Origin of the sequence: uncultured Holdemanella sp. (assembly GCF_958348295.1) — a bacterium.
Taxonomy (GTDB): domain Bacteria; phylum Bacillota_I; class Bacilli_A; order Erysipelotrichales; family Erysipelotrichaceae; genus Holdemanella.
In genome coordinates this window covers 1-46,067 of sequence record NZ_CATVYQ010000010.1, presented here as the reverse complement: position 1 = coordinate 46,067, position 46,067 = coordinate 1, and the positions used below count along the sequence as shown (strand labels likewise).

At 34.0% G+C, this 46,067-nt stretch carries 42 protein-coding genes; 16 read left to right on the top strand and 26 right to left on the bottom strand.

Annotated features, from left to right (window positions below):
* Positions 1–53: 53 nt before the first annotated feature.
* From Q3907_RS03290 to Q3907_RS03250, 9 genes are all read right to left on the bottom strand, one after another.
* Positions 54–956, bottom strand: coding sequence for a serine hydrolase (locus tag Q3907_RS03290; RefSeq protein ID WP_301897227.1), 903 nt, complete (start codon positions 954–956; stop codon positions 54–56).
* 50 nt (positions 957–1,006) lie between these two features.
* Positions 1,007–2,539, bottom strand: coding sequence for a bifunctional phosphoribosylaminoimidazolecarboxamide formyltransferase/IMP cyclohydrolase (gene purH / locus Q3907_RS03285; protein ID WP_301897225.1), 1,533 nt, complete (start codon positions 2,537–2,539; stop codon positions 1,007–1,009).
* The gene (gene purN, locus Q3907_RS03280) at positions 2,536–3,120 is read right to left on the bottom strand and encodes a phosphoribosylglycinamide formyltransferase (RefSeq protein WP_301897223.1); all 585 of its coding nucleotides are present in this window, start codon (positions 3,118–3,120) and stop codon (positions 2,536–2,538) included. Before purN ends, purH begins: the two co-directional genes overlap by 4 nt.
* On the bottom strand, positions 3,114–4,145 hold the full coding sequence (gene purM / locus Q3907_RS03275) for a phosphoribosylformylglycinamidine cyclo-ligase (RefSeq protein ID WP_301897222.1): 1,032 nt from the start codon (positions 4,143–4,145) through the stop codon (positions 3,114–3,116). Before purM ends, purN begins: the two co-directional genes overlap by 7 nt.
* Before the next feature lie 3 nt (positions 4,146–4,148).
* Positions 4,149–5,528, bottom strand: coding sequence for an amidophosphoribosyltransferase (gene purF, locus Q3907_RS03270; RefSeq protein WP_301897221.1), 1,380 nt, complete (start codon positions 5,526–5,528; stop codon positions 4,149–4,151).
* Position 5,529: 1 nt separating this feature from the next.
* Positions 5,530–9,231 (bottom strand): phosphoribosylformylglycinamidine synthase, encoded by a 3,702-nt coding sequence (locus Q3907_RS03265; RefSeq protein WP_301897220.1) that lies wholly within the window; start codon positions 9,229–9,231, stop codon positions 5,530–5,532.
* Positions 9,232–9,241: 10 nt separating this feature from the next.
* A complete protein-coding gene (gene purE, locus Q3907_RS03260; RefSeq protein ID WP_003865622.1) occupies positions 9,242–9,730 on the bottom strand; it encodes a 5-(carboxyamino)imidazole ribonucleotide mutase in 489 nt (162 codons plus the stop codon).
* A gap of 187 nt (positions 9,731–9,917) precedes the next feature.
* On the bottom strand, positions 9,918–11,264 hold the full coding sequence (locus Q3907_RS03255; protein ID WP_301897219.1) for an MATE family efflux transporter: 1,347 nt from the start codon (positions 11,262–11,264) through the stop codon (positions 9,918–9,920).
* Positions 11,265–11,450: 186 nt separating this feature from the next.
* On the bottom strand, positions 11,451–11,987 hold the full coding sequence (locus Q3907_RS03250; protein WP_301897218.1) for a flavodoxin family protein: 537 nt from the start codon (positions 11,985–11,987) through the stop codon (positions 11,451–11,453).
* Between the two features lie 64 nt (positions 11,988–12,051).
* On the opposite strand from Q3907_RS03250, the gene Q3907_RS03245 reads away from it, so the two are divergent.
* Positions 12,052–12,492 carry a MerR family transcriptional regulator gene (locus Q3907_RS03245; protein ID WP_301897217.1) on the top strand — a complete coding sequence of 147 codons (441 nt, stop codon included), beginning with the start codon at positions 12,052–12,054 and terminating at the stop codon, positions 12,490–12,492.
* Between the two features lie 652 nt (positions 12,493–13,144).
* Here Q3907_RS03245 and Q3907_RS03240 read toward each other — a convergent pair.
* The gene (locus Q3907_RS03240) at positions 13,145–14,803 is read right to left on the bottom strand and encodes an ABC transporter substrate-binding protein (protein ID WP_301897216.1); all 1,659 of its coding nucleotides are present in this window, start codon (positions 14,801–14,803) and stop codon (positions 13,145–13,147) included.
* A gap of 404 nt (positions 14,804–15,207) precedes the next feature.
* Positions 15,208–17,625: a glycyl radical protein gene (locus tag Q3907_RS03235; RefSeq protein WP_301897215.1), complete on the bottom strand. Its 2,418-nt coding sequence runs from the start codon at positions 17,623–17,625 to the stop codon at positions 15,208–15,210.
* A 181-nt stretch (positions 17,626–17,806) separates the two neighbouring features.
* On the opposite strand from Q3907_RS03235, the gene Q3907_RS03230 reads away from it, so the two are divergent.
* Both Q3907_RS03230 and Q3907_RS03225 read left to right on the top strand, forming a co-directional pair.
* Positions 17,807–18,721: a glycyl-radical enzyme activating protein gene (locus Q3907_RS03230; protein WP_301897214.1), complete on the top strand. Its 915-nt coding sequence runs from the start codon at positions 17,807–17,809 to the stop codon at positions 18,719–18,721.
* A 64-nt stretch (positions 18,722–18,785) separates the two neighbouring features.
* Positions 18,786–19,532 (top strand): DeoR/GlpR family DNA-binding transcription regulator, encoded by a 747-nt coding sequence (locus Q3907_RS03225; protein WP_301897213.1) that lies wholly within the window; start codon positions 18,786–18,788, stop codon positions 19,530–19,532.
* An 89-nt stretch (positions 19,533–19,621) separates the two neighbouring features.
* Here the strand turns inward: Q3907_RS03225 and Q3907_RS10690 are convergent, their stop codons facing one another.
* The 9 genes from Q3907_RS10690 to Q3907_RS03185 form a co-directional block, all read right to left on the bottom strand.
* Complete coding sequence (locus tag Q3907_RS10690) at positions 19,622–19,780, bottom strand: hypothetical protein (protein WP_367881492.1); 159 nt, start codon at positions 19,778–19,780, stop codon at positions 19,622–19,624.
* A 194-nt stretch (positions 19,781–19,974) separates the two neighbouring features.
* On the bottom strand, positions 19,975–21,657 hold the full coding sequence (locus tag Q3907_RS03220; RefSeq protein WP_301897211.1) for an ABC transporter substrate-binding protein: 1,683 nt from the start codon (positions 21,655–21,657) through the stop codon (positions 19,975–19,977).
* A gap of 116 nt (positions 21,658–21,773) precedes the next feature.
* Positions 21,774–22,619, bottom strand: coding sequence for a 16S rRNA (cytidine(1402)-2'-O)-methyltransferase (rsmI, locus tag Q3907_RS03215; RefSeq protein ID WP_295645503.1), 846 nt, complete (start codon positions 22,617–22,619; stop codon positions 21,774–21,776).
* Positions 22,612–23,445 carry a regulatory iron-sulfur-containing complex subunit RicT gene (gene ricT, locus Q3907_RS03210; RefSeq protein WP_295561248.1) on the bottom strand — a complete coding sequence of 278 codons (834 nt, stop codon included), beginning with the start codon at positions 23,443–23,445 and terminating at the stop codon, positions 22,612–22,614. The genes rsmI and ricT overlap by 8 nt, the downstream gene beginning before the upstream one ends.
* On the bottom strand, positions 23,445–24,359 hold the full coding sequence (locus Q3907_RS03205) for a DNA polymerase III subunit (RefSeq protein WP_295561250.1): 915 nt from the start codon (positions 24,357–24,359) through the stop codon (positions 23,445–23,447). The genes ricT and Q3907_RS03205 overlap by 1 nt, the downstream gene beginning before the upstream one ends.
* Entirely contained in the window at positions 24,352–24,984 is a 633-nt protein-coding gene (gene tmk, locus Q3907_RS03200) for a dTMP kinase (RefSeq protein WP_301897208.1), read from the bottom strand. The genes Q3907_RS03205 and tmk overlap by 8 nt, the downstream gene beginning before the upstream one ends.
* Before the next feature lie 190 nt (positions 24,985–25,174).
* Positions 25,175–26,044, bottom strand: coding sequence for a phosphoribosylaminoimidazolesuccinocarboxamide synthase (locus tag Q3907_RS03195; RefSeq protein WP_301897207.1), 870 nt, complete (start codon positions 26,042–26,044; stop codon positions 25,175–25,177).
* A gap of 87 nt (positions 26,045–26,131) precedes the next feature.
* Positions 26,132–28,000, bottom strand: a complete 1,869-nt coding sequence (locus Q3907_RS03190) for a heavy metal translocating P-type ATPase (protein WP_301897206.1) — start codon at positions 27,998–28,000, stop codon at positions 26,132–26,134.
* Positions 28,001–28,090: 90 nt separating this feature from the next.
* A complete protein-coding gene (locus Q3907_RS03185; RefSeq protein ID WP_301897205.1) occupies positions 28,091–28,309 on the bottom strand; it encodes a cation transporter in 219 nt (72 codons plus the stop codon).
* A 141-nt stretch (positions 28,310–28,450) separates the two neighbouring features.
* Here Q3907_RS03185 and Q3907_RS03180 point away from each other — a divergent pair, with 141 nt between their 5' ends.
* The 8 genes from Q3907_RS03180 to Q3907_RS03145 all read left to right on the top strand — a co-directional run bounded on the left by Q3907_RS03180 (position 28,451) and on the right by Q3907_RS03145 (position 34,928).
* The gene (locus tag Q3907_RS03180) at positions 28,451–28,804 is read left to right on the top strand and encodes a helix-turn-helix transcriptional regulator (RefSeq protein WP_040466407.1); all 354 of its coding nucleotides are present in this window, start codon (positions 28,451–28,453) and stop codon (positions 28,802–28,804) included.
* 272 nt (positions 28,805–29,076) lie between these two features.
* On the top strand, positions 29,077–29,760 hold the full coding sequence (locus tag Q3907_RS03175) for a F0F1 ATP synthase subunit A (protein ID WP_301897204.1): 684 nt from the start codon (positions 29,077–29,079) through the stop codon (positions 29,758–29,760).
* A gap of 17 nt (positions 29,761–29,777) precedes the next feature.
* A complete protein-coding gene (gene atpE / locus Q3907_RS03170; protein ID WP_040466409.1) occupies positions 29,778–29,999 on the top strand; it encodes an ATP synthase F0 subunit C in 222 nt (73 codons plus the stop codon).
* 12 nt (positions 30,000–30,011) lie between these two features.
* Positions 30,012–30,476, top strand: coding sequence for an ATP synthase F0 subunit B (locus Q3907_RS03165; protein WP_278463361.1), 465 nt, complete (start codon positions 30,012–30,014; stop codon positions 30,474–30,476).
* The gene (gene atpA / locus Q3907_RS03160; protein ID WP_301897203.1) at positions 30,477–32,219 is read left to right on the top strand and encodes a F0F1 ATP synthase subunit alpha; all 1,743 of its coding nucleotides are present in this window, start codon (positions 30,477–30,479) and stop codon (positions 32,217–32,219) included. It abuts the gene before it with no gap.
* Entirely contained in the window at positions 32,219–33,139 is a 921-nt protein-coding gene (atpG, locus tag Q3907_RS03155) for an ATP synthase F1 subunit gamma (protein ID WP_295644736.1), read from the top strand. The genes atpA and atpG overlap by 1 nt, the downstream gene beginning before the upstream one ends.
* Positions 33,130–34,515 (top strand): F0F1 ATP synthase subunit beta, encoded by a 1,386-nt coding sequence (atpD, locus tag Q3907_RS03150; protein WP_003865654.1) that lies wholly within the window; start codon positions 33,130–33,132, stop codon positions 34,513–34,515. The genes atpG and atpD overlap by 10 nt, the downstream gene beginning before the upstream one ends.
* A gap of 2 nt (positions 34,516–34,517) precedes the next feature.
* Complete coding sequence (locus Q3907_RS03145) at positions 34,518–34,928, top strand: F0F1 ATP synthase subunit epsilon (RefSeq protein ID WP_118114455.1); 411 nt, start codon at positions 34,518–34,520, stop codon at positions 34,926–34,928.
* 248 nt (positions 34,929–35,176) lie between these two features.
* Here the strand turns inward: Q3907_RS03145 and Q3907_RS03140 are convergent, their stop codons facing one another.
* The 3 genes from Q3907_RS03140 to Q3907_RS03130 all read right to left on the bottom strand — a co-directional run bounded on the left by Q3907_RS03140 (position 35,177) and on the right by Q3907_RS03130 (position 38,985).
* Positions 35,177–37,453: an ABC transporter permease gene (locus Q3907_RS03140; protein WP_301897202.1), complete on the bottom strand. Its 2,277-nt coding sequence runs from the start codon at positions 37,451–37,453 to the stop codon at positions 35,177–35,179.
* The gene (locus tag Q3907_RS03135; protein WP_301897201.1) at positions 37,453–38,151 is read right to left on the bottom strand and encodes an ABC transporter ATP-binding protein; all 699 of its coding nucleotides are present in this window, start codon (positions 38,149–38,151) and stop codon (positions 37,453–37,455) included. The genes Q3907_RS03140 and Q3907_RS03135 overlap by 1 nt, the downstream gene beginning before the upstream one ends.
* A 480-nt stretch (positions 38,152–38,631) precedes the next feature.
* Positions 38,632–38,985 carry an NAD(P)-dependent oxidoreductase gene (locus Q3907_RS03130; protein ID WP_301897200.1) on the bottom strand — a complete coding sequence of 118 codons (354 nt, stop codon included), beginning with the start codon at positions 38,983–38,985 and terminating at the stop codon, positions 38,632–38,634.
* Between Q3907_RS03130 and Q3907_RS03125 the strand changes: the two genes are divergently transcribed.
* Together Q3907_RS03125 and Q3907_RS03120 are read left to right on the top strand one after the other, a co-directional pair.
* Positions 38,921–39,412, top strand: coding sequence for an SOS response-associated peptidase (locus Q3907_RS03125; RefSeq protein ID WP_301897199.1), 492 nt, complete (start codon positions 38,921–38,923; stop codon positions 39,410–39,412). The two genes, Q3907_RS03130 and Q3907_RS03125, sit on opposite strands and share 65 nt — an antisense overlap.
* 10 nt (positions 39,413–39,422) lie before the next feature.
* Complete coding sequence (locus Q3907_RS03120) at positions 39,423–40,664, top strand: alpha-L-fucosidase (protein WP_301897198.1); 1,242 nt, start codon at positions 39,423–39,425, stop codon at positions 40,662–40,664.
* On the opposite strand, the gene Q3907_RS03115 is transcribed toward Q3907_RS03120, so the two are convergent.
* From Q3907_RS03115 to Q3907_RS03105, 3 genes are read right to left on the bottom strand one after another with little or no spacing between them, the layout of a single operon-like run.
* Positions 40,661–41,581, bottom strand: coding sequence for a glycosyltransferase family 2 protein (locus Q3907_RS03115; RefSeq protein WP_301897197.1), 921 nt, complete (start codon positions 41,579–41,581; stop codon positions 40,661–40,663). The genes Q3907_RS03120 and Q3907_RS03115 overlap by 4 nt on opposite strands.
* Positions 41,568–41,969 carry a GtrA family protein gene (locus tag Q3907_RS03110; RefSeq protein WP_301897196.1) on the bottom strand — a complete coding sequence of 134 codons (402 nt, stop codon included), beginning with the start codon at positions 41,967–41,969 and terminating at the stop codon, positions 41,568–41,570. The genes Q3907_RS03115 and Q3907_RS03110 overlap by 14 nt, the downstream gene beginning before the upstream one ends.
* Positions 41,945–44,239: a YfhO family protein gene (locus Q3907_RS03105; RefSeq protein ID WP_301897195.1), complete on the bottom strand. Its 2,295-nt coding sequence runs from the start codon at positions 44,237–44,239 to the stop codon at positions 41,945–41,947. Before Q3907_RS03105 ends, Q3907_RS03110 begins: the two co-directional genes overlap by 25 nt.
* A 135-nt stretch (positions 44,240–44,374) precedes the next feature.
* Between Q3907_RS03105 and Q3907_RS03100 the strand changes: the two genes are divergently transcribed.
* The 3 genes from Q3907_RS03100 to Q3907_RS03090 form a co-directional block, all read left to right on the top strand.
* Positions 44,375–45,025, top strand: coding sequence for a PIG-L family deacetylase (locus Q3907_RS03100; protein ID WP_301897194.1), 651 nt, complete (start codon positions 44,375–44,377; stop codon positions 45,023–45,025).
* 18 nt (positions 45,026–45,043) lie between these two features.
* Positions 45,044–45,745, top strand: coding sequence for a response regulator transcription factor (locus tag Q3907_RS03095; protein ID WP_301897193.1), 702 nt, complete (start codon positions 45,044–45,046; stop codon positions 45,743–45,745).
* An 88-nt stretch (positions 45,746–45,833) separates the two neighbouring features.
* A partial coding sequence (locus Q3907_RS03090) for a hypothetical protein (RefSeq protein WP_301897192.1) occupies positions 45,834–46,067 on the top strand: 234 nt, incomplete at its 3' end.

Genomic DNA, 46,067 nt, shown 5'->3' with positions numbered 1-46,067 from the left:
TTTTTTACTGTATGCGCTTACAGTCGATTGAAAAAAATAAGGTCCCTTCGACCTTATTTAAAATGTTCGTATGCAATGCTATTTATTTTCGCCATTACATCTTCCCCTTTATCACCTAAACTTGTTAATACAACTATACTATATGGTGTTTCGCATTCTACAAAGCCGACACTATTCAACGCATAATCATACATACCATATTTTTGTGGCATTCCCTGTTGAATATCTCGATCTAAATATTCTTGCGGCTCTGCTTTTTTCATGTTGTCTACCAATCCTTGATACTCATCTTTATGAGCATATAAATACGTAATAACATCATTCATTGTATTTGCGGTTGAAACATTATCCTCCGAATAATAATTATCACTAATTGAACTTGTATACTTAGTCATGGCTTCCTTATATTCTTTCCATCCGCCTAGATTTTCAAACAATATATGACCTGCATCATTATCCGAATAAACAATTGATGCATCCAATAATTCACTTAATGGTATTTGACTTCCAATCGCATAATTTGAACTAATGACTCCTGCATCCTCATGCATATATCCACTATATGGTAAAGTCGATTCCATAGTATAATCACCACTATTTACTTTATCATAATATAACATTGCCAATGGAAGCTTATATATACTTGCCGCAATAAATTCCTCATTTTCATTCATACTATATTTAATATTGTGCTTTAAATCCGTAATACAATATGACACACTTTCATGATCAATGTTATTTTCTTGGAAATACACTTCTATTTCCTTCGCTAAAGCCATATCTATATATTTACTGTTATCTTCATTCTTTACTTCTGTACTTTGATCTTCCTCTATTTCACTCACAGATGTAAATGCCTTCTTTTTTGTACTATTTATTTCAGAAGCAAACATACAAAGTGCAATTAATATAATAGATAATAAAGAAATGATTACGATTTTATTTTTCTTATCCATAAATAGACCCTTCCAAACTATGAAAAAGAGTCTATTCAGACTCTTTTATATTAATGTTTAAAATGACGAACTCCTGTAAATACCATCGCTATACCATGTTCATTACACTCATCAATTGAAAGTTGATCTTTGATTGATCCACCTGGCTGAATGATTGCGGTAACACCCGCTTTGATGGCTTCCTGTACAGTATCTGGCATTGGGAAGAATGCATCACTTGCTAAAACTGAACCCTTTGCTTTTTCTTCAGCTTGTTCAATCGCAATCTTTGCAGCACCAACACGATTCATTTGTCCAGCACCAACGCCAACTGTCATATCATTCTTAGCTAAGACAATCGCATTGGATTTTACATGTTTAACAACTTTCCATCCAAACAACAATTGTTTGATTTCTTCTTCAGTTGGTTTACGATTTGTTACACATTTTAAATCTTCTTCGTTAATTATATGTTGATCCATTTCTTGAACCAATAGACCATCGTTAACATTTGTATATTTTAGCGCACTTGAAACAGATAAGCTAGTATCTAATTTCATTAATCGAATATTTTTCTTACGAGTCAAAATTTCCAATGCTTCCTCAGAAAAATCTGGAGCAATGATGATTTCCAAGAAAATCTTTGATAGTTTTTCTGCTAATCCTTTTTCAACTTTTGCATTCAAAGCTACAATACCACCAAAAATTGAAATTGAATCCGCTTCATAAGCTTTATCCCAAGCCGCTTCAATATTTTCACCAATACCAACACCACATGGATTCATGTGTTTTACACCAACAGCCGCATATTGACCCTCAAAATCCTTTAAAATTTCAATAGCTGCATTGCCATCCTGAATATTGTTGTAAGACAATTCTTTACCATGAAGCTGAGTTGCATTTGCCAAAGAATATTGAGGATTCATGCCCTTATAGAAAGCAGCCTTTTGGTGAGGGTTTTCACCATAACGCAAGTCTTGAACCTTATCAAAAGTAATTGTCATACTTTCCGGGAATTCTTCATGTGTTTTCTTAGTTAAATAATCAGCAATCATCGCATCATAACGAGCTGTATGACGGAATACTTTTGCAGCTAAGCGCTCACGCGTTTCTAATGTTGTTTCATGATTTTCTCTAATTTCCTCAAGAACCTTATCATAATCTTTTGGATCACAAAGAACTGGAATACTTTGGTAGTTTTTAGAAGCACTACGAAGCATACTTGGACCACCAATATCAATGTTTTCAATAATTTCTTCGTGTGTTACACCAGGTTTTAACACTGTTTCTTTGAAAGGATATAAATTCACACAAACTAAATCAATATACTCAATACCTAATTCTTTTAATTGACGTACATGATCTGGATTTGAACGAACACAAAGCAACGCACCATGAACTTTTGGATGTAAAGTTTTTACACGACCATCCATTATTTCAGGAAAACCAGTGACATCACTAATCCCAATTGGATGGATTCCTGCTGCTTCTAAAGCTTTTTTTGTTCCTCCAGTAGAAATAATTTCATATCCACAATCTACTAGCCCCTGTACAAATTCAACTAAACCTGTTTTATCAGATACGCTCACTAATGCTCGCTTCATTCTTTTTCCTCCTCAATACTTTTTGCGACTTGTTCAATGACTTGCCAGAACAAATCATATTCCATCGCATGTACATGCGATTCTAATGTTTCTAAATCCCAAGATGGATTGATTGCTACTCTTTCCTGACGAATGATAGGTCCTGTATCCACACCTTCATCTACGAAATGAACAGTGACTCCTGTTTGTGCTACTTTTGCCTCATATGCATCCGCAATACTATGAGCTCCTGGAAATTCAGGTAAATAAGCTGGATGCAAATTGATAATACGATTTGGATACGCACTCAATAAAGTGTGTCCAATAAAACGCATATATCCACTTAATACAATCAAATCCACCTTTTTTTCTTTTAATACTTCTAATATAGCTGCTTCATAACCCGCTTTACCATCATATCCCTTAGGATTAAAGTAAAACTCTTCAATTCCATGATTACGCGCACGAATTCTTGCGTACGCATTCTCTTTATCAGCTATCAAACAAGCACAATTCACATGCAAAGATCCATCTTCAATATGCGACAAGATTGTTTCAAAGTTAGTCCCCGAACCACTCGCAAATACTGCAATATTTACCATTGAACATCTACCTGTCCTGTTTCAGTTACTTTACCAACCACATAGCTAGGCTCATTGATTTCATTTAATACAGCTTGGACCTTTTCAACATCCGCTGGATCTACAGCCATCACAAAACCAAGTCCCATATTAAATACGTTATACATTTCTTTTGTTGAAATATCTCCATTTTTCTGGATCAAATCAAAGATTGGAGGCTTTGGAAAAGCTTTAGTATCAATTTTAACACCCATACCCTCTTTTAACATGCGAGGTACGTTTTCATAGAATCCACCACCTGTAATGTGGCTACAAGCCTTTAAAGTAATTCCATTGGCTTTAATATGTTTTAATGCTTTTACATAAATCTTTGTAGGAGCTAACAATGCTTCTCCCAAAGTTTTCCCTAATTCATCATAATAAGTATTTAAAGATTCTTTTGTAATATCAAATACATTACGAACCAATGAAAAACCATTACTGTGAACCCCTGTTGAAGGTAACCCAATTAATACATCTCCTACATTAAGGTCTTTACCAGTGATCATATCTTTTTTATCACAAACACCAACGGCAAAGCCTGCTAAATCATAATCATCTTCTGGCATTAAACCTGGATGTTCAGCTGTTTCTCCACCAATCAAAGCGGCTTCAGATTGTAGGCATCCCTCAGACACACCCTTAACAATATCTGCAATTTTTTCAGGAACATTCTTTCCACATGCGATATAGTCCAAGAAAAATAATGGTTCTCCACCTGCACATGCAATATCATTTACACACATTGCTACGGCATCAATACCGATAGTATCATGCTTATCCATGACCATCGCAAGTTTAACTTTCGTACCACAACCATCTGTACCAGAAAGTAATACTGGCTCTTCCATATCTTTAATTTTGGATAATGAGAAAGCACCAGAGAAACCACCAAGTCCTCCTAATACTTCTGGACGCATTGTTTTCTTAACATGCTCCTTAATCAATTCAACAGATTTATATCCTGCCTCTAAACTAACGCCTGCTGCTGCATAATGTTCTGCCATATTCTACTCCTTTACCTCATCTTTATAATCTTGTAACTCTTCTGGATATTCACCTGTACAACAAGCTAAACAACTTGTTTCAGGCACACATTTTTTGAAATCCTCTACACTTATAAAACGTAACGAATCCACTTGGAACAACTGTTTCATTTCATCTACCGAATAATTGAAAGCAGCTAAATCTTTTTGTGTCGTTGAATCCGCTCCATATAAACAAGGATATTTCAACATTGGCGAAGCAATTCGTAAATGCACTTCTTTTGCCCCTGCCTCTTTTAATAGCTGACAAATTCTACGTGATGTAAAACCTTTTACAACACTATCATCCACTAGATATACACTCTTATCTTTAACAACTGAACTGATCGCATTTAAGCGAACTCGCATACCTTGCATTCTTTGCTGCTGTGTTGGACGAATAAATGTAGATCCAATATAACGGTTTTTAATCAATCCTGTTTCATATGGAACATTTAGTGTTCTGGCAAAACTAGCCGCTGCACTTAAAGCTGAATCAGGAACACCTACGACAATATCTGCTTTAATATCTTCTTCTTTTGCTAAATAGTAACCACATTGTTTTCTAACTTCATGTACTGTAGAACCATTATGAATACTATCCGGTCTTGAATAATATACATATTCTAAAGCACAAGCTTTAGTTTCAGTTTTTTCAAAAATTTGACTTGATTTAATTCCTGTACGATCAAAACAAATTAATTCACCTGGATTTACTTCACGAACAAATTCTCCTCCAAGAATTGGGAACGAACAAGTTTCACTACTAATACAATAACCATCACCTACTTTGGCAATGTATAAAGAACGAATTCCATGCGGATCTCTTACTACATATAAATGATCTTTTGTGATGACCATAAATGTATAGGCCCCACTCATCATTCGACAAGCCTTCTCAATCTTTTCTTCAAAAGAACCTGGATTCAATTGAATCAAATGCGCTAACAATTCGGAATCACTAGTTCCTTGGAAAATCAAGCCTTCATTTTCTAACTTTGTTCTTAATGAAATCGCATTTGTGATCATACCACTTGATACGACCGCAAAATATCTTTGATGACTACGCACCATGATAGGTTGAACATTTTCTAATTGAGAATCATTTTTTGTTGCCATGCGAAGTTGACCAATCGCAATATCACCATTTAAAGAATCTAATGTATCCTGTTTTAAATTTTCTGATAACAGGCCAAGCCCTTTTTTACAAACAACATTATTTCCATCACTTATAGCCAAACCAACACCATCTTGTCCACGATGTTGAATCGCATGCATTGCTAAATAGATATTCTGGGCGGCTTGTTCAACGTTGAACAAGCCTACGATTCCAGAAGAATCTTGAACTACCTTTTGCATCGCCATTTTACTTCACCTGCTTATGTGTAAAGTAACGAACACCATTTGCGAAAATATCTTGGTCTTTATTTCCTGCAATATTCTGGAATAAACCTCTTTCATAACGTTCGCTATGACCCATTTTACCAAAGATTTTTCCATCTTCAGAGAAGATACCTTCAATAGCCATACTTGAACCATTCAAGTTGTCTTTTCCATCCATTGTTGGAACACCCTTTTCATTTACATATTGTGTCGCAACCTGACCATTTTCAATCAATTTATTTAACACTTCTTCACTCGCAACAAATTTACCTTCACCATGACTAACAGCCACTGAATATACATTTCCTGCTTTCATGCCAGCAAGCCATGGAGAAGCATTGCTTGTAATGCGCGTACGTGCAATATGCGAAACGTGGCGGTTGATATTATTTCTAAATAATGTTGGATTTTCTGCATCCAATTTTTCAATATCACCATAAGGCAACAATCCAGATTTAATCAATGCTTGGAATCCATTACAGATACCTAAAATCAATCCATCATTTGCACGCATTGTATCAATTGCTTGTGCAATCTTTGGATTTCTTAATACATTCGCAATAAATTTACCTGAACCATCTGGTTCATCACCACTACTAAATCCACCAACAATCATCAAGATTTGAGCTGAACTGATCTCTTCAGCCAAAGTTTCAATACTCTTTTGAATATTTTCAACCGTTAAGTTATTAAATACAACTTGTTTTACTTCTGCACCAGCACGTTCAAACTTAGCTGTTGTATCAAATTCACAGTTTTGTCCAGGGAAGATAGGAATAATTACTTTTGGTTTTTCCACCACAACCTTAGACATAGGTACTTCAACATCATTTAAAGGTGTTTCTAACGTTTCTTTTCCTTCATCCACAATCATTGGATAAATTTCACCATAACGTTTTGTCCAAGCCTTTAATGCATCTTCGATTTCAACTGTTTCCTCATTTAATACAATTTTAGAATCATCATTTAAGATACCAATCAATTCTAAATGTTCATCTTGAATACTTTCTGTAGCTTCAACAATCATTGAACCCAAATTGAATCCATATACATCTTCTTCTGTATTGATTGCAACACCGACTTTAGATCCAAATGCCATCTTCGCAACAGTTGCTCCTAATCCACCAAATTTAATTGTGCTTGCCGCAACAATCTTCTTTTCCTGCATCAATTTATGAACTGTTTCAAAGTTTTCTTTCAATTGTTCATAGTTTGGAACATGATTCTTAACCGGTGTATGTTTTACTAAGTATACATAGTCTCCAGGATTTTTGAATGAAGCAGATACGATATTATCTGTTTTCGCTGTAGTTACCGCAAATGTGATTACTGTTGGAGGTACATGAATATCTTTATACGTTCCACTCATAGAGTCTTTACCACCAATACTTGGTGTTTCAAATGCTAATTGTGCATCAATCAAACCTAATAATGCTTCAAATGGTTGTCCCCATTTTTGTGCATCTGCACCTAAGTGCTCAAAATATTCCTGATTTGATAAACGACACTTCTTATAGTCAGCACCCAATGCTGTAATACGAGCTAATGCTTCAACAACTGAATAACTAGCACCTAAATATGGAGAATATTTAGATACTTTTGGATCATATCCATATGTCATAACAGAACATGTGTTTGTCATTCCATGAACTGGTAATTTTTGTACAGAACCTTCTTCTGGAGTTAATTGATATTTACCTCCAAAAGGCATCAATACTGTACTCTTTCCGATTGAAGCATCAAACATTTCTGCCAAGCCAATCTGACTTGCAACATTCGCATCTTGTAATACTGTATTTAAATCTGATTTAACTGCATCAAATGGATGTTCATCATATTCATTTTCGCAAACATCAACAACCTGGTGTTGACGGACACCATTTGTATCCAAGAAAGCACGAGACATATCAACGATCGTTTCACCACGCCATTTCATGACTAAACGATTTGTATCTGTAACATCCGCAACTTTGATAGCATCTAAGTTTTCCTTATATGCTTCTTCTTTGAACTTTTCAAAATCTTTAGCCTCAATACATACAGCCATACGTTCTTGGGATTCACTAATAGCTAATTCTGTACCATCTAAGCCTTGATATTTAACTGGAACTGCATCTAAGTTGATATCCAATCCATCCGCAAGTTCACCTACGGCAACACTGACTCCACCTGCTCCAAAGTCATTGGCCTTTTTAATTAATTTTGTACAAGCAGGATTTCTGAATAGACGCTGTAATTTACGTTCAATTAAGGCATTACCCTTTTGAACTTCACTTGAACATTTTTCCAAGCTTGTTTCATTATGTTCTTTACTTGAACCTGTAGCTCCACCAATTCCATCACGACCAGTAGCTCCACCAATCATAACAATGATATCGCCTGCTTGTGGTTGTTCACGTTTTACATGTGATTTAGGAGCTGCACCAACAACAGCACCAACCTCCATACGTTTAGCTACATAACCATCATCATAGATTTCATCTACAAATGTAGTTGCCAAACCAATTTGGTTACCATAACTTGAATAACCATGAGCCGCTGTCTTTGAAATCTTTGATTGAGGTAATTTGTGCTCTAAAGTTTCACTAATTGGTTTCGTGATGTCTCCAGCACCTGTAATACGCATAGCTTGATATACATAGCTACGTCCTGATAATGGATCACGAATAGCCCCACCAATACATGTACTTGCTCCACCAAATGGTTCAATTTCTGTAGGGTGGTTATGTGTTTCATTTTTAAACATCAACAACCATTGTTCGTCTTTTCCATCTACATCTACTGTGATTTCAACACTACATGCATTGATTTCATCTGTAATTTCCATATCATCAAGTTTACCTTGCTTACGAAGATATTTTCCAGCAATAGTAGCCATATCCATCAATGTTTTTTCTTTACGATTTCCATGAACTTCCTGGCGTAATTTTAAATAATTATCGTAAGAAGCCTGTAATTCATCAGACAATGTATCTAAGTGGAAATGTACATTATCTAATACAGTTTCAAAAGTAGTATGACGACAGTGATCTGACCAATATGTATCTAAGACACGTAGTTCAGTCATTGTGCAATCTCTTTTTTCTTCCTTTTCAAAGTAACGTTGAACATGTTCAATGTCCGCTTGAGACATGGCCAACCCTAAAGTCTGACGTAAAGAATCTAATTCTTCTTTCGTCTTTGTTGTAAATCCTTCTAAAACAGGAACATCTTTTACTTCAACGTCCTGATCATCTACCAATACAGAAAGGTCTTTAACACGTGCTTCAACAGGGTTAACAATATAGTGTGTGATTTTATTAAGTGTTTCTTCATCTACTGGGTTTAAAAACACTAATAAAGTACCTGAATGAATACGTACTGTCTGTTTGTTGTTCAAAAGCATTAAACACTGCATTGCACTGTCTGCTCTTTGATCGTATTGACCTGGTAAAAATTCATATGCCAAATATGATTTACCTTCCAAGTCTACAGAATCATATACATCATCTGTAACAACTTCACTACAAACATTTTTCTTTAATAATTCAATATCATTTTCATCAGCATCAAAAATATCATATAAATTGTATTTTGTAAGACCAAAATCTTCTTTTAAAGATAAAGATTGTCTTAATTCAGCCGCTAATGATTCACTTTCAACCTGAAACTGTTCTTTTTTATGAACAAAAATACGAGTATCCATTTCCTTCTCCTTATTCAACAATTGACTGTTCTAATACTTTTTGTGCTTGTTCTTTTTTAAACTCAACAATCTTATCCTGTAATGACTTATCATTAAGTCCAATCATCTGACAAGCTAAGATTGCTGCATTTCTTGCTCCTGATTTTCCAATCGCTACTGTCGCAACAGGAACTCCTTGAGGCATTTGTACTGTTGATAATAATGAATCCAATCCACCTAAAGCAGATGTCTGAATAGGGATTCCAATAACTGGCAACGGTGTAGAGCTAGCTAAAACTCCAGCTAAATGTGCTGCTCCTCCGGCTGCCGCAATAATAACCTGAATTCCACGTTCACATGCTGTCTTTGATAATTCCAAAACAGCTTCTGGAGTACGGTGAGCACTTAATACACGAACTTCATATCCGACTTGAAAATCGTCTAATTGTTTCATGCAGCCTTCCATACTTGGTAAGTCTGAACGAGAACCCATCACAATTAAAACACGCTTTGTTTCCATAAATGACCTTCCTTCCAAAACAAAAAAAGCGCACCTATAGTAGGCACACTTAAAAAAGCAATTCTTCTCTATCAATTGTGGTAAATCTTCTTAAGACCATAAGTAAGACCTCCAAAATCAGAAAAACACTTCTGCAAAATTATAATACCTAAAACCAACTCAAATGACAACCCATATTTCATGAAAGTTAAATTCTAGGTGTGAACAATTTATATTTTCTTAAATCAAGCGTATAAACAATTGAGCTTAATCCCCAAGTAATCGGATACAACCAATGCGTTAAATACAAGCTGTGTACGCTCTGTCCTATCGTCATTAAAACAACAACACGAACAGCACACCAACACACAAGCATGACTACCATTGGCATCACCGGACGTCCTAAACCTCTTAAAACACTTGAAACTACATGTGAAAAGCCTAAAAGTATATAGAAGAAAGCACAAATTCGCGCACGATCCACACCAATTTTGATTACTTCTGGATTTTGATTAAAGAACGAAATAAAAGTTGGCGCAAACAAATAGATCAAAATACCCAAGCATTCAATCATTAATAATGCAGCCGCAAGCCCAAACAAGATTCCCTTTCGAGAACGCTCTTTTTGTCCGGCTCCTTCATTTTGTGAAACAAATGTCGTAAGTGCCATCGAAAAAGAAATTTCAGGAAGGAAAATAAATCCTTCTACCTTTGAATACGCACCAATACCCGCAATAGCTGCTGCCCCAAATGAATTGATGTACGACTGAATCATGACATTCGCAAAATCTATCACACAACCTTGTAATCCTGTTGGCAAGCCATAAATACAGATTTGTTTAAGATTTTCAAAATCCAAAGTTAAGTGTAGCCATGAAATATGCAAAATACTTTCTTCTCTTGCCAATTGCAAAACACACAAAAACATACTCGCAAATTCAGAAATGATTGTTGCCCAGGCAGCACCGGCAACCCCCATTTTAAACATAGTGATGAATATAATGTCTAATATCACATTCAATATCGAACTTACGATTAAATAATATAGAGGATGTTTGGCATCGCCTCCTGCGCGAATGATGCCCACAAGCATGTTATACAAGACTAAAGAAAAACCGCCTAAAAAATAAATTTTTAAATATGTAGAAGATAAGCCAAATACTTCTTGAGGAGATCCCATCCACATCAACATTTGATCCGTTAATGCATAGCCGCTAACTGTCATAATAAGCCCTAGGATAATCCCGAATGTAGCTGTTGTATATACCGCTTTTTTTGTTCTATTCTCATCTTGTGCACCTATCGCATTGGCAACAATGACACTTGCTCCTGTCGCAAAACCATTGAAGAAACCGACAAATAAAAAAACTAAAGAGCCAACACTCGTAACAGCCGCTAATGCATTCTGTCCTAGAAAGTTACCCACAATCAATGCATCCACAGTATTGTAGAGTTGTTGAAAAAGATATCCTATAAATATAGGTATCGCATAGCCAATGATTTGTTTGGCAATACTTCCTTTTGTCATTAACTGAATTGAACTTTGTTTTGCCATAAAACCCTCCCCATATCAAAAAACAGTAACGCTGAATTCACCACCGCCCTACAAGAACGGCGTACTCTTCTGAACTGCTTATAGAATAAGCGTCATTAACCCCTAATTTCATTCAATACTTTCGCATTATAATTATAGTGCCAATTTTCTTTAAGAATCGAACATATACACCATCAAGTCAGAACATTATAAGTTCTTACCAAGCTCATATGCCCTATACATAATCTCCTTATGATTCAGTGCATCTTTGGCATCATTAATACCAGCACCTGCCACAATACCTTTTACAGTCGCCTTTTCAAAACAGTCAACCCAACCTTGAAGTCCATTATACGCTTTATCAAATGCACTTTTGTCATCTTCTGCAGCCGTTGCGATCATGTAGATATCTCGAAATGCATATTCACTCGCATACAAAGGATTTAAACGATCGAGTAATGTTTTCATTTGACCACACATTTCATAATAATAGATTGGAGTCGCATAAACAATAACTTCAGCCTGTCTAACACGCTCCATAATATCAGCAACATCATCCTTTAACACACAATGACCACTCTTGATACAAGATAAACATCCAATACAATACTCAATTCTTTTTCCCTTCAAAGACACATACTCTACTTCATGCCCTGCTTCAATAGCTCCTTTTTCACATTGTCTTGCTAAAATATCCGAATTACTATTTGTTCTTAAACTTGTTGAAATAATTAAAACTTTCATTGACACACAACCCTTCTAGTATTACTATAATGCCTAAAGTTAACTTTAGGTCAAGGAGGAAATTATGTATTATACAATAGGACAAGTTTCACAAATGTTTGATTTACCCATTTCTACACTCAGATATTATGACAAAGAAGGATTTTTTCCTAACCTTGTACGCAAAGGAAATATTCGCTACTTTAGTCATAATGAAATCGAAGCCTTACAAGTCATTGAATGCCTAAAGAAATCAGGTCTTGGTATAAAAGAAATCAATCAATTCTTTTTGTGGGTAGAACAAGGTAGTGAAACTTATGAAAAAAGGAAAGAATTATTTGAAGCTAGAAAATCGGCAGTAGAAGCTGAAATTCAAAGTCTTCAAAAAGCACTTTCCCTTTTAGAATTCAAATGTTGGTACTACGAAAAAGCTATTGAAGATGGCACTGAAAAAAATATTCAAGCTATGCTTCCAGACAAGCTTCCTGAAGATATTCAAAAACTATATGATGCTAGTCATGAATAATTATTTACGATAATTTTTGTACCATGTCCAGATATTCTTCTTCAGACAAAGTCTTAACACTAGGATTAATTGCGAATACACCACCCCATTCATATCCATCCTTATACTTAAAAACTACACGCAAGTGAAGATGGTGTCCCGTATCTCCATATGCTCCATAATTTACTTTGTCTGGATTGAAGATTTCGTGTATAGCACAAGCTACTCTATTAATATCTTACATATAGATAACTCTTTCTTCAGCCGTTAATTTTGTAATTTCACTCACATGTTTTTTGTGGGCAACAATCACACGACCCGAATGACTTTGTTCCTTATGCGGTTACGAAGAAGAAGTACCTAGATGGTTAATCGACGAATTATTTCCAAATGAACCTGAAGAAAACTATATGATACACTGCCCTGAATGCGATCATAAAATGATTGTAAAAAAATAATCTACAACTAAAGATGGATACAAAATGTTGGCTATTTTCAATAGTCCTTTTTGTCGTTCCTGATAATTCATATCTTGTGATATTTCAGTGCTATTTCACATGTCATTTTTTTCTATTCCGAAACCAAAATCTTAATATACAAGAAAAGCCTGCACCAACATTAAGTTAGTACAGGACTATATTTTGCCCTAATATCCATTAGGATACATCATACGTTATTTATTTACAATATACGCCGTCGCAATGGATTGAGCCCAATTATAAACAGATGTTGTGTGCATTCCTTTGATATTCTTATTTCTTAAACAATATGTTTTAGTAGAATCTACAGGTAAATAACCACACAATTCACTTTGGCGAACTAAAGCATTATGATAGTTCTCTTTAGAAACTTCATTATCTGAAGTATACATACCTGCATCTAAATAAGTGTCTAGTTGTTCATCACTCAAACGACCAAAGTTATTTGTAGCCCCCGTTCTTAAAATAAAGTTAATGCCTGTATCATCTGGTGAGCCATAAGAAAATCCAAGATATGTCGCATCCCAACTATCTGTTTGTGCATCATCCTGTACTGTACTAATGACAGTATTAAATTCAACGGTATTGGCTTTAAAATCAATTCCAATCGCATTTAAACACTTCTGTAAAACTGGAATCAAAGAATCCAAAGAATCCTTATCTTTATTTGCCAAGAAACGAACTGTTAATTTTTCACCATCTTTATAACGATATCCATCATTTGCCAATGTATATCCAGCTTCCTCTAAGATTTGGTTGGCTTTTTCTACATTATAATCATAATAAGTAACACCATCGACCTTTTCTTCATTACGAATCATTTTTCCATTATTTAAAGAAACGGGATTTCCAAAAGTACCAGGCTTATAGGCCATGCCATCAATTTGATAGTAATTATCAATATATTCTTGGGCATTAAATCCATATCCGATGGCTTTTCTTACTGCAACATCACTGCAAGCTCCTGCATAAGAATTAAAGATAATAAAGCTTTCTCGATCGCTTGGATAAGAATCAACAGATAAACTTTTATTTTTTTGTACAGATTTTATTTTATTTGCCTCAATCACATCTGGAATATAATCCACTGTTCCATTTTCCAATTCTTTAACTTCTGTTGAAGTATCTGTCTTTTTGATCATGATCTTAGAAATTTGATACTGTCCTTTTTTCGCCTTAAACTTTGAATTTAAAACTAAACTAGCTCCACTTGTCTTCTCAAATTTTTTCAATACATAAGCACCCGTTCCAATTGGCTTACTGTTCTTCTTTTCAATACTTTCTGTTTTTCCTTTTTTATAATTTAAATATTCTGAACTACAAATCTTCTGTGTTCCAAGTGTAGAAACCGCATCGATTCTAGGTTTATCCAAATGAAAAACAACTGTATAGTTATCTGGTGTTTCAATTCCAGTAAAGCTAGACGCATCTGCATCGTGATATTCGCTATAACCATCTAAAAAATCAACATTGTTCGCAAAACGACCTGTATAACTTGGATCAGCCATAACACTAAATGTTGTTTTTACGTCTTTTGAAGTAAACTTGGATCCATCACTAAACTTAATGCCTTTCTTTAATTTAAATGTCATTGTCTTTCCATCTTCACTAATTTTTGGTAAGGATTTAGCCAAATCCGCAACTAGCTCTCCTTTTTTGTTGTATTTCAATAATCCCTGATACACTAAATCCACCACATAATGATCATTTGTCGTTTGGTAATACATAGGTGAAAATGTGCCATTCATTTCCGAACTTAATCCGACTGTCAACACTTGATCATTACCTGCAGCTTTTGTACTGCACCCACACATCAATAAAGCCAATCCACATACTAATAACTTTTTGTACATATTCTCTTACCTCCTAATTATTTATTTTTTGTACCACCACCAGTCAGCTAACACTTTTCATCACTCCCCTTATAAACAAAAAATCCTGCATCAAATTAAAAATTTGACACAGGACAGAATATCAAAATAATCTGCGGTACCACCTGAATTGGTATAGTTATACCCACCTCTAGAATGCCATCACATCCGATCCATTTAACGCACGGAACACGTCGCAGCTACTAAGAAAATCTTTTCACCTTGCCCTTGAAAGTCCATTTGCTAAGTCGTAATAATCTAGCTTCCACCATGACTAGAATCTCTTTGTATCCGGTTCTTAGTTTGATCTCTTTCGCATCGGTTGCCTATAGAATACACCTAATAAAATTTGTTTTCAACTGTTTTTACAAATTATTTACATTTCCTTACATTAAAGATTGTTCTGTTCTACCAATAATATCGTCTTGCGTCTTTTTAGAAAGCACATTAAAGAAAGCACTATATCCGGCTACACGAACAATTAAATCCTTATGGTTTTCAGGATGCTTCTGTGCATCAATCAAAGTTTCTTTAGAAACAATGTTATATTGCACGTGATATCCATGTAAGCGATTAAAGAAAGTTTTAATCAGCAATTCTAATTTTTGTCGATTTTCTTCAGTCGACAACATTTGAGGTGTCATTTTTTGATTTAGCAGAACTCCACCTGTAATTTTATTTGTACGAAGCTTAGACACACTTTTAAACACAGCTGTAGGTCCATTTTTATCGCTATTATGCGCTGGACTGCAACCTTCTGCCAAAGGTTCGAATGCATTTCGTCCATCCGGCGTAGCCATCGTTGACATACCTTGTCCAACATTCGCACTAATTGAAGAAGTTCCTGCATAACGAATTCCGCCAATTGGTCCTCTATTATAGCGTGTATTCGGATATTTTTCGATTTCTTCAATATAAGAATCATAAGCTTCCACAATTAACTGATCGACATAATCATCATCATTTCCATATTTTGGAGCTTCACGAATCAACATTTCCTGAATTTTTTTGTTTTCAGGTGATGAAAAATCATCTAAGATCGCATTCCAAAGCTCTTGTCTTGTGATTTTCTTTTCTTCATACACTAACTTCTTTATAGCTGCCAAACAATCTGCCATGTTCGCAATTCCTACCTGAAGTCCTGAAATAAAATCATAGACCGCTCCACCTTCTTTTATTGTTTTACCTCTGGCAATACAATCATCTGTCAAAGCCGAACAAAGAATGTCTGGCACATCCCTTTCAGATGCTTTATCAATTACATTTTCTACAATAACACTATATCGAGTAATTTCCCTTATTGTTTTATCCCATGCTTTTAAAAGTTCTTCATAACTTTCCATTTCTGTAAAATAGCCATATCCTTTTGTAAAACGTTTATTACTTGTAAGATCCACACCGTTATTCATCGTACACAAAAGCATTCTTGGAAAATTGATATAAGACATTCCCGTACAACGATAACCCCATTTACCTGGAACTGCTGTTTCTACACAGCCTATGGCACTATAATTATAGGCATCCTCCTCTTTAACTTGCCAGTCCATAAATGAAGGAATTATAATTTCATCATTGTTTAATGCTGGCATTCCAAAGCCTAAACGCATAACCTCTACACATTCATCCAAAAATTGTTTATTGATATTCTTGTGATAGCGCACAGTTAAATTTGGTTGTGTCAATCTTGTCTGTGCAACAGATTTCAAAACTAAAAAACTCAAATCATTGACTGCATCCTTTTTATCTATTGTTTGGCCTGCAATCGTTACATTTTGATACATAGGAGACCCTGCCGAACTTAGCGTATGTGCTTGAGAACGAACTTTATTGATTGTAAGTGTCTTTATCCACAAGCATGTCAACAATTCCAAGGCTTCAGATTCTTTAATAGTACCATTTTTAATATCTCGATTATAATATGGATACATATATTGATCGAATCTGCCATAACTCAAAGAATGTCCGTTGGATTCAATTTGTAAAATCAATTGAATAAACCATACGGATTGTACCGCTTCTTGAAATGTTTCTGCTGGTTCATATGGAACTTTTGAACAAATTCTACTAATCTCCAATAATTCAATTTTTCTTTCTTGATTCAATTCTTTTTCTGCTAAATCTTTCGCAAGAACGCTGTAACGATTCGCAAAATTACGCACCGCTTTCAGTACTATAAGAACTGCATTATAGAAACAATACTTGTCAATATTATCTGGATTTGTTAAATCAAGAGTAGCTTTATATTCTTTTACACGTTTTTCGTACCCTCTTAATCCATCCTTCAAAATACGCTCATAGTTCACCGCCAAATGCGCATCTCCTGCATTTAACTTGCCTTCCATTCCAAATACACCTGTTTCCATAAAGACACGGACTTCTTCAGGAAGAAGAGCTTCTCCTCTTGCACGCAAATTGTTATTCTGCCAGAATGGCGCAATTTCTCTAAGTTGTTCCTTGGTCTTTTCAGTGATATAGAATACGTCCCCATCTCTTTTCTCAAACTGATCCAATTCATTCATAACAAATTCCATAGTATACTCAGGAAAAATAGGAGCATTACGATTCTTAGTTGCCTGATTTCCAGCTAAAAGAGATTTGTCTTCAATATATATACTCATATTATCAAGAACTTTTTCTAGCATTTTAGCTCGAACCATCACTCGTGGTTGATTTAAATTTTCTTTGTAAGCAAGAGTTGCTAGAATTGCACGTTGTGCATCAATATAAGGTTTTTCATCTAAAACTTCTTCTCGAAATTCTTTCATTCGTTCTGTCAATGTTCCAAAATGTTCTACATTTTCCATATCCGTCCCCCCATTACATTTCATTCGTAACTTTATATTCTTTTATTCGCAATTTAAAAATAGCATTACACACATTTTATGTCAACGTTAATTTCATTTAAAACATTTTTTACTTTCATTCATAACTATAATTGTTGCTTTTCTTCTTTGAAATGTTTATACTCTATATGAGGAAATTTAAATGACAACAACAAATCGAAATACAACAGGAATTGTTTTTAACATTCAAAAATTCAGTGTAAATGACGGTCCGGGAATTCGTACTACCGTTTTTCTAAAGGGATGTCCTCTTCGTTGTAAGTGGTGTGCAAATCCAGAAAGTCAGCTTATACAAACACAAATTCTTTGGGATCAAAATAAATGTATAAATTGTCATCATTGCATTGAAACCTGTCCAAAAAACGCTATGAAAACAATTGATAAATCCATCAAAATCAACCATAGTCTGTGTAGTGGATGTAAGAAATGTGTATATGAATGTCCAAAAAACGCATTAAGTGCACAAGGCGAACAAAAATCTGTAGAAGAAGTGCTTAAAATTGTTTTACAAGATCAAGCCTTCTATGAAGAAAGTGGTGGTGGTCTAACACTTTCTGGAGGTGAGCTCTTACTTCAACCTGAGTTTTCAAGAGAACTTCTCTTAGCCGCTAAAGAAAAAGGAATTCATACGTGTTGTGAAACAACCGGTTTTGCGACAGAAGAAACATTTGATCACGTCATGGAATATGTAGATTACATTCTTTTTGATATGAAACACTGGAACACAGATAAACATATAGAAGGTACAGGTGTTTCTAATAAGTTACCATTACTAAACATGAAACATGCCATCGCCAATGGCAAAACAGTTCTTCCTCGAATCCCTGTTATACCTGGTTTTAATGATTCTTTGGATGACGCAAAAGAATTTTCAAAAACACTTCACAACATTGGAATAAACAAATGTCAACTTCTACCGTTCCATCAATTTGGAGAAAATAAATATCATCTTTTAAATGTAAAATACGATTATGAAAATGTTCCTTCGTATCATCCAGAAGATTTAAAAGAGTATTTAAATATATTTAAAGAGAATAACATTAACGCTTTTTTCTAAATTTCACTTTCATTTGAAATCAAAAACACTTATTATATAAACAAAATGATAGGAATCAACGTAAATGAAAAATAGAACAAATAAAATATTAGAATTACTGACATCTGAAAAGAGAATCGAGGTTTCTCAACTCGCTGAATACCTAAGTGTTTCCCAAGTAACTATCCGCAAAGATTTAGATGCATTAGAAGCTAAAGGAATCATCAAACGTGAGCATGGGCATGCTGTGTTATGTAGCACAGATGATATCAATGGTAGAATCGCATATCATTATGAAGAAAAGAAAAAAATAGCTTTAAAAGCTACTGAACTTGTTAAAGAAGGCGATACAATTATGATTGAAAGTGGTAGTTGTTGTGCACTTTTAGCGGATACGTTAACACAACTTCATAAAGACTTAACAATTATCACTAACAGTGCTTTTATCGCAGAATATATTCGTGGAAAATCAAATTTTCAAATTATTCTTTTAGGTGGAATTTATCAACAAGATTCACAAGTTATGGTAGGTCCTATGGTTCAAGAATGTGTATCCAACTTTTTTGTCGATTATTTTTTCATCGGTACAGATGGATATGATTCTAGAATTGGCTTTTCAAATCGTGATCAAATGCGAGCACAAGCCGTACGTGATATGTCGCATCAAGCCGAACAAATAATCGTGCTAACAGAAAGCGATAAATTTTCTAAGCGTGGTGTTGTACCATTAAATTTAAAAGATAAAATAAAAACTGTTATAACTGATCATTCTATTGAATCTTCTTATATTCAAGAACTAAACAATCAAAACATTCAAGTCATAACAATTTAAAAAGGAGCCATGACGAATAAGTAATTTTTATTATTTATGGAGTTTAGCTCCTTTCTTTTTATCTTATTATTTTTTTAACTCCTAGAGCCTTAGTTTAATTTGTTGTTTTTCTGAAATTCTAGTTTTCGAGTGTGATATCTTCTTAAATTATGATAGATATATACAAGTAATATCTTTAGTTTTCCACCAAATATACCACGACAGCGTAATTTATCATAATGATCGTCTTCTTTGATCTGTTCAAAAATTCCTTCACATTTTTTGAAACATCGTCATAAGATAAACACAAAGAAAATTGAAACGATATCTGATATGCATTACAATTAACTAGCTATTTTTGCACAAACAAAAGAAAGACCGATATTCAGATTTTTTTAAGTCTTGAATATTCGGTCCTTTTTTTAAACTAAAACGTTTTTATCTATTATAGCCCCTTTTACTATTAATCATCAATATAAGCTGTAGCCATTGATTGTGACCAAATAAATGTAGAAGATGTATTCAAACCTTTTACTTTCTTATTACGTAAACAATATGTTTGTACACCATCTGTTGGTAAGTATGCACATAGTTCTGCTTGACGAACATAAGCCTTTAAGTAAGCAGCTGTTGAAGCATCTTTATCAGCTGTATAAGCACCTGCAGCTAAGTAAGAATCTAATTCATCATCTTTTAAACGAGCAAGGTTATTTACGCCTTGTGATTGAATAAAGTAATCAACGCTTGTATCTTCAGGGCTTGTAAAAGAGTTTCCTAAATAAGATACATCCCAATCACCAACAGCTGAATCATCACTTACAGTTGCAATAACTGTATTAAATTCCATTGTGTTTGCCTTGAAGTCGACACCAAGTTCTCCCCATTGTTTTTGTAACATAGGAATCATTGTATCCATCGCATCTTTTTCTTTTGTAGCCAAGAACTTAATGCTTAATTTTTGACCATCTTTTTCACGAATACCATCACTACCAACAGTCCATCCCGCATCATCTAAGATTTGTTTTGCCTTTTCTACATCATAATCATAGTAAGTAGCCCCATCAACTTTTTCTTCACCACGAACATATGCACCATTTCCGCCAGATACTGGGTTACCAAACAAGCCTGGTACATATGCCAATTTAGCATCTTTATCATCTAATTTATAATAGCTTGCGATATAGGATTCACGATCAAATCCATAAGCCAAAGCTTGACGAACAGCCTGATCTTGGCATGCACCTGCAGCTGTATTCATAAACAAGAAGTCTTCACGATCACTTGGATAAGAATCCATAGTCAAACCTTTATCTTTGTCTTTGGCAACTGTATTGATTTTATTCGCATCTACTACATCTGGAATATAATCGACAGTTCCATTTTCTAATTCTTTGATTTCAGTCGAAGTCTCCGTTTTCTTGATCATAATCTTAGAAATCTGATATTCTCCATCTTTGGCTTCAAAATTTTCATTTCGATCCAATGAAGCTCCCTCTGTTTTAGAGAATGATTTTAATTTATAAGGACCTGTTCCAATAGGATTACTATTGTTCTTTTCAACATTCGAAGTTTTTCCCTTCTTATACTTCAATGTTTTTGCACTACAAATTTTTTGTGTTCCCAAAGTCGATTCTGCATCGATTTTTGGTTTAGACATGTGGAATACAACGGTATAATCATCGGGTGTTTCAATACCTGAGACATCTTTGGCATCTCCATCATGATATTCGCTATATCCATTTAAAAAATCTACATTACTTGAAAAACGTCCTGTATAGCTTGGGTCAGCCATAACGCTAAACGTTGCCTTTACATCTTTTGAAGTAAATTTAGATCCATCACTGAATTTAACACCTTTCTTCAATTTAAATGTCATTGTTGTACCATCATCACTAATAGTAGGTAAATCCTCTGCCAATTCGGGAACTAAATTGGCATCCTTGTCATATGCCAACAATCCTTGATATACCAAGTTAACTACATTATGATCGTTAACGGTCTGATAATACATAGGAGAAAAATCTCCATTCATTTCTGTAAACAATCCAACTGTTAATGTTTGTTCTTTACCAGAACCCGATCCGCCTGCAGAACATCCTGCAAGCATGAATGCCATACCTAGGGCACATACTTTTCTCTTATTCATAACTCTTCCTCTTCTCTTTCATGTAAACCATTATAACGCTTTCTGAAACATATTCAATTGTTTTTTACATTTAATTTCTGTAACAACATTATTTGCTTTATATAAAAGAAAAAAGCCTATCTTTTATGATAAGCTTCATATAATTCATTCTTTTTACACGCCATTTCTTTGGCAACCAAACCAATCGCTTCTTTTGTACGCATTCCAGATTCAACATATTCATCCACTTTCGTAATGGCTGTATACATATCAAATACAACTTCCTCTTGTTTAAAGCCATCCATGACAATAACCATTTCACCTTTACAAGTAGAAGCCACTTCTAATACTTCTTCAATCGTTCCACGAATATATTCCTCATGTACTTTTGTGAGTTCTCTAGCTAAGCACATTTGGCGATTTCCTAATATCTCTAACATGTCTTGTAAAGTATCTTCAATACGATGGGGTGCTTCATAGAAAATCATTGTATAAGGAATTGTTTTGATTTCTTCGAGCTGTTTCTTTCTTTTCGAACTCTTATTGTCTAAAAAGCCATAAAACAAATAGTGATAACAACTCAATCCACTCGCAACCAATGCATTCATAGCCGCATTCGCACCTGAAACAGAAACCACATTAAATCCATGCGAAATGGTTTCTTGAACCAATTTTTGTCCCGGATCCGAAACCAATGGATAACCTGCATCCGATACTACCGCAACATCTTCACCATTTTCTAATCGTTCAATGATTTTAGGAATACTTACCTGTTGATTATGTTCATGATGTGACATCAACATTGTATCAATGCCATAAGCCATTAAAAGCTTTTTTGTGTTACGCGTATCTTCTGCTGCAATGACACTAACATTTTTCAAAATATCTAGAGCTCTAGGTGTCATTTCTTGTAAATTGCCTATAGGTGTAGGAACCAAATATAACGTAGAGGTATCTGATTCAAAACTCTTCTGTCTAATCATTATTAAAATCCTTATCTGGCCACAATTCTTTAAAGTTCACAAACAAGACTTCTTCTTTATTTTCTAGTTTTGCCTGTTTTTGAAGCACATTCATGCTTGAAATGCGATATTTTTTACCTTGATAACTCACAATCGAATTCATCTTTGGTAAATCTTTACGCATTCTTGTATACTCTTCATTCTCAAAGCGTAAACAACACATTAGCTTTCCACACTGTCCACTCAACTTTTGAATATTCAATGCCAACAACTGGTTTTTTGCCATATTGATTGATACTGTATCAAAATCTGACATGAATCTTGAGCAGCAACATTCCATACCACAATTTCCAATTCCACCTACGATTTTAGCTTTGTTTCTTGGTCCTACTTGTCTTAATTCAATACGACAATGTAAATGTTGAGCTAAGTCTTTTAAGAGTTGTCTAAAATCAACACGATCGTCCGACACATATGTAAAAATAACTTTTGTACGATCCAATGTATATTCTGAGCTTATTAAATGCATATCCAACTTAAGATTTGCGACACACTCGTGACAAATTTTCATAGCTTCTTTAGCTCTTTCTACATTTTCCTCTTTACACTTAATATCTTCTGATGTTGCCTTACGCAATACCGGTTTAATATCTCCTTTTACTTTGGAAGCATCAAAATCAACCGTTGGTACACAAACCTTTCCTAGTTCTTGTCCGCGTACAGTTTCTACAACGACAACATCATTTGTATAGTATTTAACATTTGATCCAAAAGTGTAGGCTTTTTTTGATTCTTCAAACTGTATATAAACAATATATTTATATGTTACTTTTCCTTCTGTATTCACTAAATCACAGCCTTCCTAATATCATAATAAAGCTTATCCATAAATAAACCTAAATCGATTGGTCGATACAACATATCCATATTTTCAACCAAAATCGAATATAGTTTTACTTTTTTTTCTAAAGGTAAATTTACCCTATCATTTTTTACATAGAATAAAACCCACTGAATCCACAATTGTATCCAATCTTTATTCATCCGTTCTGACTTATTCACAAATACACTTGTCTGCATTTTTTCAATTTCTACAAATGAAGATGCATGTTCAATATATTCAAATGCAATTTGTTTTAACTCCTCGAAATCTGGTAAAGACAATAATTCAATGGCCTTATCATATGTATATCCAGATTCTGCAAGCATCTTTGCGTTTTCTTCACTTGTATTTTCAAGCAATAAATGCTCACAGCTTTCCGGTTTAAAATGAATCGATTGACATCTAGATTGGATAGTCGGTAATACATTGGATTTTTCATCCGCAATTAATATACCATAAATCCCTTCACTTGGCTCCTCTAAAAACTTCAATAAACTATTTGAAGCATCTGGTGTAGCCTTATCATAATGATCTAGAATATAGATTCGAGCATTTTGTTTTCCTGCACTAGTGGATTCAAAAAATGCCTGTAAATCCACTATATCTTTTTTCTTAATGCGATCATTCGATACAATCATATAATCTAAAGACTCTTCATTCTCAATTTGTTTACAAGTTTCACATTCTTGACATGCAAATCCATCATTATCTGTATGTTCACATACAATGCTTTGCGCAAACAAGATAGCCGTTTCTAATTTACTTGACCCTTTCGGTCCATGAAATAAATAGGCATTCGCAACTCTTTGATTTTTTAAGGCATTCGACAACGTCTGATAAACGATTGGCTGTGCCTTTTTTAAATACTCTTTATTCATGTTCTTTGATTACCTTTATAACACATTCCATAGCACTTTTTAACACTTCTTCTTTACAAGGTTCAGCATCAATGACTTCAATACGCTCTGGATACATAGATACTAATGTTTCATAACCTTGTCGTACAGCTTTATGGAATGAGCTTTCTTCTTGATCCAAACGATTTAAATCTCCACGAAGATTCATTCTTTTTTTACCTGTTTCTACACTAACAGATAAAAACAATGTCTTTTCTGGCATACACCCATCGATTGCGAATTGATTAATATCCCATACTTCTTTTAATCCTATGCCGCGTGCAATTCCTTGATAAGCTAAACTTGAATCAATAAAGCGATCACACAATACAATTTTCTTATTTTCTAATGCCGGAAGAACAACTTCTTTTAAATGTTGTCTACGACTTGCTGCATATAATAATGCTTCTGTACGATCATCCATCTCCGTATTATTTACATCTAATAATATATTACGAATGGATTCGGCAATCTTACTTCCTCCGGGCTCTCTTGTATAGATACAATCGTATCCCATTTTGATTAATTCTTCTTGTACCGCTTTACATACAGTTGTCTTTCCTGATCCATCATTTCCTTCAAATGTTATAAATACACCTTGTTTCATATTTTTCCTCACCATATATATTCAATTAATTATTATTTTTAATATCTATTCCTCATTTAAACATAGCGTTCTTCGGTTTTCAAGTGATTATTAACATCATATTTTACGGTTTTCAAATATATTTAGGCATCAAAAAATACTGTTTTCAAAAAAAACACCCATAAGCATTCAACTTATGGGTATCTTTCAATTATAAAGTTTTTCCTGTCAACATTGTGTAAGCTTGAAGATATTTTTCAATTGTCTTATCCACAATTTCTTGAGGAAGTGTCCAGTTATTATTTGGATTTGCCCTTAGCCAGTCACGCGCAAATTGTTTGTCAAATGATGGTTGTGAATGACCAGCTTCATATCCGTCTGCAGGCCAGAAACGAGAACTATCAGGAGTCAACATTTCATCACCAATAACGATATTTCCATTTTCATCTAAACCAAATTCAAATTTTGTATCCGCAATAATAATTCCTTTGCTTAAAGCATAATCAGCACATTTTTTATATAAAGCGATTGTGCAATCTTTGATCTTAGTTGCATATTCTTCACCATGTCCTGGGAAATATTTTTCTAAGTGCGCAATACTTTGTTCAAAAGAAATGTTTTCATCGTGATCACCAATTTCAGCCTTTGTACTAGGTGTATAAATTGGTTCTGGAAGTTGTTGTGATTCTTGCAATCCTTCTGGAAGTTCAATACCACAAACCTTTCCTGTTTCCTTATAGCTAGCCCATCCACTACCTGTGATGTAACCACGAACAATACATTCGATTGGAAGCATGTTCAATTTACGACATAACATTGATTTTCCTTCAAATTTTTCTTGTTGGAAATATTCCGGCATATCCTTTGTATCCACACTAATCATGTGATTAGGTAAGATATCACTTGTGTAGTCAAACCAGAATTTTGACATCTGTGTTAAAACAGTTCCTTTTTTTGTAACCTCATTGTTTAGAATTACATCAAAACAACTGATACGATCTGTCGCAACCATAATAAGGTTGTCCCCATTGTCATAAATTTCACGTACTTTTCCTTCTTTAATTGGTTTTAATTCCTGCATCTCGAATCTCCTTTTCTGCGTACAAGACAAAGATACAACTAAAACAAATTTAACACAATATCAAAATAAGGAAATCCTAAGATTTCCTTACAAATTTTTAACATTTAATGCACGAATCGCATTTAATACGGCAATGATCATAACTCCAACATCCGCAAAAATCGCAACCCACATATTCGCAATACCAATGGCCCCTAAAACTAAACAAACGAGTTTAATACCAATCGCAAAATAAATATTCTCATATACAATATGAATACATTTTTTCGCAATCTTAATGGCTTTAGAAATCTTTAATGGATCATCATCCATTAATACAATATCGGCTGCCTCAATGGCTGCATCACTTCCTAAAGCACCCATCGCAATACCAATATCGGCTCTTGATAATACAGGAGCATCATTGATTCCATCTCCGACAAAGGCAAGATTTTCTTTCGAGTGCTTTAAAGCCAATAACTCTTCAACTTTATTCACCTTATCTTGAGGCAATAGTTCCGAATATACTTGATCAATATGTAATTCAGAAGCTACCTTATCGGCAACACTTTTTACATCCCCAGTCAACATAACTGTTTGTTTAATGCCAGCCTTCTTCAATGCCTCAATCGCTTCTTTAGCATGAGGCTTCAACATATCCGAAATCACAATGTGACCTGCATATTTGCCATCGATAGCCACATGAACAATCGTACCAACACTATGACATTCTTGATAAGGAATATTATACATCTTCATTAATTTATCATTACCCGCAAGCACTTGAACTTTATCGATTATAGCTTTAACACCATGACCACTTATTTCTTCTACATTTTCGATACGTGATTTATCAATTGTATTTCCATAGGCCTTTAATAAACTTTTAGAAATAGGATGTGTCGAATAACTTTCAGCCATTGCCGCATACTCCAATAATTGCTCTTCTGGAATAGTCGCATGATGAATGCCTGCCACCTCAAATACACCTTGTGTCATTGTACCTGTTTTATCAAATACAACATATTTACATGAAGCCAATGCTTCTAAATAATTCGATCCTTTTACCAAAACACCCTGATTGCTGGCACCACCAATTCCGGCAAAGAAACTCAAAGGAATGCTGATTACCAATGCACATGGACAAGAAATAACTAAGAATGTTAAGGCACGGTATAACCAAGTTGAAAAATTTGCTGGATTCCCCATAATCAAATTAAACACTGGTGGAAGTAAGAACAATGCCAAAGCACTATAACATACGGCTGGCGTATAAATTCTCGCAAAACGTGAAATAAAGGCTTCAGAACGAGATTTCTTACTTGATGCATTTTCAACCAAATCCAAAATTTTTGATACAGTGGATTCCCCAAATTCTTTTGTTGTCTTAATTTTTAATAAGCCCGTCATATTGATGCAACCACTGATTACTTCATCATTTTCACTGACTTCTCTAGGTAAGCTTTCTCCGGTTAATGCTGCCGTATTTAGAGTGGAACTTCCTTCAACAACAATTCCATCAATAGCTATTTTTTCACCAGGCTTAACCACAATAATTGTACCGATTTCAACTTCATCCGGATCTACTTGTTCAAGATTTCCATTCTCATCTTCCACATTGGCATAATCCGGACGAATATCCATTAATTCCGTGATATTTTTACGACTTTTTCCAACCGCATAACTTTGGAACCATTCCCCAATCTGATAGAACAACATAACGGCTGTTGCTTCATCAAAAGATTTCAAACCAATAGCTCCCACAGTTGCGACAGCCATCAAAAAATTCTCATCAAATACCTGACGGTTTTTGATTCCTTTAAAAGCCTTAAGAAGAATATCATACCCAATTTCTAAATAAGCAACTAAAAATAAAGGAATCTCAATATATTCAGGTAGTTTTACGACCTTAATTACGATAAAAAGAATACTTGCAACTATAATTCGCTTTAACATCTTTTTCTGTTTCTTGTTCATACTTACCCCACCCTCATTTAAAACATTAATTGCTCAATCATTCAACTATAATAATTGAAAAATAGAGATGCTTGCGCATCTTACTTTTCATTAAAAGAAAATTTCGCAATCGTCTTCTACTTTTTTACAGTTTTCTAAAACACGAGCCATGACTTCTTTAGGTTTAACGCCATCTTCAAATTCAACATTCATCTTTAACATCATGAAGTTTACAACTGCACTCTTAACACCTTCTGTATTATTTGCAGCTACTTCCATTTTGTTTGCACAGTTTGCGCAATCTACATCAATCTTATAACTCTTTTTCATATTATTTCCCTCCACATTTGAATAGTTGAACATATATTCAACTTTTTACACTTTCATTATATAGAATTCATACATGATGTCAATAACATTTTTGACAATTGTTCAATCATTCAACTATAATAAATAAAAAAAGGAGAACTTATGATTGGTACACATTGTGACTGCAAGCCTAAAAATACAGAATTAGTACAAGAAGTAAAAGAAAACATGCCGGCCTTTGATGAAATCATGAACCTATCCGATTTCTTTAAAGTCATGGGAGATAGTACACGTCTTCAACTTTTATTATCCCTTCAACAAAGTGAAATGTGCGTATCCGATTTGGCCAACGTACTCGATATGACGAAATCTGCCGTATCACATCAATTAAAGGCACTACGACTTTCTAAACTCATCAAATCTAGAAAAGAAGGAAAGACAGTCTACTATTCATTAGATGATGAGCATATTGAAACCATTCTAGGCATGGCTTTTGATCATACAAAGGAACATTAAGAGGAAGATCGATTCTTCCTTTTTTTTATGCCCTTTTTCAAAAATTCAAACACAAAACAAAGTCGATTATGTAATTGAGATATATGTATCATATATGCAAAATATGCGAAAATTTGTCATATAAAGTAGATAACGTTTACATTGATAAAAAGACTTGAATTTCGAAATTATGAGAACTAAAATACCTTCTTATAGAAAAACGAATTTTGTCTTAATTCGTAAATTCACGGATTATCTTCAATCGTTTTTTTATTGTTTTGAAAGGAGGAGCTATGGAAGAGTTCACAAAAGAACTACTCGACCAGTTAAACGTCGACACCGCGTTTACTATCGGTCCCTTTGCGATTAGTGAATCCGTTGTCATCACATGGGTTGTCATGGCTATACTTGTCTTACTTTCTGCTTGGTTAACACAAGGACTCAAAGTTCATGATCCAGGCAAAAAACAAATTGTAGCCGAAAGCATTGTGTTGTGGTTAGATAAATTCACAATCTCCATGCTTGGTGAAAATGCCAAAGAATATAGTACTTATATTTCAACCATCCTATTATATATAGGTCTTGCGAACATCATTGGCATATTCGGTATGAAACCCCCAACCAAGGATATGAATGTCACAATCGCATTAGCACTTATGAGTATTATCTTAATCGAAATCAGTGGAATACGAGCAAAAGGAATGAAAGGCTGGATCAAAAGCTTTATTCAGCCTGTTGCTGTGGTTACACCCATCAATATTCTTGAGGTCTTTACACGTCCCTTATCGCTATGTATGCGTCTATTTGGTAATGTCATTGGTGCCTTCGTCATTATGGAAATGATTAAAATGGTCGTTCCCGTCTTTATACCTACTGTATTTAGCTTGTACTTTGATTTCTTTGATGGATTCATCCAAGCTTATGTATTCGTCTTTTTAACATCACTATTTATCGCAGAAGCGACAGAAACAGAATAATTTAGGAGGAAATAAAAATGAGTTTAACAGCAATCGGAGTTGGAATGGCAGCACTTGCCGTTATTGGTGGAGGATTAGGTATTGGTTTTGCGACAAGCAGTGCCGTAAAAGCCATTGCCCAACAACCAGAAGCTCACGGGAAAATTCGTAGTACCTTATTAATTGGTGCGGCTTTAGCTGAAGCAACTGCTATCTACGGATTTGTATTAGGTATCTTAATCATTTTAATGGTGAAATAGGTGGGATAATCTATGTTAAGAATTGATTCCAATATTCTTTGGACAATCATCAATCTACTTATTTTATATGCACTGATGAAACATTTTCTATTTCAACCAGTACATGACATTCTTGAAAAGAGAAAACAAGAAATAGAATCTGATTTTGCCTTGGCAAATCAACAAAAACAAGAAGCTCTTGAATCAAAAAACAAAGCTAATCAACAGCTTGAAAATATGCAGACAATTTGTGATGGCATGCTAGCGGATGCAAAAGAACAAGCAAGTCTTGAATATGAACAAATTATTGCGGATGCAAACAAAAAATCCGATGAAATGATTGAACAGGCACGCATCAAAACGATTGAAGTGGCAAATGAGGAAAAGGCAAAAGCTAAATCTGAAATTGCGGATTTAATCAATAAAGCGGCTGATAAAATCACAAATACAAAGAGCGATGAAAAACTATATGATGATTTTTTAAAGGAAATGAAATAAATGAACAACGAAAATTTAAATGCAACCTTGCGCTGCGTAACCCGACCAAGTTTAGCGCAAGAAGAAAAAATAAAGACATTCCTTAAAAATAAATACCAAGCCCAAAACATAACACTCAACATCTTAATTGATCCAAGTGTACGCGGAGGCTTTATTCTAAGCGCAAACAACGATGAATACGATTGGTCTACACGTTCCCGTCAACAACAGCTTCAAGAACAAATTCAAGCTGCCAGGGATAAAGCCATTCAAATGAAAAAGGATGGAACACTTATGTCCATCTTAAAAGAGGCAATCGAACAATTTGAAGCCACTTCCCAAGAAAATGAAGTTGGCTATGTCGAAACAATTGGAGATGGTATCGCAACCATTTCAGGACTAGATCATGCGATGTATGGTGAAGTTGTTGTTTTTGAGAATGGTACAAAAGGAATGGTTCTCGATATCACAACCGAAAACATTGGTGTTATTCTATTTGACACAGAAGGTACTATTGGTCAAGGTACAAAGGTTTCTCGTACAAAAAAACAAGCAGGTATGCCAGTCAGCTCTAATTTTCTAGGCCGTGTCGTAGATCCACTTGGAAATCCAATTGATGGACTTGGTCCTATTGAAGCTACTGAAATGCGCCCTATCGAAGAACCAGCTCCAAGCATTATTGACCGTAAACCTGTCACAACCCCTATGGAAACAGGCATTCTATCCATTGACTCTATGTTTCCTATTGGAAGAGGACAGCGTGAATTGATCATTGGTGATCGTCAAACAGGTAAAACTTCAATCGCATTAGATACTATACTAAATCAAAAAGGAAAAGATTGTATTTGTATTTATGTTTCTATTGCTCAAAAGGCAAGTACAGTTGCTAACTTAGTCAATACATTAAAGAAGAATGATGCGATGGACTATACAGTAATTGTAAACTCTACGGCTGCCGATTCGGCCAGCCTACAATATATTGCCCCTTATTCTGCGACTTCTCTAGCTGAATACTTTATGCATCAAGGCAAAGACGTACTGATTGTCTATGATGATTTAAGCAAACATGCTGTTGCCTATCGTACGATTTCCTTATTGCTAGGAAGATCTCCAGGACGTGAAGCCTATCCAGGTGATGTATTCTATTTACATTCTAGATTACTAGAACGTTCTTCTAGATTAAATTCAGGAGGATCCATCACAGCTCTTCCAATTATTGAAACTCAAGATGGAGACGTAAGTGCGTATATTCCAACCAATGTTATTTCAATTACAGATGGTCAAATCTTTTTGGAAAGTGATTTATTCTTTGAAGGACAAAGACCTGCTGTTAATGTTGGATTATCTGTTAGCCGTGTTGGTGGTGCGGCTCAAACTAAAGCCATGAAAAAGGCATCTGGATCTTTACGTATCAATTTAGCTCAATACCGCGAAATGAAGGAGTTTACACAATTTGCCTCCGATTTAGATGATGCAACAAAACGACAACTTCAACACGGACAAGTACTTATGGAACTTTTAAAACAACCTTTAAACCACCCTATGTCACATGCAGACATGGTTATTGTACTCGTTGTTGCAGATGCAGGAATTTTAGATGATTTGGATCCAAAACAAGTCAAAAAAGAAGAAACAAAATTATTAGACTGGTTTAATGAAAATCATAGTGAAATTAGTCGTGAAATCAACACAACTAAAAAACTAGATGACAATTTAAAGACAAGAATCATTACACTAGCCAAACAATATAGAGGACAAGAATAATGTCACAAATTCGAGAAATTAAAGATCGAATGAATGGTATTCAATCGACTATGAAGATCACAAAAGCCATGTATATGATTTCTTCAACAAAAATGAATACAGCCAAACAAAAGGCAGCCAATACCGATCCTTATTTTTACTCATTACGAAAGCAAATTTTGACAATTCTTCAAAATCTTCCTGATCACTTTGAACACCCTTACTTAGATAGTCGAGAATATATTGACGAGAAACATCAAAATAAAGCCATCATATGTGTTACTGGGGATAAAGGATTGGCAGGTGCCTACAACCTTAATGTTTTAAAGCTCACTGAACAAATCATTAAAGCTCATCCAAACTATAAGCTCTATATGGTTGGAGAAGTTGGAAGACAATACTTTTTAAGACGACACATTCCTGTTGAAGAAAGCTTTCTATATACAGCACAAAACCCAACTTTAAGTCGTGCAAGATCCATTTCGAGTAAAATGCTTGAACTTTATGCTGAAAAAACAATCGATGAAGTATTAATAATCTATACACGTATGGATCAGCATAATCAATTTACGGTAGATGTCGAACAGTTACTTCCTCTATATCGTTTAAATCATGAAGTTGAAGTTGGTGGACAAACCATTCACTCTATTCAGTTGGAGCCAAGCCCTGTTGAATTATTAAACATTGTCATCCCTGATTATTTATCCGGATTTATTTATAGCGCCCTTGTTGAATCTTATGCATCCGAAAACTTTGCGCGAATGCAGGCAATGGATTCAGCAAATAAAAATGGTGAAGAATTATTAAACAGTTTATCTTTACAGTACAATCGTCAAAGACAAGCAAAAATCACACAAGAAATAACAGAAGTTGCAGCTGGTGCCAAAGCTAGAAGGCAACAGCTACAAAAGAAGAAAAGGAGTCAATCCACATGCAAATAGGAAAAATCACACAAGTTATGGGTCCTGTTGTAGACGTACATTTTGATGAAACGCCACTTCCATATATTCAAACCGCTTTGCAGGTTGATAACCATGGTAAAAAAGTTGTAATGGAAGTAATGCAGCACATTGGAACCGATACCGTTCGTTGTATCATGTTATCGCCTAGTGAAGGCCTACAAAAAGATATGCCTGTCTTGTCTACAGGAATGGGAATTGAAATTCCAGTTGGCACGCAAAATTTAGGTCGTTTGTTTAATGTTTTAGGTGATACCATTGATGGAAAAGAAGCGATTGATACAGATACATATTGGCCGATTCACAGAAAACCACCAAAATTTGAAGATCAATCTCCTGTTACAGAAGTTCTTGAAACAGGAATTAAAGTTATTGATTTATTAGCCCCTTATGCCAAAGGTGGAAAGATTGGATTGTTTGGAGGTGCCGGCGTTGGAAAAACCGTACTGATTCAAGAATTGATTCGAAATATTGCCAGTGAACATGGAGGCTATTCCATCTTTACAGGTGTCGGAGAAAGAAGTCGTGAAGGAAACGATTTATATACAGAAATGAGTGAATCTGGTGTAATCAAGAACACTGCACTTGTCTTTGGACAAATGAACGAAAGTCCAGGAGCCAGAATGCGTGTTGCCGAAACCGGACTTACAATGGCTGAATATTTCCGTGATGTTGAACATAAAGACGTATTATTATTTATCGACAACATCTTCCGTTTTGTACAAGCTGGATCTGAAGTTTCTTCTTTACTTGGACGTATGCCATCAGCCGTAGGATATCAACCTACACTTGCTAATGAAATGGGACAACTTCAAGAACGTATTTCTTCCACAAAAAATGGGTCTGTTACTAGTGTACAAGCCGTTTATGTTCCTGCAGACGATTTAACTGACCCTGCTCCAGCAACAACGTTTGAACATTTGGATGCGACAACCGTCTTATCTCGTAAAGTTGTTGAACAAGGTATTTATCCTGCTGTAGATCCACTTGAATCAAGTTCAAGAATTCTTCAACCCGATATTGTAGGAGAAGAACATTATGAAACAGCTCAACGTGTTTTGCAATATCTTCAAAAATATAAAGAACTACAAGATATTATCGCCATTCTTGGAATGGATGAATTAAGTGATGAAGATAAAACTGTTGTAGCAAGAGCTCGTCGTTTACGTAACTTTATGGCTCAACCATTCCATGTAGCTGAACAATTTACTTCGATTCCAGGAAAATATGTTCCTCTACAAGATACAATTAAAGGCTTTAAGGCAATCTTAGATGGAGAAATGGACGAATATCCTGAAAGTGCATTTTTCAATGTAGGAACTATTGAAGAAGTCAAAGAAAAAGCGAAAGAAGTATAGATATGGAACTCTTTGATTTAAAAATCATGGCCAGTGATCACGTGTTTTATAATGGTAAAGCACAAGTATTAACGATACACACACCCAATGGAAGTAAACAATTTCTTGCACATCATGCCAAGACAATCTATGCGATAACGCCTGGGCTTTTAAAAATCCGAAAAGAAGATAATTCCGAGATTGAAGTTGTTAGCGGATTAGGATCCATGATCTTTTCAAACAACCAAGCCGAAGTTTTAGTTGATACATGTGAAACACAAGAAGAACTAGACGCAAGAAGAGCCAAAGAATCTTTAGAACGTGCTAAAGAAAGAATGAGACAAAAACAATCCATTCGTGAATATTATATGTCACAAGCCAGTATGGCAAGAGCCTTAGCTCGTTTACAATTTAAAGATAAACACATTAATTAATAAACATTAAAAAAAGCCCATACCTTTCATGAAGATATAGGCTTTTTTCCTTTATATAAAGATCTTTTACATTTTTCTGGTCTCACTTTAGTAAAGTCATACACTTTTTCCGACATAAACTATAAATTGAAAATTCAATCAAAAAAAGAGATTTCTAGTTTGAAACCTCTTTTTACATACAACATTTTATTTTCAATTTATGCTTTATTTAAAGTAAATATTATAAACAACTGTCGAATAAATTCGAATTATTCATTGGCTTTTAAGCTTGAAACCATATCAATCGTTTTAATTTTTCTTGCCAATAACTTATTCATCACATATGAAACTAAAACGGTTCCTATAATTGCGTACACATAAGATATCCATTCAACTACAGCTGGAAAATCATACGTATCATTTAATGCATTCGTATAAATATATGACAGCATATAATAGCCTAGAGGCAAACCAATCACCATTCCCACCAACATGATCCATGTGTTTTGTTTGATAAAGATTTCTTTAATTTGTTTATCCTTAAAGCCTAACACCTTTAAAGTCGCAAACTGATATTGTTTTTCAGTAAAAGATAACACACCCAGGTTATATAAGATGACACAACCTAATAAGACCGCAAATACAATTAATAAAACCATCATCGATTTCATCGCTTCAAGCATACTCTCTACACCTTCTTGAATCGATTCAATACTACTAATCTTAGAAACACCATCTAATTTTTTAGCCTTCTTATTTGTATAAATAGAATCTGGACGATATGTATATCCTAATTTTTCAAAATATTTCTTTGACATTGTGAATTGTTGTGTTTGCGGATCCCGATTCAAGCCAATAACCTTACTTGTATGCCAAGAAGAATCTCCAGCCAAATGCCAAGTAACTTTGTCCCCTACTTGAATCCCATACTTTTCAGCTAGTTTTTCTGTTAAATAGATTCCATTTGAATGAATAGACATAACTTTTTCATCATGATCTGTTATATTCAATTTATCTTTTCCATCCAATACAAGCATGGATCTTGTTTCTGTTTTACCATGGTTTTTGAATTCAATCGTAACACTTTTACTTGTGGCATCTCCATACAAGTGAGTTAAATGATCATATTGTTCTTTTGTATAATCACTATTTAAACTAATTTTATATTGATATGTATTGATTATTTTATATTCCCAATCCATATAAGATTCAATCGTATCCCACAAACCAAACGAACATACAAGTAACATTGTACATCCAATAATTCCAACACATGCTGCAACACTTCTTCCTTTATTGCGGGCTATATCTCGAATATTCCATCTTGTCGATAATTTACACTGATTGAATTTTACAGACCAATCCAAACTATTCTTTTTTACCTTTGGCACTTCTAGACGCAAAGCCTCACTTGCCGTTTCCTTTAAAATCTTTCTTGAAGAAAAATATGTGACTAAAGAAATCAAAGCTACAACCAAAACTGCTGTTTGAATCACAACCGGCAACAATACAGTATGGATATTTGGCATTTCAAAATAGCTTGCCTCCATATCAATAAAGAATTGACCAATTGTTAGATATCCAACCACAACACCTAAAACAGCCGCAACAAGGCTGATCATAAAACCAAATCCAATATAATGGATATAAATTTTTCGATTTTTAAATCCAAGTGCTTTTAAGGTACCAATCTGCACTCTTTGTTGACGAACAAAACGATTCATAGTACTCATTACACTCAATATCGCAATCATTAAAAACAATCCCGTAAATACAGGTGCATAAGTTTGACCTTCTTCTACTTCCGCTTGGTAACCTGCATATGAAAAAGAAGCATCTCGATCAGTTACAGATAAAAAATCAAAATTCTTTTGAATCGCTTTTTTTACTGATGACACATTATTTTTCTTATCCACATCCACATAAGCCTTATTATATGTAACATCCACATTCATTGCGTCTTGAAAAGTATCAGCCGACATATATATAAAGCCATAATTTTTATGTGTTGGAAATATTTCTGTAGAATCTTTCACAAAATATACATGATCCGGTGTATTCACTAAACCATTTACTTTTAATTGCAAGATTTTACCAGAAACATCCAACTTTAAAGTATCTCCCACATGGATATTTAAATATTCTGCCAAATAACTATCAAACCACACCCCTTTTTTATTTGATGCATATTTTTCCCCTTTAACAACATACATCTTAGAAATGGTATTCTCTTCCAAAACATTTGTTTCTAAAGTTACATCTTTGTATCCCTTTAATTTTGAATTTAAAACCAATGCACGATTTACATCATGAACATGATCTAGTGATTTTAGGTCATCTAAATCCGAATCTGAAACATTTGTATTTGTGATCCATAAATCCTGCAAATTATATTCTTTATAATACTCTTTAGCACTTTCGTCCATGCCGTCCATATATCTATGAATACCACTAAATGCGAGCATTCCAATAAATACCATTAAAAAGATGGTAAAGAATTGACCCTTATAATGCCAAAGATCACGAAACAGTTTCTTCTTCAACATTACCAATTCACCTCATCTATATTTTTAGGTTGTGCATTCACAACATTCTCAATAATTTTTCCATTCTTTAAACGAATTACACGATCCGCCACATCCGCAATTAACGCATTGTGCGTTACAATCACAACTGTATTTTCTTTTGTGCATTCTTGCAATAACTTTAAAATCTCTACTCCCGTATTCGAATCTAAAGCCCCAGTTGGCTCATCACAAAGTAATAATTTTGGATTTTTCGCAATGGCACGCGCAATCGATACACGCTGTTGTTCCCCTCCACTTAATTGATTTGGAAACTTATTTTCTTGACCATTTAAACCTACTTTATTCAATATTTCAGTCGAATCCTTTGCGTTTTTTACTACATCACGAATCAAATCCACATTTTCCTTCACTGTCAGTGTCGGCAAAATATTATAAAACTGAAAAATAAACCCAATATTTTCAGCACGATAATCCGTTAATTCTTTTTCACTATACCCACTAATATCGAGCCCATCCATATATACTTTTCCATCAGTCACATGATCCATTCCACCCATAATATTTAAAAGTGTCGACTTACCCGCTCCACTTGGTCCTAAAATAACAACCATTTCATGTTGATCAATCGAAAAAGAAACATCATCCAATGCATAAAATGCCTTTTCTCCTAATTCATACTTTTTTGATACCCCATTAAATTCAATACATGTCTTCATAATCATTCTCCTGTTAGTTGTATCTAACTATATAATTAGTATACTCTAACTTAAATTGTTCCTCAAGAATTAATTAATTACGCCAATACGATTAAAAAGTTGTTTAATCTTTTCTTTCATGCTAAGATAACGATACAAAAAGAAACATACAAATATGTAAGTTCTGGGGAATCATGTAGTAAAAACTACCTACAAACTTTGTGAGAGTTGGCGTAGGTAGTTTTTATATTGTTTATTCATTTCTTTTTGATTAATTCAATAAGAAGCTAAATCACAGTTCCAATGTGAAATAGACATTAAATATACACATACAACATTATATTTTTCATATTCACTTTATATAAAGCATAAATCTATGTTTGCTGTCGAAGAAAAAAAGAACAATTTCTCTTGTCCTTAATTTAATTGATATCTACATTCTTGATTATTTACTAAATACTTTGGACTTCCCAAAGAACAATGCACCATATCATAAGATACTTACTCCGTATAAAAGTCTGCATGCGGCGTTACAATGACATTAAGATAGGCTTTTAATATCAATAAGTCTCGATTCTTGATGGCATTATAGTTATGGTCAATATAAATAACTTCCTGCTCATTTTCAAAAGAATCAATACCCGCACCACCAATAATGCCATTTTCAATACCTTCAAATAAGGCATTGGTATCAATAATTTCACCACGTGATGTATTGATCATTAATACGCCCTTTTTTATCTGTTTTTCACAATTTATTACAACCTCTTTCTTATGATATACTTCTAGTATGTGTACAAGCTTTCGATATACACCCAAAGTAGCTAAAGCCTTTGGTTTAGAAGAAAAAGACATTCATCCAAGTGACAAGTGTCTTGTATTAACAAGAAACCAAAAGAAAATGGTGCCGTTTGGGTATAAAACCAACAATTTAATCTTAAATGCTAGACAAGAAACACTCTTAGAAAAGCCTTTATTTAAAGATTCTATGCATTGTATTGTGCCTGCAGGAAGTTTTTACGAGTGGGATTTAGGCAAAAACAAAGTAGAATTTTATTGCGACCACATTCTCTATTTTGCAGGAATTCTTATTGATGATCACCTTGTCATTGTTACCACGGATGCCAATGCATATGTAAAACCTGTGCATTCTAGAATGCCGGTCATACTCGAAAAAGAAGATATAGATTCTTGGTTAAAAGATATTTCTAGAACCAAAGAAATCTTATCCAAACCAGGCATTGCACTTCAAAGAAAGCAGCTACAAGAACCACTTTTCTAAAGGAGATCTTATGAATATTACAGAGTTTCAAAAATCTAGATTCGGACTTTTTATCCATTGGGGAATCTATTCCATTCCTGCACGAGGTGAATGGGTGAGAAGCAACGAAGAAATGAAAGAAGAAGACTATATTCCTTTTGCGAATGAATTTGATCCAGATCTATTTAATCCACACCAATGGGCAAAACTTGCCAAAGCTGCCGGCATGAAATATGCCGTAATGACTGCCAAACACCACGATGGATATTGTATGTTTGATACCAAAACTACCGATTGGAAGGCAAATCATGATTATGTCAGAGAATTTTTAGATGCCTTTAGAGAAGAAGGCTTAAAAGTCGGTCTATATTATTCCCTACTTGATTGGCATCATCCAGACTATCCTCACTACAAAGATAGACATCATCCTGAAAGAAATAATCCAGAATACGATAAACCGATTTGTTTTTCAAACTATTTAAATTATATGCATACTCAAATCAAGGAATTACTTACAAACTATGGAAAGCTCGATATCATGTGGTTTGACTTTTCTTATGACAACATGACAAAAGATGTATGGGATGCCCACAAAATCGTAACAATGGCAAGAACTTACCAACCAGATATGATCATCGACAATCGTCTAGAAGGAGATGGTGTACATCCTGGAACCATTATGGATGCACATCCTAGTTTCACAGCCGGTGATTTTACTTCACCCGAACAAATGATTCCACCACAAGGTCTTGCAGTACCCTGGGAAGCTTGTATCACTATGAATGAACATTGGGGATATTGCGCAAAGGACACAAATTATAAATCGGCTAAGCTAATCATCCGTACTCTAGTTGAGTGTGTATCTAAAGGTGGAAACATGATTTTAAATGTAGGACCAAATGCCAGAGGTCAGTTTCCTAAAGAATCTATCCAGGTATTGAATGAAATCCGTAAATGGATGAAACTGAACCAAGATTCTATTTATGGGTGTACAAAGTGTGAATTAGAAAAACCAGAATGGGGAAGATATACACAAAGGGGAAATAAAATTTATGCACATATTTTAGATGAGAGTATTTTTGATATATCTGTTAAAATTCGGAAAGAAAAAATCCAAGACATAAGAAGATTGTCTGATCATTCTCAAATCAAAATTCAAACGCCTTGGAATACAGAAAGTTTCCCAGACTATACATTTATCAATATTGATTCCAATTCACACCAGTGTCCAGATCCAATTGACACAGTGATTGAAATCACATTAAAAGACTAGCTTAAATTCTTGCTAGTCTCTTTTACTATATAGATCGGTCTTTGTTTACTTTCCATATAGTCTTTTGTCGTATATTGACCTAAAATAGCCACAAACAACATTTGAAGCCCACTTAAAAACAAAATCAAACATACTAAATGAAACATCGATGTGACATGAATCATTAAACCCAGTATTGCCATTATTATTGATAAGAACATGATAGTTGTTCCAATATTACCTATCCATACTATTGGTGCTGTAGAAAAGGAAAACATACCTTCCATCGCATATGCGAATAGTTTAGAGAAATTCCATTTAGAATTACCGGCTGCTCGTTGTACATTATGAAATTCAATCCATTTTGTATCAAATCCTACAAAAGAAAATAATCCTTTCATATAGCGATTGTATTCTTTTAATTCTAGAATCGCATCCACCATTTGTCTTGACATCATACGAAAATCACCACAACCATCGCTCATATCCATTTTGCACATCTTCTGCATCACTTTATAAAAGGTATGCGATAAAAAGTTACGAATCTTACCTTCACCCGTACGGTCCACTCTTTTTCCTGCACAACAATCATAGCCTTCTTCACTTACAGCCTTATACATTTCCTTTAATAGTACAGGAGGATGCTGCAAATCGGCATCCATGATCACAACATAATCACCACTTGATTTCTTTAATCCTGCAAACATGGCGGCTTCTTTACCAAAGTTTCTAGAAAAAGAAATAAATTCACAACGATCATCCTTTAAACTCAACGCTCTTAATATATCTTTTGTGTGATCCTTGGATCCATCATCCACAAACAACAATTCATAGGTAATGTCTTCTATTTCATTCAATATTTCGCTTGTCTTTTTATAAAACATAGAAAGCACTTCTTCTTCATTAAAACAAGGAACGACAACACTAATTTTGTTCATACAACATTTCCTCCTTCTTAGAAAATATATGGGATTTACATAAGAAATAATTGGCTAAAACGGTAATCACACTGACTAAAATCTTAGATAATAAATTTGAAATATGTAAGCCATCAATACAAATCGCCAATAGTAGGTTTTCAACAAGTAATGTCATAAATCGAAGTCCAAAAAACTCAATACACTCTTTTTTCATATCATTACTTGAATGAAATACAACTTTACGGTTTGAAAAATACGCAAAAATAACGGCTATTATCCAAGCTAAACTATTACTAATTAGCCAATGGATTCCTATTTTTAAACTTATAAAATAAACAATATAATTCACAAGAGTTGTCATAACTCCAACGATTCCATAGCTTATAAATTCTTTGACTTTTTCCATATCCAGAATCCTCCTATCATAATTGAAAGAACGCTTATACCTAGTCCTACATTCTTAAATGGCGCATGAAATTGAATCATAATTGTATGGCTTCCTTTTTTGATTTTGCATCCCACAAAAGCCTTATTCACAATTTCAACATTCTGCTTCTTTCCATCAATATATATTTCATATCCCTTTTCATAAGGATATGAAGTTACTAAATAACCATCTTTAGATGTTGTTACCTCCCCTTTAAATATAGAAGTTGTCTTTAATGGTTTTACTTTCGTTACAACTCGATCAAGCACATCCATATCACATGTATATACACGAATATTGGATATCTTATATTTTCCTTTGGATAAAGTGACATCAAATTGTTTTAATTCCTTTTTAGAAAGAATATACGTAAAATGTTTATTTCCATTTGGATATACTGAGTGTTTTTTTGACAATGTATTCTTCATTCCATTTATAGATATAAAAACTTTTTTATCTGTATAATTCTTTACATCAAAATCAATACAGATCAGCTTATTTTTAGTATCAAAATCAATTGGTATCGTTTTTTTAATTTTCTTTTTATTATGAATCACAATCGATTGATCTAAATTCTTTATAAGTTTCATTTTCGAGGCATACTCATTACTTGTTTCACCATTCACAATCGTACGATTATAGATTGTATCTAAATTATATGGATAAAAGAGTTTATCAAACTTAGATTCACTTATCGTATCACTTGTGACATAGACCAGTGGAAATACATTTTTATTCTTTAATAATTTATATTTTCCTTCACTATCTACTTCTTTATATCCATATAAATTCGATTCTTTACTGAGTACATTTTGAATCCCCATCATACTTAAATATAAATAATTCTCACTATCCGTTATGATTGTTCGATTGGGTCGGGAAATCGGACTCTTTATAATGTCATACACAAAAGCATTATATAAAAAATTACTGGTCGACGTATAACTTGATGCCTTCATTTCTTTTAAATCATATATGTGATTGACACTATAACCCACCTGATCTAAATCGGCTGTTCGTTGATTCAAATCATTTCTTTGCATCAATTTTTGTTTATCCTTAGAATACATTGAATTATAGAGCTTTAAATCTAAACACTGATTGTAGTTTAATCCTGTAAAAACAATCATAGGTACAAGAGCATACATCATTAGACATTCTTTTTTATCAATAAAGTAATAGCCAATAAACACAAGTGAAATTAATAATCCAAGAAGCATTGTTTTGGTGCAAAGAAATAAACTAGCTAAAACAAGTAAACCTTTATTCAAATTTCTTTCCTGTAACCAATAGGAAAGAATCATAAGAACGAGTGGTAGACATAGCACCAATATTTTTGTGCGTGCATATAAAGTTCCGTTTAATATATATGAAAAAATTGGGAAAATAAACATTAAAATCAATAGAATCGATAGTTTCCTTGTCTTTTCAAATTGAATTCCTTGAAATAGGGCAATCCAGCTAATCACAGTCAATCCACATCCATAGCTATCATAGATAAGTCCTTTTAGAGTAAAGTTTGGAATTAATAAATTGAATAGGTTAGTGTGTACAACAGATTTATGATTGTTTAAAATCAAATATCCAGTTGGTAGCCATAAAATCGTAGCCATACCCATACCAATAAGAATCGGAATCAGAATGTCTTTTATCGTATGGTTTTGATTATAATCATATAAAAGCAGAATCAATATCATACCTGGCGTATAGAAATAATTATGGAAAAGTGCCATGCATATACATAGGCTGATCCATTGTCTTTTATTTTTATCAATTAGAATGAATGAAAGAAATAAAAAAGGAAGAATTTCTACAAACATAATTTGTTGGTGGGACTGAAAGAAGCAATTGGCGCATATGCAACATATGCTTGAAAAAAAACAAATTGAATCTTTGTATCCTTTATTTCTTAGCCAACAATAACAAAGTCCGCCTGTAGATGACCATAGAAATGTTGCATAACCTATAATAAAGAAGTGTATTGGAATATTTGGAAATAAATAAGAAACTAAAACGTCTGGCCTTAATAATCCATAATATGAAAAGCTAAAGGCATTGGTTTGTCCTTGAAGATTTTCAAAACTGTCTGGAAGTAATTGTTTGGTTTGTCGAAAATAGTCTGCCAAAGATACGTGTTGTGCTAACCAGTCTAACTTTGATCCATACATGGAATATGTGGATACACAAAGTACAAATAGAATGGGTAATATAAATAGTATTGTAATGTAAAACTTATCTCTTTTTTTCATAGTTTTACTATACAAAATAAATCTTAAGTATCGACAAAAGGAAATATTAAACTTTCCTAAATATATTAAGAAGATTTAAGAAATATATAAGTAGAGTGTTAAGAAATGTTTGATAGAATTTTACCGGTGATAAGTGTGAAAAAGTTATTATTATGCATCTTAAGTTTGATGCTTTGTCTAAATACATCCGTAATTCATGCAGATGAGCCTGAGTCTTTAATGATTGTGGCCCATCCGGATGATGAAACGATTTGGGGTGGTTCTCATTTAATCAATGGAAATTACACAGTTTTGTGTATTACGAATGGAAACAATAAAAAAAGAAAAAAAGAATTTATGAAAGTCATGGAAAAAACACATTCCAAAGGAATTATTTTATCTTTCCCAGATAAGACAAAGGGTAAGCGTGATAACTGGAAGTCTTGTAAAAAGGATATTCAAAGCGAAATCAAAAAAGAAATTGATTCTAAGGATTGGGACCAAATTGTAACGCATAATCCAAATGGAGAATATGGGCATATACATCATAAAAAGGTATCTAAATATGTTACTATGATTTTAGAAAAAGAAGATAAGACAGATCAGCTTATATATTTTGGTAAATATACATCAAAGAAAAACAAGGTTGAATTAGAGAATGAAAAAAGTTTATCAAAGAAAGATTATAAAGAAAAATTGGATGTCATTCAGTTGTATTCTTCGCAATCGAAAGTGATGGATCATTTACATCATATGTTGCCTTATGAAAATTGGAAACCCTATAGTAATTGGGGTAAAATAGAATAAAAGAAAGGGGATGTGAACATGCAGACGCGTATTTTAGTGGCGGATGATAATGCAGAAATCCGTGAAATATTAAGAATTTTATTAACTGGCGAAGGCTATGAAGTGATTGAAGCTAAAGATGGAAATGAGGTCCTTCAATTGTTTGATTCTTCCATCGATTTAATCGTCCTTGATATCATGATGCCAAACATGAATGGCTATCAGACTTGTTTAAAGCTTCGTGAAACAAGTAATGTCCCCATCTTATTTTTAACAGCCAAAGGATCAGATTCGGATAAGACACTTGGTTTTTCAAGTGGAGCCGATGACTATTTGGCAAAGCCTTTTTCGTATAGTGAATTAACGGAAAGAGTCAAAGCTTTACTTCGTCGTTATCAAGTCTATAAGGGTAAAAAAGAAGAAATCTCCATAAATACTGAAAAAGATTTAAGTATTGATGGTCTTACTTTGCGTTATGCCCAACAAAATGCAGAGGTCAATGGAAAGGAAGTTGAATTAACGGATATTGAATTTAATATTTTGAGTACGTTGATGAAGAATCCTAAACAAATTTTTTCAGCTGAACAATTGTATGAAAAAGCATGGAATGAGCCTTATTATTATTCGGCAAATAATACAATCATGGTTCATATTCGTAATCTTAGAAAGAAAATCGAGAAGAATCCCGCCAATCCGGTATACATAAAAACAATTTGGGGAAAGGGGTATCGTTTTGAATAAAAAAATAACGAGACTATATCTTTCCCTTCTTGTTTTTTTATTGAGCTTTTTCGTAATATATTCTCAAAGATTTGTCGTATACGATTATTTGAATACACATTTTAATTATTCGGATACTTTGTCTAAAGAAAAAATCAAAGAGGCTAAGGCTTATTTAGATGAACAAGAACAAGTGGATTTTATGAACCACACTCAAATTCGTAAAGATTTAAATCAATTATTAAAAAAAGGAAGTTATCAAGTCATTTTATATAAAACAAAATCAAATAAACCAGATGATAAAGTCATCGATTCTATACTTGCGTTTTGTGGCCGTGCTCCT

What these genes read in the sequence shown, in the direction of transcription:
- purE (WP_003865622.1), bottom strand. Translation starts at nt 9,730, where the DNA reads ATGGAAACAAAGCGTGTTTTAATTGTGATGGGTTCTCGTTCAGACTTA.
- Q3907_RS03125 (WP_301897199.1), top strand. Translation starts at nt 38,921, where the DNA reads ATGTGTACAAGCTTTCGATATACACCCAAAGTAGCTAAAGCCTTTGGT.
- Q3907_RS03110 (WP_301897196.1), bottom strand. Translation starts at nt 41,969, where the DNA reads ATGGAAAAAGTCAAAGAATTTATAAGCTATGGAATCGTTGGAGTTATG.
- atpA (WP_301897203.1), top strand. Translation starts at nt 30,477, where the DNA reads ATGAACAACGAAAATTTAAATGCAACCTTGCGCTGCGTAACCCGACCA.
- purN (WP_301897223.1), bottom strand. Translation starts at nt 3,120, where the DNA reads ATGGTAAATATTGCAGTATTTGCGAGTGGTTCGGGGACTAACTTTGAA.
- Q3907_RS03245 (WP_301897217.1), top strand. Translation starts at nt 12,052, where the DNA reads ATGTATTATACAATAGGACAAGTTTCACAAATGTTTGATTTACCCATT.
- Q3907_RS03145 (WP_118114455.1), top strand. Translation starts at nt 34,518, where the DNA reads ATGGAACTCTTTGATTTAAAAATCATGGCCAGTGATCACGTGTTTTAT.
- Q3907_RS03175 (WP_301897204.1), top strand. Translation starts at nt 29,077, where the DNA reads ATGGAAGAGTTCACAAAAGAACTACTCGACCAGTTAAACGTCGACACC.
- Q3907_RS03240 (WP_301897216.1), bottom strand. Translation starts at nt 14,803, where the DNA reads ATGTACAAAAAGTTATTAGTATGTGGATTGGCTTTATTGATGTGTGGG.
- Q3907_RS03235 (WP_301897215.1), bottom strand. Translation starts at nt 17,625, where the DNA reads ATGGAAAATGTAGAACATTTTGGAACATTGACAGAACGAATGAAAGAA.
- Q3907_RS03230 (WP_301897214.1), top strand. Translation starts at nt 17,807, where the DNA reads ATGACAACAACAAATCGAAATACAACAGGAATTGTTTTTAACATTCAA.
- purH (WP_301897225.1), bottom strand. Translation starts at nt 2,539, where the DNA reads ATGAAGCGAGCATTAGTGAGCGTATCTGATAAAACAGGTTTAGTTGAA.
- atpE (WP_040466409.1), top strand. Translation starts at nt 29,778, where the DNA reads ATGAGTTTAACAGCAATCGGAGTTGGAATGGCAGCACTTGCCGTTATT.
- Q3907_RS03165 (WP_278463361.1), top strand. Translation starts at nt 30,012, where the DNA reads ATGTTAAGAATTGATTCCAATATTCTTTGGACAATCATCAATCTACTT.
- Q3907_RS03265 (WP_301897220.1), bottom strand. Translation starts at nt 9,231, where the DNA reads ATGGATACTCGTATTTTTGTTCATAAAAAAGAACAGTTTCAGGTTGAA.
- Q3907_RS03105 (WP_301897195.1), bottom strand. Translation starts at nt 44,239, where the DNA reads ATGAAAAAAAGAGATAAGTTTTACATTACAATACTATTTATATTACCC.
- Q3907_RS03190 (WP_301897206.1), bottom strand. Translation starts at nt 28,000, where the DNA reads ATGAACAAGAAACAGAAAAAGATGTTAAAGCGAATTATAGTTGCAAGT.
- Q3907_RS03250 (WP_301897218.1), bottom strand. Translation starts at nt 11,987, where the DNA reads ATGAAAGTTTTAATTATTTCAACAAGTTTAAGAACAAATAGTAATTCG.
- atpG (WP_295644736.1), top strand. Translation starts at nt 32,219, where the DNA reads ATGTCACAAATTCGAGAAATTAAAGATCGAATGAATGGTATTCAATCG.
- Q3907_RS03140 (WP_301897202.1), bottom strand. Translation starts at nt 37,453, where the DNA reads ATGTTGAAGAAGAAACTGTTTCGTGATCTTTGGCATTATAAGGGTCAA.
- Q3907_RS03120 (WP_301897198.1), top strand. Translation starts at nt 39,423, where the DNA reads ATGAATATTACAGAGTTTCAAAAATCTAGATTCGGACTTTTTATCCAT.
- Q3907_RS03095 (WP_301897193.1), top strand. Translation starts at nt 45,044, where the DNA reads ATGCAGACGCGTATTTTAGTGGCGGATGATAATGCAGAAATCCGTGAA.
- tmk (WP_301897208.1), bottom strand. Translation starts at nt 24,984, where the DNA reads ATGAAACAAGGTGTATTTATAACATTTGAAGGAAATGATGGATCAGGA.
- Q3907_RS03290 (WP_301897227.1), bottom strand. Translation starts at nt 956, where the DNA reads ATGGATAAGAAAAATAAAATCGTAATCATTTCTTTATTATCTATTATA.
- Q3907_RS03225 (WP_301897213.1), top strand. Translation starts at nt 18,786, where the DNA reads ATGAAAAATAGAACAAATAAAATATTAGAATTACTGACATCTGAAAAG.
- Q3907_RS03130 (WP_301897200.1), bottom strand. Translation starts at nt 38,985, where the DNA reads ATGTCTTTTTCTTCTAAACCAAAGGCTTTAGCTACTTTGGGTGTATAT.
- Q3907_RS03255 (WP_301897219.1), bottom strand. Translation starts at nt 11,264, where the DNA reads ATGGCAAAACAAAGTTCAATTCAGTTAATGACAAAAGGAAGTATTGCC.
- purF (WP_301897221.1), bottom strand. Translation starts at nt 5,528, where the DNA reads ATGGCGATGCAAAAGGTAGTTCAAGATTCTTCTGGAATCGTAGGCTTG.
- atpD (WP_003865654.1), top strand. Translation starts at nt 33,130, where the DNA reads ATGCAAATAGGAAAAATCACACAAGTTATGGGTCCTGTTGTAGACGTA.
- rsmI (WP_295645503.1), bottom strand. Translation starts at nt 22,619, where the DNA reads ATGATTAGACAGAAGAGTTTTGAATCAGATACCTCTACGTTATATTTG.
- Q3907_RS03195 (WP_301897207.1), bottom strand. Translation starts at nt 26,044, where the DNA reads ATGCAGGAATTAAAACCAATTAAAGAAGGAAAAGTACGTGAAATTTAT.
- Q3907_RS03185 (WP_301897205.1), bottom strand. Translation starts at nt 28,309, where the DNA reads ATGAAAAAGAGTTATAAGATTGATGTAGATTGCGCAAACTGTGCAAAC.
- Q3907_RS03180 (WP_040466407.1), top strand. Translation starts at nt 28,451, where the DNA reads ATGATTGGTACACATTGTGACTGCAAGCCTAAAAATACAGAATTAGTA.
- purM (WP_301897222.1), bottom strand. Translation starts at nt 4,145, where the DNA reads ATGGCAGAACATTATGCAGCAGCAGGCGTTAGTTTAGAGGCAGGATAT.
- Q3907_RS03205 (WP_295561250.1), bottom strand. Translation starts at nt 24,359, where the DNA reads ATGAATAAAGAGTATTTAAAAAAGGCACAGCCAATCGTTTATCAGACG.
- Q3907_RS03220 (WP_301897211.1), bottom strand. Translation starts at nt 21,657, where the DNA reads ATGAATAAGAGAAAAGTATGTGCCCTAGGTATGGCATTCATGCTTGCA.
- Q3907_RS03135 (WP_301897201.1), bottom strand. Translation starts at nt 38,151, where the DNA reads ATGAAGACATGTATTGAATTTAATGGGGTATCAAAAAAGTATGAATTA.
- Q3907_RS03115 (WP_301897197.1), bottom strand. Translation starts at nt 41,581, where the DNA reads ATGAACAAAATTAGTGTTGTCGTTCCTTGTTTTAATGAAGAAGAAGTG.